48 protein-coding genes (1 of these 48 running past the window's edge) are annotated in these 56,657 nt (G+C 65.1%); 25 read left to right on the top strand and 23 right to left on the bottom strand.

Features of this window, described 5'->3' with window-relative positions; translation table 11 throughout:
• Together N878_RS12355 and N878_RS12350 are read right to left on the bottom strand one after the other, a co-directional pair.
• Positions 1–734: the 5' portion of a phage major capsid protein, P2 family gene (locus N878_RS12355; RefSeq protein WP_021443963.1), read on the bottom strand. The gene continues 283 nt to the left of window position 1, outside the view; the window shows 734 of its 1,017 coding nt (coding positions 1–734); the start codon lies at positions 732–734; its stop codon lies off the left edge, out of view.
• A 42-nt stretch (positions 735–776) separates the two neighbouring features.
• On the bottom strand, positions 777–1,637 hold the full coding sequence (locus tag N878_RS12350) for a GPO family capsid scaffolding protein (protein WP_021443962.1): 861 nt from the start codon (positions 1,635–1,637) through the stop codon (positions 777–779).
• Between the two features lie 143 nt (positions 1,638–1,780).
• Here N878_RS12350 and N878_RS12345 point away from each other — a divergent pair, with 143 nt between their 5' ends.
• The 8 genes from N878_RS12345 to N878_RS12315 all read left to right on the top strand — a co-directional run bounded on the left by N878_RS12345 (position 1,781) and on the right by N878_RS12315 (position 14,089).
• The gene (locus N878_RS12345) at positions 1,781–3,532 is read left to right on the top strand and encodes a terminase ATPase subunit family protein (protein WP_021443961.1); all 1,752 of its coding nucleotides are present in this window, start codon (positions 1,781–1,783) and stop codon (positions 3,530–3,532) included.
• Positions 3,533–4,597: a phage portal protein gene (locus tag N878_RS12340; RefSeq protein ID WP_021443960.1), complete on the top strand. Its 1,065-nt coding sequence runs from the start codon at positions 3,533–3,535 to the stop codon at positions 4,595–4,597.
• Between the two features lie 1,062 nt (positions 4,598–5,659).
• On the top strand, positions 5,660–6,970 hold the full coding sequence (gene tig, locus N878_RS12335) for a trigger factor (RefSeq protein ID WP_031303099.1): 1,311 nt from the start codon (positions 5,660–5,662) through the stop codon (positions 6,968–6,970).
• A gap of 92 nt (positions 6,971–7,062) precedes the next feature.
• On the top strand, positions 7,063–7,704 hold the full coding sequence (gene clpP / locus N878_RS12330) for an ATP-dependent Clp endopeptidase proteolytic subunit ClpP (protein WP_031303098.1): 642 nt from the start codon (positions 7,063–7,065) through the stop codon (positions 7,702–7,704).
• A gap of 109 nt (positions 7,705–7,813) precedes the next feature.
• Positions 7,814–9,094, top strand: coding sequence for an ATP-dependent Clp protease ATP-binding subunit ClpX (gene clpX / locus N878_RS12325; RefSeq protein ID WP_021443957.1), 1,281 nt, complete (start codon positions 7,814–7,816; stop codon positions 9,092–9,094).
• Positions 9,095–9,245: 151 nt separating this feature from the next.
• Positions 9,246–11,642 carry an endopeptidase La gene (gene lon / locus N878_RS12320; protein WP_031303097.1) on the top strand — a complete coding sequence of 799 codons (2,397 nt, stop codon included), beginning with the start codon at positions 9,246–9,248 and terminating at the stop codon, positions 11,640–11,642.
• A gap of 135 nt (positions 11,643–11,777) precedes the next feature.
• Entirely contained in the window at positions 11,778–12,050 is a 273-nt protein-coding gene (gene hupB, locus N878_RS26830) for a nucleoid-associated protein HU-beta (RefSeq protein WP_003239952.1), read from the top strand.
• Between the two features lie 191 nt (positions 12,051–12,241).
• Complete coding sequence (locus tag N878_RS12315; RefSeq protein WP_021443955.1) at positions 12,242–14,089, top strand: SurA N-terminal domain-containing protein; 1,848 nt, start codon at positions 12,242–12,244, stop codon at positions 14,087–14,089.
• A gap of 130 nt (positions 14,090–14,219) precedes the next feature.
• Here the strand turns inward: N878_RS12315 and fabI are convergent, their stop codons facing one another.
• The 6 genes from fabI to N878_RS12285 are packed head-to-tail and all read right to left on the bottom strand — an operon-like array spanning position 14,220 to position 22,438.
• A complete protein-coding gene (gene fabI / locus N878_RS12310) occupies positions 14,220–15,014 on the bottom strand; it encodes an enoyl-ACP reductase FabI (protein WP_021443954.1) in 795 nt (264 codons plus the stop codon).
• Positions 15,015–15,042: 28 nt separating this feature from the next.
• Positions 15,043–16,656 carry an ABC transporter ATP-binding protein gene (locus N878_RS12305; protein WP_021443953.1) on the bottom strand — a complete coding sequence of 538 codons (1,614 nt, stop codon included), beginning with the start codon at positions 16,654–16,656 and terminating at the stop codon, positions 15,043–15,045.
• Position 16,657: 1 nt separating this feature from the next.
• Entirely contained in the window at positions 16,658–17,677 is a 1,020-nt protein-coding gene (locus N878_RS12300; protein WP_021443952.1) for an ABC transporter permease, read from the bottom strand.
• 2 nt (positions 17,678–17,679) lie between these two features.
• A complete protein-coding gene (locus N878_RS12295; RefSeq protein WP_021443951.1) occupies positions 17,680–18,765 on the bottom strand; it encodes a microcin C ABC transporter permease YejB in 1,086 nt (361 codons plus the stop codon).
• Positions 18,765–20,612 carry an extracellular solute-binding protein gene (locus N878_RS12290; RefSeq protein ID WP_021443950.1) on the bottom strand — a complete coding sequence of 616 codons (1,848 nt, stop codon included), beginning with the start codon at positions 20,610–20,612 and terminating at the stop codon, positions 18,765–18,767. Before N878_RS12290 ends, N878_RS12295 begins: the two co-directional genes overlap by 1 nt.
• The gene (locus N878_RS12285) at positions 20,609–22,438 is read right to left on the bottom strand and encodes an extracellular solute-binding protein (RefSeq protein ID WP_021443949.1); all 1,830 of its coding nucleotides are present in this window, start codon (positions 22,436–22,438) and stop codon (positions 20,609–20,611) included. Before N878_RS12285 ends, N878_RS12290 begins: the two co-directional genes overlap by 4 nt.
• A gap of 147 nt (positions 22,439–22,585) precedes the next feature.
• Between N878_RS12285 and N878_RS12280 the strand changes: the two genes are divergently transcribed.
• Positions 22,586–24,028, top strand: a complete 1,443-nt coding sequence (locus N878_RS12280; RefSeq protein WP_156350878.1) for an HDOD domain-containing protein — start codon at positions 22,586–22,588, stop codon at positions 24,026–24,028.
• Here the strand turns inward: N878_RS12280 and N878_RS12275 are convergent, their stop codons facing one another.
• Both N878_RS12275 and gloB read right to left on the bottom strand, forming a co-directional pair.
• Positions 24,029–25,594 carry a lytic transglycosylase domain-containing protein gene (locus tag N878_RS12275; protein WP_031303095.1) on the bottom strand — a complete coding sequence of 522 codons (1,566 nt, stop codon included), beginning with the start codon at positions 25,592–25,594 and terminating at the stop codon, positions 24,029–24,031.
• A gap of 174 nt (positions 25,595–25,768) precedes the next feature.
• Positions 25,769–26,542: a hydroxyacylglutathione hydrolase gene (gene gloB, locus N878_RS12270; protein WP_021443946.1), complete on the bottom strand. Its 774-nt coding sequence runs from the start codon at positions 26,540–26,542 to the stop codon at positions 25,769–25,771.
• A 72-nt stretch (positions 26,543–26,614) separates the two neighbouring features.
• Between gloB and N878_RS12265 the strand changes: the two genes are divergently transcribed.
• The 7 genes from N878_RS12265 to nudC all read left to right on the top strand — a co-directional run bounded on the left by N878_RS12265 (position 26,615) and on the right by nudC (position 34,626).
• Positions 26,615–27,373: a methyltransferase domain-containing protein gene (locus N878_RS12265; RefSeq protein ID WP_021443945.1), complete on the top strand. Its 759-nt coding sequence runs from the start codon at positions 26,615–26,617 to the stop codon at positions 27,371–27,373.
• A 51-nt stretch (positions 27,374–27,424) separates the two neighbouring features.
• Positions 27,425–27,877, top strand: a complete 453-nt coding sequence (rnhA, locus tag N878_RS12260) for a ribonuclease HI (RefSeq protein WP_021443944.1) — start codon at positions 27,425–27,427, stop codon at positions 27,875–27,877.
• A gap of 83 nt (positions 27,878–27,960) precedes the next feature.
• Positions 27,961–28,698 carry a DNA polymerase III subunit epsilon gene (gene dnaQ, locus N878_RS12255; RefSeq protein WP_031303094.1) on the top strand — a complete coding sequence of 246 codons (738 nt, stop codon included), beginning with the start codon at positions 27,961–27,963 and terminating at the stop codon, positions 28,696–28,698.
• A 121-nt stretch (positions 28,699–28,819) separates the two neighbouring features.
• The gene (locus N878_RS12250) at positions 28,820–31,063 is read left to right on the top strand and encodes an Orn/Lys/Arg decarboxylase N-terminal domain-containing protein (protein WP_021443942.1); all 2,244 of its coding nucleotides are present in this window, start codon (positions 28,820–28,822) and stop codon (positions 31,061–31,063) included.
• A gap of 200 nt (positions 31,064–31,263) precedes the next feature.
• Complete coding sequence (locus N878_RS12245; protein ID WP_031303093.1) at positions 31,264–32,076, top strand: crotonase/enoyl-CoA hydratase family protein; 813 nt, start codon at positions 31,264–31,266, stop codon at positions 32,074–32,076.
• A 46-nt stretch (positions 32,077–32,122) separates the two neighbouring features.
• Positions 32,123–33,802 carry a hypothetical protein gene (locus N878_RS12240; RefSeq protein ID WP_031303091.1) on the top strand — a complete coding sequence of 560 codons (1,680 nt, stop codon included), beginning with the start codon at positions 32,123–32,125 and terminating at the stop codon, positions 33,800–33,802.
• Positions 33,802–34,626 carry an NAD(+) diphosphatase gene (gene nudC / locus N878_RS12235; RefSeq protein ID WP_021443939.1) on the top strand — a complete coding sequence of 275 codons (825 nt, stop codon included), beginning with the start codon at positions 33,802–33,804 and terminating at the stop codon, positions 34,624–34,626. Before N878_RS12240 ends, nudC begins: the two co-directional genes overlap by 1 nt.
• A 91-nt stretch (positions 34,627–34,717) precedes the next feature.
• Here the strand turns inward: nudC and N878_RS12230 are convergent, their stop codons facing one another.
• Complete coding sequence (locus N878_RS12230; RefSeq protein ID WP_021443938.1) at positions 34,718–35,497, bottom strand: TSUP family transporter; 780 nt, start codon at positions 35,495–35,497, stop codon at positions 34,718–34,720.
• A 101-nt stretch (positions 35,498–35,598) separates the two neighbouring features.
• Between N878_RS12230 and N878_RS12225 the strand changes: the two genes are divergently transcribed.
• Positions 35,599–36,246 carry a hypothetical protein gene (locus N878_RS12225; protein ID WP_021443937.1) on the top strand — a complete coding sequence of 216 codons (648 nt, stop codon included), beginning with the start codon at positions 35,599–35,601 and terminating at the stop codon, positions 36,244–36,246.
• A 120-nt stretch (positions 36,247–36,366) separates the two neighbouring features.
• On the opposite strand, the gene N878_RS12220 is transcribed toward N878_RS12225, so the two are convergent.
• The 4 genes from N878_RS12220 to N878_RS12205 all read right to left on the bottom strand — a co-directional run bounded on the left by N878_RS12220 (position 36,367) and on the right by N878_RS12205 (position 39,493).
• Positions 36,367–37,134, bottom strand: a complete 768-nt coding sequence (locus tag N878_RS12220) for an SDR family oxidoreductase (protein WP_021443936.1) — start codon at positions 37,132–37,134, stop codon at positions 36,367–36,369.
• Positions 37,135–37,150: 16 nt separating this feature from the next.
• On the bottom strand, positions 37,151–38,218 hold the full coding sequence (locus N878_RS12215; protein ID WP_021443935.1) for a phosphotransferase family protein: 1,068 nt from the start codon (positions 38,216–38,218) through the stop codon (positions 37,151–37,153).
• A 207-nt stretch (positions 38,219–38,425) separates the two neighbouring features.
• Positions 38,426–38,737 (bottom strand): SCP2 sterol-binding domain-containing protein, encoded by a 312-nt coding sequence (locus tag N878_RS12210; RefSeq protein ID WP_003239871.1) that lies wholly within the window; start codon positions 38,735–38,737, stop codon positions 38,426–38,428.
• 57 nt (positions 38,738–38,794) lie between these two features.
• Positions 38,795–39,493: a histidine phosphatase family protein gene (locus tag N878_RS12205; RefSeq protein ID WP_021443934.1), complete on the bottom strand. Its 699-nt coding sequence runs from the start codon at positions 39,491–39,493 to the stop codon at positions 38,795–38,797.
• Positions 39,494–39,692: 199 nt separating this feature from the next.
• On the opposite strand from N878_RS12205, the gene sohB reads away from it, so the two are divergent.
• Both sohB and N878_RS12195 read left to right on the top strand, forming a co-directional pair.
• Complete coding sequence (gene sohB / locus N878_RS12200; RefSeq protein WP_021443933.1) at positions 39,693–40,712, top strand: protease SohB; 1,020 nt, start codon at positions 39,693–39,695, stop codon at positions 40,710–40,712.
• 36 nt (positions 40,713–40,748) lie between these two features.
• A complete protein-coding gene (locus N878_RS12195; RefSeq protein ID WP_021443932.1) occupies positions 40,749–41,738 on the top strand; it encodes a YhdH/YhfP family quinone oxidoreductase in 990 nt (329 codons plus the stop codon).
• Between the two features lie 33 nt (positions 41,739–41,771).
• Here the strand turns inward: N878_RS12195 and N878_RS12190 are convergent, their stop codons facing one another.
• Positions 41,772–42,209, bottom strand: a complete 438-nt coding sequence (locus N878_RS12190; protein WP_021443931.1) for a hotdog fold domain-containing protein — start codon at positions 42,207–42,209, stop codon at positions 41,772–41,774.
• Positions 42,210–42,313: 104 nt separating this feature from the next.
• Here N878_RS12190 and N878_RS12185 point away from each other — a divergent pair, with 104 nt between their 5' ends.
• Positions 42,314–42,898 carry a TetR/AcrR family transcriptional regulator gene (locus N878_RS12185; RefSeq protein WP_021443930.1) on the top strand — a complete coding sequence of 195 codons (585 nt, stop codon included), beginning with the start codon at positions 42,314–42,316 and terminating at the stop codon, positions 42,896–42,898.
• Positions 42,899–43,036: 138 nt separating this feature from the next.
• Here the strand turns inward: N878_RS12185 and N878_RS12180 are convergent, their stop codons facing one another.
• Together N878_RS12180 and N878_RS12175 are read right to left on the bottom strand one after the other, a co-directional pair.
• Positions 43,037–43,534 carry a DUF934 domain-containing protein gene (locus tag N878_RS12180; protein WP_021443929.1) on the bottom strand — a complete coding sequence of 166 codons (498 nt, stop codon included), beginning with the start codon at positions 43,532–43,534 and terminating at the stop codon, positions 43,037–43,039.
• Positions 43,518–45,176, bottom strand: coding sequence for a nitrite/sulfite reductase (locus N878_RS12175; RefSeq protein ID WP_021443928.1), 1,659 nt, complete (start codon positions 45,174–45,176; stop codon positions 43,518–43,520). Before N878_RS12175 ends, N878_RS12180 begins: the two co-directional genes overlap by 17 nt.
• A 441-nt stretch (positions 45,177–45,617) precedes the next feature.
• On the opposite strand from N878_RS12175, the gene N878_RS12170 reads away from it, so the two are divergent.
• On the top strand, positions 45,618–46,682 hold the full coding sequence (locus tag N878_RS12170) for an ABC transporter substrate-binding protein (protein WP_021443926.1): 1,065 nt from the start codon (positions 45,618–45,620) through the stop codon (positions 46,680–46,682).
• On the opposite strand, the gene N878_RS12165 is transcribed toward N878_RS12170, so the two are convergent.
• The gene (locus N878_RS12165) at positions 46,683–46,910 is read right to left on the bottom strand and encodes a DUF2970 domain-containing protein (protein WP_021443925.1); all 228 of its coding nucleotides are present in this window, start codon (positions 46,908–46,910) and stop codon (positions 46,683–46,685) included.
• A 266-nt stretch (positions 46,911–47,176) separates the two neighbouring features.
• On the opposite strand from N878_RS12165, the gene N878_RS12160 reads away from it, so the two are divergent.
• The 3 genes from N878_RS12160 (at position 47,177) to N878_RS12150 (ending at position 52,778) form a co-directional block, all read left to right on the top strand.
• A complete protein-coding gene (locus N878_RS12160; RefSeq protein WP_021443924.1) occupies positions 47,177–50,335 on the top strand; it encodes a DUF1631 family protein in 3,159 nt (1,052 codons plus the stop codon).
• Between the two features lie 87 nt (positions 50,336–50,422).
• A complete protein-coding gene (locus tag N878_RS12155; RefSeq protein ID WP_021443923.1) occupies positions 50,423–51,232 on the top strand; it encodes a nuclear transport factor 2 family protein in 810 nt (269 codons plus the stop codon).
• 139 nt (positions 51,233–51,371) lie between these two features.
• Positions 51,372–52,778, top strand: coding sequence for an FAD-binding oxidoreductase (locus tag N878_RS12150; RefSeq protein ID WP_021443922.1), 1,407 nt, complete (start codon positions 51,372–51,374; stop codon positions 52,776–52,778).
• Positions 52,779–52,839: 61 nt separating this feature from the next.
• Here N878_RS12150 and N878_RS12145 read toward each other — a convergent pair whose 3' ends face one another.
• The 3 genes from N878_RS12145 to N878_RS12135 form a co-directional block, all read right to left on the bottom strand.
• Entirely contained in the window at positions 52,840–53,868 is a 1,029-nt protein-coding gene (locus tag N878_RS12145; RefSeq protein WP_021443921.1) for an RNA methyltransferase, read from the bottom strand.
• A 15-nt stretch (positions 53,869–53,883) separates the two neighbouring features.
• Entirely contained in the window at positions 53,884–54,909 is a 1,026-nt protein-coding gene (locus N878_RS12140; protein ID WP_021443920.1) for a DUF5924 family protein, read from the bottom strand.
• Positions 54,910–55,053: 144 nt separating this feature from the next.
• Positions 55,054–55,656: a hypothetical protein gene (locus tag N878_RS12135; protein WP_021443919.1), complete on the bottom strand. Its 603-nt coding sequence runs from the start codon at positions 55,654–55,656 to the stop codon at positions 55,054–55,056.
• A 158-nt stretch (positions 55,657–55,814) separates the two neighbouring features.
• Here N878_RS12135 and N878_RS12130 point away from each other — a divergent pair, with 158 nt between their 5' ends.
• Positions 55,815–56,105 (top strand): hypothetical protein, encoded by a 291-nt coding sequence (locus N878_RS12130; RefSeq protein ID WP_021443918.1) that lies wholly within the window; start codon positions 55,815–55,817, stop codon positions 56,103–56,105.
• A gap of 281 nt (positions 56,106–56,386) precedes the next feature.
• Here N878_RS12130 and N878_RS12125 read toward each other — a convergent pair.
• A partial coding sequence (locus tag N878_RS12125; RefSeq protein WP_036987778.1) for an OB-fold nucleic acid binding domain-containing protein occupies positions 56,387–56,657 on the bottom strand: 271 nt, incomplete at its 5' end.

Raw genomic sequence — 56,657 nt, 5'->3', positions numbered from 1 at the left:
TTGTTGATCAGCGGGAAGTATTTGTCGTGCACCAGGTTGCTGCCGAGGATGACGACGATGCCGGGGTCTTTGCGGTGCCAGGGGTCGATCAGGTTGGCGATGGCGTCGAAGACCAGAGCGTCGAGGTTGTTGTAGTCGGCGGCAATGCTGGTGCCGATGACGATCTTGCCGGCGGTCTTGCCGTCCTTGAGCACGCGGGCGGCGGCATTGGTGCGGTACTTCTGCAGCCAGCCGATGTTGACGTCTTGCAGCAGCGGGTTGGCGACGCGGTCGGTGGTGGCCGCGGCGCTGGTGCCGTTGAAGCCGATCATGATGCGGTCGAGCGCCTGGCGCTTGAGGATGGCGTCGCGCAGGCGGGCCTGGAAGTCGGGGAACTTGGCCCAGGCGTCCAGCTGCGAGTAACGCACGGCGGTGTCGAAGTCGGTCTGGCGGCATTCGTAACCGTCCTTGCTCAGGTCGGAGACGTCGCGCGGGGTGCGCACGCCGGCGCCGCTGGTGTCGGTGCGGCCGGCGATGGTGCTGCTGACGCCAAGGCCGACTTTTTCGCCCTTGAGCTCGTCGACACCGATCATGCCGATGCGGCCGAGGAACTCGCTGGATTCCTGCATGCGGGTTTCCAGGCGCTGTTGCACGGTGGGGTCCACCGCGAAGGTCTTGGTGGCGTCAGACACGCCGCTGAGCTTGGCGAGCTGGCTGAGGTAGGCGTCGAAGTGGTGGCGGGTATCGTTGCGCATTGGGTTCTCCGGTGTTCCTTGGCTGGGGCGTGTCCGTGTGGATCAGCAGTCGGTGAGGGCGGCGCCGTCACCACCGGTTACCGCAGGGCGTTGGCTGTGCTGTTGACTCGGGGTGTTTTCCAGGCGCTTGAGCAGGTCGGCGAAGTCGCCGGCCAGCTTGGTGTGGTCGGCCTGGAGTTTTTCGTGGGCGGTCTTCACGGTGGCGAAGGCTTCGGCCTGCTTGGCGCCGTGCTCGGCCAGGTCGCCGATCATTTCGCCCAGTTCGGCGAAGTGGGCGGCGTCCTTGCCTTCCTTGTCCTTGCTCAGTTTCAGCAGTTCGCCCATGCGGCCCTTGAGGGCGGCGAACATGCTGGGGGTGTCGTCGATTTCTTCGAACGCGAGCTCGGTCTCGATGGCCTCGGTGAACATCGAGGTATCGGAGTAGTGGCGATCCTTGAACGGGCTGGCGTCCGGCTTCTGTGCGGAGAATGCGAGCACGTCGGTTCCCAGGCTGGCGGGCGAGTCGGTAACGGCCAGGCCGACGATGTAGGCCTCGCCGGAGTCGGCGAAGCTGTCGTCGATCTCGATCGAGGTGTAGATCTTCTGCTTGGCCTTGTTCATGGCGACCAGCTCGGGCGTCGGCTCGATTTGGGCGAACAGTGCCAGCTTCTTCTGGCCGGCGATTTCGACTTCTTCGGTCTTCACGGCGGTGATATCGCCGTAGGCCTTGAACGGGCTGTCCGGCAGCAGGCTGCGGTAGTGCTCCAGCCAGACGCGAGCGCCATAGGTGTTCTGGTTGAAGTTCTTGGCGGCTTGCTCCAGCCAGGAGCGCTCGATCTTGCGTTTGTCGGTGGTGGCGCCTTCTACGGCGACACGGAACCACTTGGAGCGGAATTTCTTGGCGGGGGCGTTGGTGGCGGCCATGCGGGGCAATCCTCGGTGCGGGTTTCGCGTTGAGGGCATGGTCGGCAGCCGGGCAGGGCGCGGCAACGAGGCGAGGTTGTAGCGGGGGGCGGTACAGCGTGCGGCGGTAGGGGCTCACGCGCGCGGGCGGCAGCATCGGCGCCATGAATGCTATCGCCCCGATTCCTCAAGATTCCCGCCGGCACGCCAAGTTCCTGTACTGGACGGGGTGGCGCGTCACCGATATCGCCGATTACCTGGGCGAGAAGGAGAAGACCGTCCACAGCTGGAAGGCCCGCGACGAGTGGGACCGGGCGGACAATGTAGAGCGGATCGGCGGGGCGTTGGAAGCCCGGCTGGTGCAACTGATCCTCAAGGACGGCAAGACAAGCGGCGATTTCAAGGAGATCGACCTGCTGCACCGGCAGCTGGAGCGGCAGGCGCGGATTCAGCGCTTCCAGGGCGGCGGCAGCGAGGCGGAGCTTAACCCGAATATCGAGCGGCGCAACGACGGGCCGAAGAAAGCGCCGGTGCGCAACGAGCTGAGCGAGGAGCAGATCGAGCAGCTGGTGGAGGCCTTCCGCGACAGCTGTTTCGACTACCAGATGGACTGGTACCGGGCGGGCAACCAGCGCACCCGGATGATCCTGAAAAGCCGCCAGATCGGCGCGACATTCTACTTCGCCCGCGAGGCGTTGATCGACGCGATCACTACCGGGCGCAACCAGATTTTCCTGTCCGCCAGCAAGGCGCAGGCGCACCAGTTCAAGACCTACATGCAGGCGTTCCTCAACGAGGTGCTGGGGGTGAAGCTCACCGGCGACCCCATCGTGCTGTGGAACAACGCGGAACTGCACTTCCTGGGGACGAACTTCCGCACCGCGCAGGGGCGCTCGGGCAACTTCTACTTCGACGAATTCTTCTGGGTGCACGGCTTCGCCGAGATCAACAAGGTGGCGTCGGGAATGGCGTCGCAGAAACGGTGGCGGAAAACGTACTTTTCGACGCCGAGCTCGATGGCACACCCGGCCTATGTGTATTGGACGGGCGAGCGCTTCAACAAGGGGCGCCCGACTGCCCAGCAAATAAAGCTGGATGTGAGCCACGACGCCCTGCAGATGGGGCGGCGCTGTGAGGATAACGTCTGGCGGCAGATCGTCACGATTCTGGATGCTGAGGCGCGCGGGTGCGATCTGTTCGACCTGGACGAGCTGCGCATGGAGTACGACGCACCATCGTTCGAGAACCTGATGATGTGCCAGTTCGTCGACGACGGCGACAGCATCTTCCCGCTGACGATGCTGCAGCCGTGCATGGTGGAGTCCTGGGACTGGCCGGACTACAAACCCTTCGCGGCGCGGCCGTTCGGTGATCGCCAGGTGTGGCTGGGCTATGACCCGGCCGAGAACGGCGACAGCGCCGGCCTGGTAGTGCTGGCGCCGCCTGCGGTGCCGGGCGGGAAATTCCGGGTGCTCGATCGCTTCCAGTTCCGCGGCATGGATTTCGAGGCGCAGGCCGAGAAGATCCGCCAGCTGACGCAAATCTACTGGGTCACCTACATCGGTATCGATACGACGGGCATGGGCACCGGGGTGGCGCAGCTGGTGAAACAGTTCTTCCCCGGCCTGCGCACGTTCAGCTACAGCCCCGAGGTGAAAACCCAACTGGTGATGAAGGCCTGGGACGTTATCCGTAAGAGCCGCCTGGAATTCGACGCCGGCGCCACGGATATCGCCCAGGCGCTGATGGCAATCCGCAAGACGATGACGCCGAGCGGGAAAAGCTTCACCTATACGGCAGGGCGCAGCGAGGCGACGGGTCACGCTGACCTGGCCTGGGCGCTGTTCCATGCCCTGTTCAACGAGCCGTTGGAAGGCAGGACCTCATCCAACACGGCCATCATGGAGATTTGCTAGATGAGCAGAAAGCGCAAGGGCGGCCAGCAGGTGGCCATTGTAGAACCGCCGCGTGAGGGCGAGCTGCTGACCAGCCAGGGAGCGGGCAGGGCGGAGGCGTTCACCTTCGGCGACCCAGTGCCGGTGCTGGATGGGCGCGAGATCCTCGATTATCTGGAGTGCTGGGCCAATGGCCGCTGGTACGAGCCGCCGGTTTCGTTGGATGGGCTGGCGAGGGCGACCAAGGCGAGCGTCTATCTGCAATCGGGCCTGAACTTCCGCCGCAACATGCTGGTGCGCACGTTCATCCCGCACCGCCTGCTGAGCCGGCAGGCCTTCGAGCAGTTCGCCACGGACTGGGGCTGGTGTGGCAATACCTACCTGGAGAAGCGCGACAACATGCTGCGCCAGGCGATGGGCCTGCAGCCGGTGCTGGCGAAGTACGTGCGCCGCGGCGTGGATCTCGACACCTACTACCAGGTGCGCGGCTGGAAGGACGAGCACGAATTCCCGCGCGGCTCGATCTGCCATGTGCGCGAGGCGGATATCAACCAGGAAATCTACGGGCTGCCCGAGTGGATGGCGGCCCTGCAGAGCGCGCTGCTCAACGAGAGCGCCACACTGTTCCGGCGCAAGTATTACCAGAACGGCAGCCACGCGGGGTTCATCTTGTACATGCACGACGCTGTGCAGGACGAGAGCTTCGTCACGGACCTGCGCGAGGCGATGAAGAGCAGCAAAGGGCCGGGCAACTTCCGCAACCTGTTCATGTACGCGCCAGGCGGCAAGAAGGACGGCCTGCAGCTGATCCCGATTAGCGAGGTGGCGGCCAAGGATGACTTCGCCGCCATCAAGAACATCAGCCGCGACGACCTGCTGGCGGCGGTGCGCATTCCGCCGCAGCTGATGGGCATCGTGCCGCAGAACGCCGGCGGCTTCGGTTCGATCCGCGACGCCGCCGCCATCTGGGCCATGAACGAACTGGAACCTATCCAGGCCAGGCTGCTGCAGGTGAATGACTGGCTGGGCGAGGAGGTGATCCGCTTCCGCGAGTTCGAACTGCCAGCGACAGCCGCTACCAGCTGACCCGCCACCAGCACCACACCAGCCGCCTACGGGCGGCTTTTTTGTGCCTGTGGCGCCCTAGAAAAAGGTGTCTGGATGAATGAAGTACCCCATCACAGCATGCCATAGCGGGTGGTTTTCGTCCATCTGAAACAGGCTGAAGCCCAGTAAATACGGGGCTTTCAGCCCAGCAGCAGACCAACGGCAGCAGCTGGGCGCAGTCGGACCAGGCCAGGGGCGGCCAGGGGCGAGGCGCCACCCCGGGCACCCCCAGCAGCACCCGGCGCGCGCAGTCTTCCCCCCTCCACGCCTGCCCGCTAAACGTGTCGCTTTTTCTGCACCCCCGCGAGGGTCTCTATACGGCCCTGGCTGGCGGCCTCCTGCGACGTTTGGCACTTGCCAGAACCCTGCGAATCCCTGCAGGCAGCCCCCTGTTTAGGGCCCGTCTGGAGCTCTATGCCGGTCTCCATAATCCGGGGAGGTTTCGGGAAAGGGTAATTTTGGTAATGAGCCCAGAAAAACGCCCTGGAGCCAGCGGTTTCACTGGGCTGCGCGGCTTACCTTGCGGGGTAATTTTGGGTAATGGGTAAGGTAATTTTTTTGTAATGCGCTGATTTATAAGGGTTTTCTTTGCATGCCAAACCACCAGAGAGAAAGGTAATTTCATAACCAGTTATTACCAGAAAATTACCTTTAACAGCTTTTCTCAACCCATTGAATCTAAAGGCTTTCCAGGCGGCCCATAAGAAAAATTACCAAAATTACCTTTTTCCTTTGCCTCAACATAAAAACGTGTAGAATCCCGCGCCCTGCGGCGCTGTGCAGCCTTGCGCGTTCTCACTGGGAACACGCTGGGAACAGATTCACGCTCATGCGCACGCAACCATTCACGAGAATCAAGGGCTCCAGGGCCGGCGATGGGCTGGTGATGAGTTCGAGTCTCTCCGTCCGCACCATCTTTATATAGCCCTCCCGACTGCCGCCTGCTTCTAGGGTGACTTCTGCACATCGACCCTCTAGAATGCATGCCCTTGATTCGGGGCCGGTTCGAGCCGGCTTATGTCTGTGCAACGAGGAATATCCATGCAAGTTTCTGTTGAAAGCACTTCTGCTCTTGAGCGCCGCATGACCGTCGGCGTCCCCGTCGAGCGCATCGAGACCGAAGTCAACAAGCGTCTGCAGCAGACTGCCCGTCGCGCCAAGGTTCCTGGCTTCCGTCCTGGCAAGGTGCCGATGAGCGTCATCCGTCAGCGTTACGAAGACGCCGCTCGTCAGGAAGCCCTGGGCGACCTGATCCAGGCCACCTTCTACGAAGCCGTGGTCGAGCAGAAGCTGAACCCGGCTGGTGCGCCGTCCGTCGAGCCGAAGTCCTTCGAGAAGGGCAAGGATCTGGAATACGTCGCCACCTTTGAAGTGTTTCCCGAGTTCCAGGTTGCCGGTTTCGACTCCATCGCCATCGAGCGCCTGCAAGCCGACGTGGTCGATGGCGACGTCGACAACATGCTGGACATCCTGCGCAAGCAGAACACCCGTTTCGAAGCCGTCGAGCGTGCCGCCGAGAATGGCGACCAGCTGAACATCGACTTCGTCGGCAAGATCGACGGCGAAGCCTTCGCCGGCGGCAGCGCCAAAGGCACCCAGTTGGTGCTGGGCTCCGGTCGCATGATCCCGGGCTTCGAAGATGCCCTGGTCGGCGTCAAGGCTGGTGAAGAGCGCGTGATCAACCCGACCTTCCCCGAGGATTACCAGAACCTCGACCTGGCCGGCAAAACCGCCGAGTTCACCGTCACCGTGAACAGCGTTTCCGCCCCGCAACTGCCTGAGCTGAACGACGAGTTCTTCGCCCTGTTCGGCATCAAGGAAGGCGGTCTGGAAGGCTTCCGCGCCGAAGTACGCAAGAACATGGAGCGCGAACTGCGCCAGGCCATCAAGTCCAAGGTGAAGAGCCAGGTGATGGATGGCCTGCTGGCCGCCAACCCGGTCGAAGTACCGAAGGCGCTGATCAGCAACGAAGTGAACCGTCTGCGCGTGCAGGCCGTTCAGCAGTTCGGCGGCAATATCAAGCCGGATCAGTTGCCGGCCGAGCTGTTCGAAGAGCAGGCCAAGCGCCGCGTCGTGCTGGGTCTGATCGTCGCCGAAGTGGTCAAGCAGTTCGAGCTGAAGCCCGATGACGCCCGCGTGCGCGAGCTGATCCAGGAAATGGCGTCGGCCTACCAGGAGCCGGAGCAGGTCGTGGCCTGGTACTACAAGAACGACCAGCAGATGAACGAAGTTCGCTCGGTTGTACTGGAAGAACAAGTTGTAGATACTGTTCTGCAGAAGGCCAACGTGACCGACAAAACGGTCTCCTACGAAGACGCAGTCAAGCCGGCAGAAGCCCCGAAAGCCGACTGATCTCGCAACCTCGTTCGAGCACACCATAAGCCAGCCTTAGTGCTGGCTTATGCGTATTTGAGACATGACTATTTAGGGAGTGAGCGCAAGACATGTCCCGCAATCCTTTTATGCAACACATGCCCGACATCCAGGCCGCCGGCGGCCTGGTGCCCATGGTCGTCGAACAGTCGGCCCGCGGTGAGCGTGCCTACGACATCTATTCGCGCCTGCTCAAAGAGCGGGTGATCTTCCTGGTCGGCCCGGTCGAAGACTACATGGCCAACCTGGTGGTGGCGCAGCTGCTGTTCCTCGAAGCGGAGAACCCGGACAAGGACATCCACCTGTACATCAACTCGCCGGGCGGTGCGGTGACTGCCGGCATGTCGATCTACGACACCATGCAGTTCATCAAGCCGGACGTCTCCACCATCTGCATCGGCCAGGCCTGCAGCATGGGGGCGTTGCTGCTGGCTGGCGGCGCCGCCGGCAAGCGTTACTGCCTGCCGCATTCGCGCATGATGATCCACCAGCCGCTGGGCGGCTTCCAGGGCCAGGCCTCGGATATCGAGATCCATGCCCGCGAGATCCTCACCATTCGCGAGCGCCTGAACAAGATCCTCGCCGACCACTGCAACCAGCCGATCGAGGTCATCGCCAAGGATACCGACCGCGACAACTTCATGAGCGGCGAGGCGGCGGTGGAGTACGGTCTGATCGACAAGGTTCTGGACAAGCGTCAACTGGCGGTCTGAAGCACCGCGCCATAGAGCGGTCGGCGACGAGTCGGCCGCGTCGCGGGCTTGAAAATGCCCGCATTTGCCTTCATCTTGTGTTTCAAGCCTACCGTATTGGATTGATCGAATGACTGATACCCGCAACGGCGAGGACAACGGCAAGCTGCTCTATTGCTCTTTCTGCGGCAAAAGCCAGCATGAAGTACGCAAATTGATTGCCGGTCCCTCCGTATTCATCTGCGACGAGTGCGTCGACCTGTGCAACGACATCATCCGCGAGGAGGTGCAGGAAGCCCAGGCCGAGAGCAGTGCGCACAAATTGCCGGCTCCCAAGGAAATCAGCAGCATCCTCGATCAGTATGTGATCGGTCAGGAGCGGGCCAAGAAGGTGCTTTCGGTAGCGGTGTACAACCACTACAAGCGCCTCAACCAGCGCGACAAGAAAGACGATGTCGAGCTGGGCAAGAGCAATATTCTGCTGATCGGTCCGACCGGCTCGGGCAAGACCCTGCTGGCGGAAACCCTGGCGCGTCTGCTCAACGTGCCGTTCACCATCGCCGACGCCACCACCCTGACCGAAGCCGGTTACGTGGGCGAGGACGTCGAGAACATCATCCAGAAGCTGTTGCAGAAGTGCGACTACGACGTCGAGAAGGCCCAGATGGGCATCGTCTATATCGATGAAATCGATAAGATCTCGCGCAAGTCGGACAATCCCTCGATCACCCGCGATGTGTCGGGCGAGGGCGTGCAGCAGGCGCTGCTCAAGCTGATCGAAGGCACCGTGGCCTCGGTTCCGCCGCAGGGCGGGCGCAAGCATCCGCAGCAGGAGTTCCTGCAGGTCGATACGCGCAACATCCTGTTCATCTGCGGCGGCGCCTTCTCCGGCCTGGAGAAGGTCATCCAGGGGCGCTCGACCAAGGGTGGCATCGGTTTCAACGCCGAGGTGCGCAGCAAGGACACCGGTAAGAAACTCGGCGAGTCCCTGCGTGAAGTGGAGCCGGACGATCTGGTCAAGTTCGGTCTGATCCCCGAGTTCGTCGGTCGCCTGCCGGTGATCGCCACCCTCGAGGAGCTGGACGAAGCGGCGCTGGTGCAGATTCTCACCGAGCCGAAGAACGCGCTGACCAAGCAGTATGCCAAGCTGTTCGAGATGGAAGGGGTGGATCTGGAGTTCCGTCCGGATGCCCTGAAATCCGTCGCGCACAAGGCCCTGGAGCGCAAGACCGGCGCCCGCGGCCTGCGTTCGATCCTCGAGGGCATCCTGCTCGACACCATGTACGAGATCCCCTCCCAGCAGGAAGTGAGCAAGGTGGTGATCGACGAGAGCGTGATCGAAGGCAGCTCCAAGCCGCTACTGATCTACGAGAACAGCGAGCCGCAAGCCAAAGCCGCGCCAGACGTGTAACGCTCGAGTTACATGGTGCAATGAAGGGGCCCGCTGGGCCCCTTCGCTTTTCTGGCCGCAGTGCTTGTTTTTTGCCGGGCCTACCCCCATCTTAAAAGCCAAGGGTAATCCCATCTGTTTACGGCCTTATGGCCGCCGCTGAGCCGAAATCATGAAGACAACCATCGAATTGCCTCTCCTGCCATTGCGCGATGTTGTGGTCTATCCGCACATGGTGATCCCGCTTTTTGTCGGGCGCGAGAAATCTATCGAAGCCCTGGAGGCAGCGATGACGGGCGACAAGCAGATTCTTCTGGTCGCCCAGAAGAATCCTGCGGTCGATGATCCGGATGATCAGGATCTGTATCGGGTCGGTACCGTCGCCACCGTACTGCAGCTGCTCAAGCTGCCCGACGGAACCGTCAAGGTGCTGGTCGAGGGCGAGCAGCGCGGTGCCATCGAGCGCTTCATAGAGGTCGACGGCCACTGCCGTGCTGAGGTGCAACTGATCGAGGAGGGTGACACCGCCGAGCGCGAGTCCGAGGTGTTCACCCGCAGCCTGCTGAGCCAGTTCGAGCAGTACGTGCAGTTGGGCAAGAAGGTGCCGGCCGAGGTGCTGTCCTCGCTCAACGGCATCGACGAGCCGAGCCGGCTGGTCGACACCATGGCGGCGCATATGGCACTGAAGATCGAGCAGAAGCAGGAGATCCTCGAAATCACCTCGCTGTCCGCTCGTGTCGAGCATGTGCTGGCGCTGCTGGATGCCGAGATCGACCTGCTGCAGGTGGAAAAGCGCATTCGCGGCCGGGTCAAGAAGCAGATGGAGCGCAGCCAGCGCGAGTACTACCTGAATGAGCAGATGAAGGCCATTCAGAAGGAGCTGGGCGACATCGACGAAGGGCATAGCGAGCTCGACGAGCTGCGCAAGCGCATCGACAACGCCGGTCTGTCCAAGGAGGCGCTGACCAAGGCCAATGCCGAGCTGAACAAGCTCAAGCAGATGTCGCCGATGTCTGCCGAAGCCACCGTGGTGCGTACCTACATCGATTGGCTGGTCAACGTGCCGTGGAAGGCCGAGAGCAAGGTGCGCCTCGATCTGGCGCGCGCCGAGAGCATTCTCGATGCCGACCACTACGGCCTGGAGGAGGTCAAGGAGCGCATCCTCGAGTACCTCGCCGTGCAGAAGCGGGTGAAGAAGCTCAAGGGGCCGGTGCTCTGCCTGGTCGGCCCGCCCGGCGTGGGCAAGACCTCGTTGGCCGAGTCCATCGCCACCGCGACCAACCGCAAGTTCGTGCGCATGGCCCTGGGCGGTGTACGCGACGAAGCCGAAATTCGCGGCCACCGCCGCACCTACATCGGCTCGATGCCCGGCCGCCTGATCCAGAAGATGACCAAGGTCGGCGTGCGCAACCCGCTGTTCTTGCTCGACGAGATCGACAAGATGGGCCAGGACATGCGTGGCGACCCCGCCTCGGCGTTGCTCGAGGTGCTCGATCCGGAGCAGAACCACAACTTCAACGATCACTATCTGGAAGTCGATTACGACCTGTCCGACGTGATGTTCCTCTGCACCGCCAACTCGATGAACATTCCCGGGCCGCTGCTGGACCGCATGGAAGTCATCCGCCTGCCGGGCTATACCGAGGACGAGAAGGTCAATATCGCCATCAAGTACCTGGCGCCGAAGCAGACCCAGGCCAACGGCCTGAAGAAGGGCGAGCTGGTGTTCGACGAAGGCGCCATTCGCGACATCATCCGCTACTACACCCGCGAGGCCGGGGTGCGCGGCCTGGAGCGGCAGATCGCCAAGGTCTGCCGCAAGGCGGTGAAGGAGCATCTGCGCGAGAAGCGCTTCCAGGTACAGGTCACGGCCGAGTCGCTGGAGCATTTTCTCGGCGTGCGCAAGTACCGTTACGGCCTGGCCGAGCAGCAGGATCAGATCGGCCAGGTCACCGGTCTGGCCTGGACCCAGGTGGGCGGCGAGTTGCTGACCATCGAAACCGCCGTGGTACCGGGTAAGGGCGTGCTGATCAAGACCGGCTCGCTCGGCGATGTCATGGCCGAGTCCATGACCGCTGCCATGACCGTGGTCCGCAGTCGCGCCAAGAGCCTGGGGATCGCCGCCGATTTCAACGAGAAGCGCGACGTTCACATCCACATGCCGGAAGGCGCCACGCCCAAGGACGGCCCCAGCGCGGGTATCGGCCTGTGCACCGCGCTGGTGTCGGCACTGACCCAGATTCCGGTGCGCGCCGATGTGGCCATGACCGGCGAGATCACCCTGCGTGGTCAGGTGTTGGCCATTGGCGGGCTCAAGGAAAAACTTCTGGCGGCTCACCGGGGCGGTATCAAGACGGTGATCATTCCGGAAGAAAACGTGCGCGACCTGCGGGAAATTCCGGAAAATATTAAGCAAGACCTGCAGATTAAACCGGTTAAATGGATTGACGAGGTCCTGCAAATTGCGCTGCAATACGCCCCGGAGCCCTTGCCCGATGCGGCTCCGGAGATGGTTGCAACGGATGACAAACGCGAGTCTGATTCCAAGGAGCGAATCAGCACGCATTAGCCGGGGGGCTTCCTTGACACATTTTTTGAGCCCTTGTTATAAAGCGGCTCTTATTGTGTCGGCAGGCCATCCAGCACCCGCTTTGCTTACACTAAAAATCAAGAAACAAACTCAACAGAAATAAGGGGACTTAGAGTGAACAAGTCGGAACTGATCGATGCCATCGCTGCATCTGCTGATATCCCGAAAGCTGTTGCTGGCCGCGCGCTGGATGCAGTGATTGAATCCGTCACTGGCGCTCTGAAGGCTGGCGATTCAGTTGTACTGGTTGGTTTCGGTACCTTCGCTGTCAAAGAGCGCGCTGCTCGCACTGGTCGCAACCCGCAGACCGGCAAGCCGATCAGCATCGCTGCTGCCAAGATCCCGGGCTTCAAAGCCGGTAAAGCTCTGAAAGACGCCGTCAACTAAGCGTCTTCCGGGTCTTTGCCCCGCCGCTGTGCACAGGTTGCGCAGCGGTCGCGAAGCGCCAAGGTCGGCTCAGCCCGCATCAGCCGCTTCGCACGTTACGAGAAGGCGCATCCTCGGATGCGCCTTTCTTCTATCCGGACATTACCCACGCTGCGCGGCCGGTCATTCTTTACGGACGTTCTGGGGGAAGCATGCTGCAAAATATCAGGGACAATTCAAAGGGTTGGATTGCCAAAACCATCATCGGCCTCATCGTCCTGCTGATGGCCTTTACCGGCTTCGAGGCGATTCTCACCGGCACCAGCAACAGCCAGAATGCTGCCGCGGTCAACGGTGACGAGGTCACGCTCAACGAGCTGGGCCAGGCCGTGGAAATGCAGCGTCGTCAGCTGCTGCAACAGCTGGGGCGTGATTTCGATGCCTCGCTGCTCGACGAGCGCCTGCTGCGCGAGTCCGCACTCAAGGGCTTGATCGACCGCAAGCTGCTGCTGCAGGGCGCCGGCGATGCCGATTTCGCCTTCTCCCAGGCGGCGCTGGACCAGGTCATTCTGCAAACCCCCGAATTTCAGGTCGATGGCCGATTCGATGCCGCGCGCTTCGATCAGGTGATCCGCCAGATGGGCTACGGCCGCCTGCAGTTCCGCCAGATGCTGGAAGAGGAAATGCTCATCGGTCAGCTGCGCGCCGGCCTCGGTGCCAGTAGCTTCGTCACCGAGCAGGAAGCCCGTGCGTTCGCCAGCCTGGAGCGGCAGACCCGCGACTTCGCCAGCCTGGCGATCAAGGCCGACCCGACGACGGTCGAGCTGGCCGATGGCGACATGCAGGCCTATTACGACGAACACGCCAGCGAGTTCATGAGCCCCGAGCAGGTGGTGTTGGAATACGTCGAGCTGCACAAGGACAGCTTCTTCGATCAGGTCGAGGTCAGCGACGAAGAGCTGCAGCCTCTGTATCAGAGCGAAATCGCCAACCTGGCCGAGCAACGCCAGGCTGCGCATATCCTGATCGAGGGTGACGACGAGGCGGCGCGTACCCAGCTCGAGGAGCTCAAGGCGCGTATCGACGCCGGCGAGGATTTCGCCGCGCTGGCCAAGGAGTTCTCCCAGGATCCGGGTTCCGCTGCCGACGGCGGCGATTTGGGTTACGCCGGCCCCGGCGTCTACGACCCGTCTTTCGAAGAGGCGCTCTACGCCCTGCAGCAGGGCCAGGTGTCCGCACCGGTGAAGAGCGAATTCGGCTGGCACCTGATCAAACTACTCGGCGTGCAGGCGCCCGAGGTGCCGAGTTTCGACAGCCTGAAGGACAAGCTGGCGCGCGACTACAAGGCGCAGCAGGTCGAGCAGCGCTTCGTCGAGGCCACCAAGCAGCTGGAAGACGCGGCGTTCGAGGCGTCCGATCTGGCGCAGCCGGCGCAGGAGCTCGGTCTGGAGGTCAAGGTCAGCGAGGCGGTCGGTCGCGAAGGCGGCGCCACTGGCGTCACCGCCAACCGCCAGGTGCTGCAGGCGGCGTTCAGCCCGGAAGTGCTGGAAGACGGCAACAACAGCTCCACCATCGAACTGGATCCGAGCACTGTCGTGGTGGTCCGGGTGAAGGAGCACAAGAAGCCCGAACAGCTGCCGCTGGAGCAGGTCGCCGAGAGCATTCGCAGCCACCTGTTGCAGGAGCGCGCCGCGGCCGCGGCCAAGGCCGAAGGCGAGAAGCTGCTGGCGGCGGTGCAGGCCGGCGAGGGCAGCAGCGAGAGCTGGCAGGTGCAGGAAGCGGCGACGCGCAGCCAGGAGGGTGTCGAACCCAAGGTGCTGCAGGCGCTGTTCCGCATGCCCAAGCCGGCTGCCGCCGGCACGCCGACCTATGCCGGGGTGACGTTGAACAACGGCGACTACGTGCTGCTGCGTCTGGACGGGTTGAATGTGCCGGAGCAGGCGCTGAGCGCGGAGGAGCTGGGCATGTATCGCAACTTCCTGGCCTCGCGCGCCGGTCAGCAGGACTTCGCCGCCTACCGCAAGCAGCTCGAAGCCAAGGCCGATATCGAGCGTTTCTAAGCCTTTCCGGGCGCCTCGTTCGAGGCGCTCTTCAGGCAATAAAAAACCCGCACGCCGTGCGGGTTTTTTATTGCCTGATGGGGCGTCTCAAGTCGTTCCCGGCAATCTGCTATTGCCGGGAACGAGCCCCTCAGTCTTCCATCGCGCCCATGGCGGTGGTGTTGAAGCCGCCGTCGACGTACATGATCTCGCCGCTGATGCCCGAGGCCAGGTCGGAGCAGAGGAAGGCGCCGGCATTGCCGACTTCCTCGATGGTGACGTTGCGGCGCAGCGGGGTCTGCTTCTCGTTGGCAGCCAGCATCTTGCGGAAGCTGGCGATACCGCTGGCGGCCAGGGTGCGGATCGGGCCGGCAGAGATGGCGTTGACGCGGGTGCCTTCCGGGCCGAGGCTGCCGGCCAGGTAGCGGACGCCGGCTTCCAGGCTGGCCTTGGCCATGCCCATGACGTTGTAGTTGGGCATGGTGCGCTCGGCGCCCAGGTAGGAGAGGGTCAGCAGGCTGCCGTTGCGGCCCTTCATCATCTCGCGGCCGGCCTTGGCCAGGGCAACGAAGCTGTAGGCGCTGATGTCGTGGGCGATCTTGAAGCCTTCGCGGGTGGTCACCGCGGTGAAGTCGCCGTTGAGCTGGTCGCCCGGGGCGAAACCGACGGAGTGGACGATGCAGTCCAGGCCGTCCCACTTCTTGCTCAGCGCTTCGAATACCGCGTCGATCTCCTCATCGCTGGCCACGTCGCAGGGGAAGCACAGGTCGGCGCTGGAGCCCCAGCCGGCGGCGAACTCCTCGACGCGGCCCTTGAGCTTTTCGTTCTGGTAGGTGAAAGCCAGCTCGGCACCTTCGCGGTGCATGGCGGCGGCGATACCCGAGGCGATGGACAGTTTGCTGGCAACGCCAACGATGAGTACGCGCTTACCGGTTAGAAAACCCATTGTGCTATTCCTCTTCCTGTTTCAAGGATCAGTGAGCGGTTGCCGGGGCCATGAAAGCGGCTTCCAGCAACTGCTGTGTATAAGGGTGTTGCGGTGCGCCGAAGATCGACTCGGCAGACCCCTGTTCGACCACCTGGCCCTGCTTGACCACCATCAGTTGGTGGCTCAGCGCTCTGACTACCGCCAGGTCATGGCTGATAAACAGATAGGTCAGGTTGTACTTGGCCTGCAAGCCGCGCAACAACTCCACCACCTGACGCTGTACCGTGCGGTCGAGCGCCGAGGTGGGCTCGTCCAGCAGGATCAGCGCCGGTTTCAACACCAGTGCCCGAGCAATGGCAATCCGCTGCCGTTGCCCGCCGGAAAACTCGTGGGGGTAGCGGTGCCGCGTCTGCGGGTCCAGCCCTACCTCCAAAAGCGCGTCGATGATCGCCTGTTCCTGCTCCGCCTCGTTGCCCATGCCATGAATGCGCAGGCCCTCGCCAACGATCTGGCCCACCGACATGCGCGGGCTCAGGCTGCCGAAGGGGTCCTGGAACACCACCTGCATCTGCCGCCGCAGCGGCCGTACCTCATGCTGGCTCAGACCCTGCAACTGCTGGCCCTGGAAGCGGATGTCGCCGCGACTGGCGAGCAGCCGCAGGATGGCCATGCCCAGGGTGGATTTGCCGGAACCGCTTTCGCCGACTATGCCCAGGGTCTGACCCTGGGGCAGGCTGAAGTTGATGCCGTCCACCGCCTTGACATGATCTACCGTCCGGCGCAGCAGGCCCTTCTTGATCGGGAACCATACGCGCAGGTCGTCCACTTCCAGCAGCGGCTGGCCCACGGGGTTGGCCGCGGGCTCGCCGCTGGGTTCGGCGCCGAGCAGTTCCTTGGTATAGGGATGCTGTGGCGCCTGGAACAAGTTTTCACACGACGCCTGTTCGACGATGCGACCTTGCTGCATGACACATACGCGATGGGCAATTCTGCGCACCAGATTGAGATCGTGGCTGATCAGCAGCAGCGACATGCCCAGGCGCGCCTGCAGATCCTTGAGCAGTTCGAGGATTTTCAGCTGCACGGTGACGTCCAGTGCGGTGGTCGGTTCGTCGGCGATCAGCAGCTCGGGCTCGTTGGCCAGGGCCATGGCGATCATCACCCGCTGGCGCTGGCCGCCGGACAGCTCGTGCGGGTAGGCCTTGAGGCGCTTGGCTGGCTCGGGGATGCCGACCAGCTCCAGCAGTTCCAGGGTGCGGGCGCTGGCGGCCTTGCCGCGCAGGCCCTTGTGCAGGGCGAGCACCTCGTTGATCTGCTTTTCGATGCTGTGCAGCGGGTTGAGCGAGGTCATCGGCTCCTGGAACACCATGGCGATGCGGTTGCCGCGGATGCCGCGCAGACGGCCCTCGCCGAGCTTGAGCAGGTCCTCGCCGGCATACTCGATGCTGCCGGCCGGATGGCGCGCCAGCGGGTAGGGCAGCAGGCGCAGGATGGAGTGGGCGGTGACCGACTTGCCCGAGCCGCTTTCGCCGACCAGGGCCAGGGTCTCGCCCTTGCGGATGTCGAAGCTGACGCCTTCGACCACGCGCTGGCATTGCTCGCCCATGACGAACTCGACGGCCAGGTCGCGTACTTGCAGCAGGGTTTCGTGCTGGCTCATGTCATTTCCTCGGGTCGAAGGCATCGCGGGCGGCTTCGCCGATGAACACCAGCAGGCTCAGCATGATCGCCAGCACGGCGAAGGCGCTGATGCCCAGCCAGGGCGCCTGCAGGTTGCTCTTGCCCTGGGCGACCAGTTCACCGAGCGAGGGGGCGCCGGGTGGCAGGCCGAAGCCGAGGAAGTCCAAGGCGGTGAGGGTGCCGATGGCGCCGGTGAGGATGAAGGGCATGAAGGTCATGGTCGAAACCATGGCGTTGGGCAGGATATGGCGGAACATGATGGCGCCGTTCTCCATGCCCAGCGCCCGCGCGGCACGCACGTATTCCAGGTTACGCCCGCGCAGAAATTCGGCGCGCACCACGTCGACCAGGCTCATCCAGGAGAACAGCAGCATGATGCCCAGCAGCCACCAGAAGTTCGGCTGGACGAAGCTGGCGAGGATGATCAGCAGGTAGAGCACCGGCAGGCCCGACCAGATTTCCAGGAAGCGCTGGCCGAGCAGATCGACCCAGCCGCCGTAGAAGCCCTGCAGGGCGCCGGCGATCACGCCGATCACCGAGCTGGCCAGGGTCAGGATCAGGGCGAACAGCACCGAGATGCGAAAGCCGTAGATCACCCGTGCCAGCACGTCACGGCCCTGATCGTCGGTGCCCAGCCAGTTCTGCGCCGAGGGCGGGGCGGGGGCGGGCACTTCCAGGTCGTAGTTGATGCTCGAGTAGCTGAAGGGAATCGGCGGCCAGAGCATCCAGCCGTCCTTTGCCGCGATCAGCTCCTGGATATAGGGGCTCTTGTAGTTGGCCTGCAGCGGGAACTCGCCGCCGAACACCGTCTCCGGGTAGCGCTTGAGTACCGGGAAGTACCACTGGCCGTCGTAGCGCACCGCCAGCGGCTTGTCGTTGGCGATCAGCTCGGCGCCCAGGCTCAGGCCGAACAGCACGAGGAACAGCCACAGCGACCACCAGCCGCGCTTGTGCGCCTTGAAACGCTCGAAACGCCGTTGATTGAGCGGGGAAAGCTTCATATTCAGCCCTCCCGGCTTTCGAAGTCGATACGTGGATCGACCAGGGTGTAGGTGATGTCACCGATCAATTTCACGATCAGCCCCAGCAAGGTGAAGATGAACAGGGTGCCGAACACCACCGGGTAGTCGCGGTTGATCGCCGCCTCGAAGCTCATCAGGCCGAGGCCGTCGAGGGAGAAGATCACTTCGATCAGCAAGGAGCCGGTGAAGAAGATGCCGATGAAGGCGGCGGGGAAGCCGGCGATGATCAGCAGCATGGCGTTGCGGAACACGTGACCGTAGAGCACGCGGTGGTTGGTCAGGCCCTTGGCGCGGGCGGTGACCACGTACTGCTTGTTGATCTCGTCGAGGAAGCTGTTCTTGGTCAGCAGGGTCAGGGTGGCGAAGTTGCCGATCACCAGCGCGGTAACCGGCAGCACCAGGTGCCAGAGATAGTCGAGAATCTTGCCGCCGAGGCTTAGCTCGTCGAAGTTGTTCGAGGTCAGGCCGCGCAGCGGGAACCAGTCGAAGTAGCTGCCGCCGGCGAACAGCACGATCAGCAGGATGGCGAAGAGGAAGGCCGGGATGGCATAACCGACGATGATCGCCGAGCTGGTCCAGACGTCGAAGGCGCTGCCGTGGCGGGTGGCCTTGGCGATCCCCAGGGGGATGGAGACCAGGTACATGATCAAGGTGCTCCACAGCCCCAGGGAGATCGACACCGGCATTTTCTCGACGATCAGGTCGATGACCTTGGCGTCGCGGAAGAAGCTCTCGCCGAAGTCCAGCCGCGCGTAGTTTTTCAGCATGATCCAGAAACGCTCCGGCGCCGACTTGTCGAAGCCGTACATCTTCTCGATCTCAGCGATCAGCTGCGGGTCGAGGCCCTGGGCGCCGCGGTAATTGGAGCCGGCCACCGAGACTTCGGCGCCACCGCCGCCGATGCGCCCGGTGGCGCCGCCGGCGGCCGCATCGAACCCCTCCAGCTTGGCGATCATCTGCTCGACCGGGCCGCCGGGCGCGGCCTGGATGATGACGAAGTTGATCACCAGAATGCCGAACAGGGTCGGGATGATCAGCAGCAGGCGGCGAAGGATATAGGCCAGCATTATTGCTTCGCCTCTTCGGTCGCCTGTTGCTGGGCCTCGCTTGGCTCTTCGAGGCCAGGGCGTACCCACCAGGTGTGCAGGCCGATGTCATAGAGCGGCGTCACCTTGGGGTGTTCGAAGCGGTTCCAGTAGGCCACGCGCCAGGTCTTGATGTGCCAGTTGGGGATCACGTAGTGGCCCCACAGCAGCACGCGGTCGAGGGCGCGGGTATGGGCGATCAGGCTCTGGCGCGAGTCGGCGTTGATCAGTCCCTCGACGATCTGGTCGATGGCCGGATCCTTGAGGCCGATGAAATTGCGGCTGCCGGAATTGTCGGCGCTGGAGGAGTGCCAGTACTCGCGCTGCTCGTTGCCCGGCGAGTTGGACTGACCGAAGCCGCCGACGATCATGTCGAAGTCGCGCGAGCGCAGGCGATTGATGTACTGCGAGACGTCGACCCGGCGGATCACCAGCTCCATGCCGAGATCAGCCAGGTTGCGCTTGAACGGCAGCAGGATGCGCTCGAATTCGGTCTGCGCCAGGAGGAACTCGAAGCTCACCGGCTGGCCGCTGGCATCCAGCATGCGGTCGCCGTCGATGCGCCAGCCGGCCTGTTGCAGCAACTGGTAGGCGCGGCGCTGCTGCTCGCGGATGATGCCGCTGCCGTCGGTGGTCGGCACGCGGTACTCCTCGCTGAATACCTCGGCCGGGATCTGGCCGCGCAGCGGTTCGAGAATGGCCAGCTCGTCCTCGCCCGGCAGGCCGCTGGAGCCCAGCTCGGAGTTGTCGAAGTAGCTGCGGGTGCGGGTGTAGGCGCCGTTGAACAGGCGCTTGTTGGCCCACTCGAAGTCGAACAGCAGGCCGAGGGCCTCGCGCACGCGACGATCCTGGAACTGCGCGCGGCGGGTGTTGAAGACGAAGCCCTGCATGCCGGTAGGGTTGCGGTTCTGGATCTCTTCCTTGACCAACTGGCCGTTGGCCACGGCCGGCACGCTGTAGGCGGTGGCCCAGTTCTTCGCGCTGGTCTCCAGCCAGTAGTCGAACTGGCCGGCCTTGAGCGCCTCCAGGGCCACGGTGTTGTCGCGGTAGTAGTCGATCTGGATGGCGTCGAAGTTGTAGAAACCGCGGCTCACCGGCAGGTCCTTGGCCCACCAGTCCGTCACCCGCTCGTAGCGGATGCTGCGCCCGGCCTGTACCCGGGCGACCTGGTACGGGCCGCTGCCGAGCGGCACCTCCAGGTTGCTCTTGCTGAAGTCGCGCTCGGTCCACCAGTGCTTGGGCAGCACCGGCAACTGGCCGACGATCAGCGGCAGCTCGCGATTGCCGGCGTGCTTGAAGACGAAGCGCACGCGTTGCGGCGATTCCACCTCGACCCGCTCGACGTCGGCGTAGTAGCCGCGGTACATGGGCGCGCCTTTCTCCATCAGGGTATCGAAGGTGAACTTGACGTCCTCGGCGGTGATCGGCGTGCCGTCGTGAAAGCGTGCCTCCTGGCGCAGGTGGAAGCGTACCCAGGCATTGTCGGGGGCCTTCTCGATCTTCTCCGCCACCAGGCCGTAGGCGCTGAACGGCTCGTCCTGGCTCTGCACGGTGAGGGTGTCGTAGATCAGGCCGATATCGTCGGCGGCGACGCCCTTGTTGATGAAGGGGTTGAGGCTGTCGAAGCCGCCGAAGCCGGCCTGGCGGAAGGTGCCGCCTTTCGGTGCATCGGGGTTGGCGTATTCGAAGTGCTGGAAGCCGGCCGGATACTTGGGCGCCTCGTCGTAGAGGGTGACCGCGTGTTTGGGGGCGGCGAGGGCGAGGCCGGCCAGGCCGAGCAGGATGAGGCTGCTACCGTGAAGCAGGAAACTGCGCAGCGGGTGGGTCATCGAGCGTTCTCCGTGGGCTTCAGCCACCAGGTGCGCAGGCCCAGGGTGTAGGGCGGCGTGGTGACGAAGGCGAACCGGTTGCGGTACGCCAGGCGGTGATAGTTGATGTACCAGTTGGGGATGCTGTAGTGCTGCCAAAGCAAGACCCGGTCCAGGGCGCGGGTGGCGGCGATCTGTTCGTCGCGGGTCTGCGCCGAGAGCAGCTTGTCGATCATCGCGTCGACCACCGGGTGGGCGACGCCAGCGTAGTTCTTGCTGCCCTTGACGTTCACCTGGCTGGAGTGGAAATACAGCGACTGCTCCAGGCCAGGGCTCAAGGTTTGTGGCAGGGTCAGCAGGATCATGTCGTAGTCGAACTGGTCGAGGCGCTGTTTGTACTGGGCGCGGTCGACGGTGCGCAGGTTGGCGCGGATGCCGATGCTGGCCAGGTTGGCGACGTAGGGCTGGAGGATACGCTCGAGGCTGGGGTTGACCAGCATGATCTCGAATTCGAAACGCTCGCCGCGGGCGTTGCGCAGGTCCTGGCCGGCAGGCTTCCAGCCGGCGTCGGCCAATAGACCCAGGGCGCGGCGCAAGGTTTCCCGCGGGATGCCGCGGCCGTCGGTCACCGGTTGCACTATGGGCTGGCTGAACAGCCGCGCCGGCAGCTTGTCGCGGTGCGGCGACAGCAGCAGCCACTCGGCGCCTTCCGGCTTGCCGGTGGCGGAGAACTCGCTGTTGGGGTAGTAGCTGCTGGCGCGCACGTAGGAGTTGTTGAACAGGGTGCGGTTGGTCCACTCGAAGTCGAACATCAGTCCCAGCGCCTCGCGCACCTTGCGCTGGCCGAACAGGCCGCGGCGGGTGTTCATGAACAGTGCCTGGGTCTGGGTAGGGATCTGGTGGGCGATCTCGGCGCGGATCACCTCGCCGCGGGTGACGGCGGGAAAGCGGTAGCCGTTGGCCCAGTTCTTCGCCTGGTTCTCGATGTAGAAGTCGAATTCGCCGGCCTTGAAGGCCTCGAAGGCCACGTGGTTGTCGCGGTAGAACTCCACCTCGACGCGGTCGAAGTTGTACTTGCCGCGATTGACCGGCAGATCCTTGCCCCACCAGTCCTTGACCCGTTGGAACACCAGGCTTCGCCCCGGCACCACCTGAGCGATGCGGTAGGGGCCGCTGCCCAACGGCGGCTCGAAGGTAGTGGCCTTGAAGTCGCGGTCCTTCCAGTAGTGCTGCGGCAGCACCGGCAGCTCGCCCAGGCGCAGGATCAGCAGCGGGTTGCCGGCGCGCTTGAAGACGAAACGGATGCGCTGGCGATTGAGGATGTCGACCCGCTTCACCTCCTGCAGGTGGGTGCGGTACTGCGGATGGCCGTCGCTGCGCAGCAGGCGGTAGGAGAAGGCCACGTCGTAGGCGGTGATCGGCTTGCCGTCGTGAAAGCGCGCCTCGGGACGCAGGTTGAACACCACCCAGCTGCGGTCCTCGCTGTACTCCACGCTGGCGGCGATCAGCCCGTAGCTGGAGGCCGGCTCGTCGCCGGAGGGGTCGTAGGCGCCGGTGCCGACCATCAGCGGCTCGTTGAGCTCGTTGACCCCGTACTGCAGGAAATGCGCAGTGGAGATCGGGCTGCTGCCCTTGAAAGTGTAGGGATTGAGCGTGTCGAAGGTGCCCGAGGCCATGATCCGCAGGGTGCCGCCCTTGGGCGCCTCGGGGTTGACCCAGTCGAAATGGCTGAAGCTGGCGGGGTATTTGAGCGTCCCGAACTGGGCGTAGCCGTGGCTCTCGCTGATGGTCGCAGAGACGGGAAAGCTCAAGGCCAGGCTGAGGAACAGCGGGAGGGGGGAACGCATCGGGGGTGAGATCCGATCCATGGCGGCTTTTGGGCTTCTGGGTCGGTACAGTAACAGCTTGTATCGGCAGGAAAAAGACCGCCGTGCCAGGCAAGCAATGACGGCACTTTGGCATACACTTGGGGAAAGCTCAGCGAGGGTACCGATTTGCCAGAACGTAGCCATGGTTTGCAGTCATGGATCGATCGCTTGAACCAAGCCGAACTGCCCGCGCTGGCCGCCGTGGTGCAGGATTTGCAGCGCCTGGCGCAGCAGGATTCGGCCTCGGTGCAGCAATTGGCCGACGTGCTGCTGCGCGACGCGGCGCTGACCTCCAAGGTGCTGCGGGTCGGCAACAGCGTCTATTACAACCCCTCGCAGGAGGCCATCAAGACCATCTCGCGGGCCATCGTGCTGATCGGTTTCGACAACGTGCGGCTGATCGGCCTGTCGGTCAGCCTGATCGACGGTCTGCTCACCCGCGCTCCGCGCGAGCAGCTGCAGGAGCTGCTCGCGCGCTCCTTCCACGCCGCGGTGCAGGCGCGCAACATCGCCGGGTACGTGCTCTCCAAGCATGCCGAGGAAGTGTTCATCGCCGCCTTGCTCCATCACCTGGGCGAACTGGCGTTCTGGGGCTGCGGCGGCGAACAGGCCGACGAGCTGGCCGCCGCCCTGGCCCAGCCCGGGGTGGAGGTGGACGAGGCGGTGCGCGAGGTGCTCGGCACCAGTTTCCGCCAGTTGACCCAGGGCCTGGTGAAAAGCTGGAACCTGGGCGAAACCGTCAGCCTGGCGCATGCCGGCGCGAACCAGCACGACCCGGCGGCCTACGCGGTGCAGCTGGGCGTGCGCATCAGCGAGGCTGCGCTGCACGGCTGGGATTCGCCGGAAATGGAGGCGGTGCTGGCGAAGATGGCCGCCTTCGTCGACCTCAGCCCGGAGGATGCCCTGCAGCAGGTGCTGGCCAGCGCCGAGGAGGCGGTCAAGGTGGCCTCCACCTTCGGCGCCAGCAAGCTGTGCCGGCTGATTCCCAACACCGACCCCGAACAGATCCGCCTGCAGCAGGAGGAGCGCAAGGCGCGCCTGTTGCAGCCGGATCTGCTGGTGCTGCAGCAGGCCTTGCAGGATCTCGGCCTGATGGTGAGCAAGCGCGGCGACGTCGGCCTGATCCTCGACACCCTGCTCAAGGGCCTGCATCGCGGCGCCGGCTTGGAGCGGGTGATGCTGGCGGTGCTGGCCGACGAGCAGAGCTGTTTCCGCGCCAAGCGGGTGATCGGCGACAAGACCGAGCAGTGGTTGAAGGATTTCGTCCTGCCGGCCGAGCAGGTGGAACAGCCGCATGTCTTCAGCTATGCCCTGCGCCATCGCGAGGCGATCTGGATGGGCGTGCCGGCCAGCTACAACCTGGCCGAGCTGGTCACCCAGCCGATCCGCCGCAGTCTGGGAGCGGGGATGTTCTTTATCGCGCCGATCATTGCGGGGACGCGGGAGATCGGCGTGCTCTACGCCGACAGCCGGTTGTCCGGGCGCGCGCTGCGCCACGAGCAGTTCGTCGCCTTCCAGCGTTTCACCCAGCTGACCGGGCGTTGTCTGGAGGCCTTGAGCCGGCGCTGATCAGGGCAGATAGAGGGTCAGCATCTGTCCCGGGCGCAGGCTGCTGCTGCGCGGGTTCCAGGCCTGCAGGCGCTTGAGGTCGATCTTGAAACGCTTGGCGATGACGTACAGCGAGTCGCCTTTCTGCACCCGGTAGTAGGTGGCCTTGTCGCGCGAGGTGCTGCTGCGCGTGTTGCTGGCGACCTGGCTGCCCGTGTCGGCAGGCGCCAGGCTGAGGCGCTGGCCGACCTTCAACTGGTTGCCCCGCAACTTGTTCCAGCGCTGCAGGTCGTGCACCGAGACCTGGTGGGCGCGGGCGATCTGCCACAGGTTGTCGCCGTCTTTCACCTGATAGCTGCGCGCTGCCGGCACCTGTGCCGTGCTGCGCTGGTACAGCGGTTCGCTCGGCTGCGCGCCGGGCTTGCCGGGAATGGTCAGCACCTGACCGATACGCAGGTTGTTGCCACTGAGGCGGTTGACGTCCTTGAGCGTGTTCACCGTCAGGTGATGGCGGTTGGCAATGCCATGCAGGCTGTCGCCGGCGCGCACGGTGTAGCTCTGCCAGGCGACCAGCTCCTGCGGTTTCATCAGTGCCAGGTTGGCGCTGAGCATCTCCGCCTTGTCCGTCGGCACCAGCAGGTGCTGCGGGCCGTCGAGGGTGATGCCGCGCTTGTAGGCGGGGTTGAGCTGCAGCAGCTCCTCCTCGTCGAGGTCGGCCAGGCGGGCGACACGCGACAGGTCCATGTGCTGCTTGATCGCCACCTGTTCGAAATAGGGCTCGTTGGCCACCGGCGACAGGCTCACGCCGTAGGCCTCCGGGGTGAGGATCACCTGCGACAGGGCCAGCAGCTTGGGCACGTAGTCTTCGGTTTCCTTGGGTAGCGCCAGGTTCCAGTAGTCGCTGGGCAGGCCGAGTTTCTCGTTGCGCTCGATGGCCCGGCTGATGCGGCCTTCGCCGGCGTTGTAGGCGGCCAGGGCGAGCAGCCAGTCGCCGTTGAACATCTCGTGCAGGCGGCTCAGGTAGTTGAGCGCGGCCTGGGTCGAGGCGGTGACGTCGCGACGGCCGTCGTACCAACTGGTCTGGCGCAGGTTGTAGTGACGGCCGGTGGAAGGGATGAACTGCCACAGGCCGACGGCGTGGGCGGAGGAGTAGGCCTGCGGGTCGTAGGCGCTCTCGATCACCGGCAGCAGCGCCAGCTCCATGGGCATGTCGCGCTCGGCCAGGCGTTCGACGATGTAGTGGATATAGGGGGCGCTGCGTTCGCTGACGGTATCGACGTGCTTGGGGTTGCTGGCGTACCACAGGCGCAGGCGTTCGATGCGCGGGTTGATGCCGATCTCGTCCTGCAGCTTGAAGCCGTCGCGCATGCGCTCCCAGATATCGGCGTATTCGCGAGGCTTGACCTGGCTGCTGAGCCACTCCGGCTCCCGCTCCAGGCCGACGGCGCGCGAGGTGTCGGCGTCGGCCGGAGCGGACGGAGCCAGGCTCTGACAGCCGGCCAGGGTCATGCAGCACATCACCACGAGCACCTGAGTGCTTTGTGCCAATGCCTTTAAATTCAAGGGCTTGCGTGGTGATAAAGGCATTGGTCGAGGTGGTATTCCCGGCGAAAAGGTCGGGCGATTCTAGGAATCGAGCCTGGACTGGTCAAGTTTTCACCAGTCTTTTGTGACCGGCATCCCTGTCGGTCAGCCTGCCGGGCCGTCGCAGAGCGACGTCAATAAACGCTCCAGGCGTTTTTTTGCGCGCCCGTCGTGCTTTTAGAACTGGTCTTTCCAGGCGCGCAGGCTGGCGAACACAGCGCTTGGTTCGGCATGGGGCCGGCCGTCGCGCCGTTCGGCGGCGCCGATCACTGCAGCCTCGGCAGTGCGCAGGAAGGGATTGCTGGCCAGCTCCAGGGCGATGTTCGAGGGCAGGCTGATGCGCCCGGCCTCGCGCCAGCGGCTGACCTCGGCCAGACGGGCGGCGATCTGCGGATTGTCCGGCTCCACCGCCTGGGCGAAGCGCAGGTTGCTCAGGGTGTACTCATGGGTGCAATACACCTGGGTGGCGCCGGGCAGCGCCGCCAGGCGCCCGAGCGATTCGTGCATCTGCTGCGGCGTACCCTCGAACAGGCGCCCGCAGCCGCCGGCGAACAGGGTGTCGCCGCAGAACAGCAGGTGCTGCTCGGCCTGGTAATAGGCGATATGACCGAGGGTATGACCGGGCACGGCGATGACCCGAAACTTCAGGCCGAGCACCTCGATGCTGTCGTTGTCGCTCAGGCCCAGGTCCCGTCCCGGGATGTTTTCGTCTGCCGGACCGAGCACGCGGGCGCCGGTGGCGGCCTTGAGCCCTTCGATGCCGCCGACATGGTCGAAATGATGATGGGTGACCAGGATGTCGCTGAGTTGCCAGCCCGGATGGGCCTGAAGCCAGGCCAGCACCGGCGCCGCATCGCCCGGGTCGACCACGGCGCAGCGCTGGCTGGCGGCATCCTGCAGCAACCAGAGGTAGTTGTCGGTGAAGGCGGGCAGGGCATCGATGCGGATCATTGCGGGTCGCTAAGCTGCTAATAAAGGTGCATCTTAGTCCCCATGCACGACGACTGTCATGAGAGGAATCCGATGAGCGATCAGGCATTCGCCCAGGCCGACCCCGACTGGCTCAAGCTGATCGGCGAGGCCCGTGACTGGCTGGCCGGGCCGCTCGGCCAGTTGCTGCTGGGCGAGGAGCGGCGCCTGCTGGAGGAGGAGCTGGCGAAATTCTTTGGCGGTTACCTGGTCAGCTATGGCCCGGGGGCCGAGCCGCCGCCGGATGCCGGGCAGATCCAGTGCAACGTGCGCCTCGGGGCGCCGCTGCCGGGGGTGCAGATCGTCTGCGAGGAGCAGGCCTGGCCGCTCAGCGAGCACGCCGCCGACGTGGTGGTGCTGCAGCACGGCCTGGATTTCAGCCTGTCGCCGCACGGCCTGCTGCGCGAGGCGGCGCGCAGCGTGCGGCCGGGCGGCCATCTGCTGATTCTCGGCATCAACCCCTGGAGCAGCTGGGGCGCCTGCAGCCTGTTCGCCGGCGACGGACTCAAGCGCGCACGCTGCATCTCGCCCAATCGGGTCGGCGACTGGTTGACCCTGCTCGGCTTCGCGCTGGAGAAACGCCGCTTCGGGTGCTATCGTCCGCCGCTCGCTGCAGCGGCCTGGCAAGCGCGCCTGAGCCGACTGGAGCAATGGGGCGAGGCCTGGCAGTTGCCGGGCGCCGGCTTCTATCTATTGGTGGCGCGCAAGCTGGTGGTCGGCTTGCGCCCGCTGCGTCCGGCACGCCGCGAGCCCATGGGCAAGCTGCTGCCGATGCCGGTGGCCAAGGTCAGCCGGCGCAATGCCGAACGTTAGGCGCTCTACGAGAAGCGCCTGCGCGCGGCGATTTTCGTAGGCCTGGAAACAATGTCTGAAACCGATCAAGTCGTGATCTATACCGATGGTGCCTGCAAGGGCAATCCTGGCCCCGGCGGCTGGGGCGCTCTACTGGTCTACCGGGGGGCGGAAAAGGAACTCTGGGGCGGCGATCCCAGTACCACCAACAATCGCATGGAGCTGATGGCGGCGATTGCCGGGCTGGTCGCCCTGACCCGGCCCTGCTCGGTCAAGCTGGTGACCGACTCGCAGTACGTGATGAAGGGCATCCAGGAATGGTTGCCGAACTGGAAGAAGCGCGGCTGGAAAACCGCTGCCAAGGAGCCGGTGAAGAATGCCGACCTCTGGCAGAAGCTGGACGAGGAGGTCAACCGTCACCAGGTCAGCTGGCAATGGGTGCGCGGCCACACCGGCCATCCTGGCAACGAGCGTGCCGACCAGCTGGCCAACCGCGGCGTCGACGAGGTGCGCGCGGCGCGCTGAGCCGCTGGGTTAAGATGCCGCGTTGGCCGCGTGCGGCAAGCGATTGATGAGAGAGACGAGACGTGACAAGCGATAACAGTGTCATCCGCTACGTGGTGCTGGACACCGAAACCACGGGTATGCCGGTCGCCGAGGGGCACCGCATCATCGAGATCGGCTGCGTCGAGCTGATGGGCCGGCGCCTGACCGGGCGGCATTTTCACGTCTACCTCAACCCGGATCGCGAGATCGACGAAGGCGCCATCGCGGTTCACGGCATCACCAACGAATACGTCGCCGACAAACCGCGGTTCAAGGACGTGGCCGATGAGTTCTACGAATTCATCAAGGGCGCCCAGCTGATCATCCACAACGCGGCGTTCGACGTCGGCTTCATCAACAACGAGTTCGCCCTGCTGGGGCAGAGCGAACGCGCCGACGTCAGCGACTACTGCACCGTGCTCGACACCCTGATGATGGCGCGCGAGCGGCATCCGGGGCAGCGCAACAGCCTGGATGCGCTGTGCAAGCGCTACGGCGTGGACAATTCCAACCGCGAACTGCACGGCGCCTTGCTCGACTCGGAGATCCTTGCCGACGTCTACTTGGCGATGACCGGCGGGCAGACCAACCTGTCGCTGGCCGGCGAAGGCGGCGACGGCGATGGCAGCGGTCGTCAGCAGGCCACTCCGATCCGCCGTCTGGACGCCGCGCGGCCGCGCACCCGGGTGATTCGCGCCAGCCAGGACGAGCTGGCCGCGCACCTGACGCGGCTGGCGGCCATCGAGAAATCCGCCGGTGGGCCGGCCTTGTGGGCGCAGTTGGAACAGGCGCCGGAATAAGCCAACAGCGCAATTGCGACCTTTTCGTATAGCGTGACGCATGGGGGGTTCCGCCCGTTCGGGCGAATCTCTACCCTGAGACGATGGGCAGGTCGGACCTGCCAGCCTTCAGGACGTCACAATGTACAAAGACCTCAAATTCCCCGTCCTCATCGTCCACCGCGATATCAAGGCCGATACCGTCGCCGGTGATCGCGTGCGTGCTATCGCCCAGGAGCTGACGCAGGACGGTTTCAGCATCCTGCCCACCGCCAGCGCCGCCGAGGGGCGCATCGTCGCCTCCACCCACCACGGCCTGGCCTGCATCCTGGTGGCCGCCGAGGGCGCGGGGGAGAACCAGCGCCTGCTGCAGGACATGGTCGAGCTGATCCGCATCGCCCGGGTGCGCGCGCCGCAGCTGCCGATCTTCGCCCTGGGCGAGCAGGTCACCATCGAGAACGCGCCGGCCGAGGCCATGGCCGATCTCAACCACCTGCGCGGCATCCTCTATCTATACGAGGACACCGTGTCCTTCCTCGCCCGCCAGGTGGCGCGCGCCGCACACAATTACCTCGACGGCCTGCTACCGCCGTTCTTCAAGGCGCTGGTGCAGCACACCGCGCAATCGAACTATTCCTGGCACACGCCCGGCCACGGCGGCGGTGTGGCCTACCGCAAGAGCCCGGTGGGGCAGGCCTTCCACCAGTTCTTCGGCGAGAACACGCTGCGCTCGGACTTGTCCGTGTCGGTGCCGGAGCTGGGCTCGCTGCTCGATCACACGGGCCCCTTGGCCGAGGCCGAGGCCCGCGCCGCGCGCAACTTCGGCGCCGACCACACCTTCTTCGTGATCAACGGCACCTCGACGGCGAACAAGATCGTCTGGCACTCGATGGTCGGCCGCGACGACCTGGTACTGGTGGATCGCAACTGCCACAAGTCGATCCTGCATTCGATCATCATGACCGGCGCCATTCCGCTGTACCTGTGCCCGGAGCGTAACGAGCTGGGCATCATCGGGCCGATTCCCCTGAGTGAGTTCAGCAGGGAGTCGATCCAGGCCAAGATCGACGCCAGCCCGCTGGCCAAGGGGCGCGCGCCCAAGGTCAAGCTGGCGGTGGTGACCAACTCCACCTACGACGGTCTGTGCTACAACGCCGAGATGGTCAAGCAGGCCCTGGGCGATTCGGTCGAGGTGCTGCACTTCGACGAGGCCTGGTACGCCTACGCCGCCTTCCACGAGTTCTACGCCGGGCGCTACGGCATGGGCACCCGGTGCGACGAACATTCGCCACTGGTGTTCAGCACCCATTCCACGCACAAGCTGCTGGCGGCCTTCAGCCAGGCCTCGATGATTCACGTGCAGGACGGCGGGCAGCGCCAGCTGGATCGCGACCGCTTCAACGAAGCCTTCATGATGCACATCTCCACCTCGCCGCAGTACGGCATCATCGCCTCGCTGGACGTGGCCTCGGCGATGATGGAGGGCCCGGCTGGCCGCTCGCTGATTCAGGAAACCTTCGACGAGGCGCTGAGCTTCCGCCGCGCCCTGGCCAACGTGCGGCGCAATCTCGACGCCGATGACTGGTGGTTCAGCATCTGGCAGCCGGCGGCGGCCGACGGTGCCGATAGCCTGGCCACCGCCGACTGGGTGTTGCAGCCGGATGCCGACTGGCATGGCTTCGGTGAAGTGGCCGAGGACTACGTGCTGCTCGATCCGATCAAGGTGACCCTGGTGATGCCCGGACTCAATGCCGCCGGCAAGCTGGAGGAGCAGGGCATCCCCGCGGCGGTGGTCAGCAAGTTCCTCTGGGAGCGTGGCCTGGTGGTGGAGAAGACCGGTCTGTATTCCTTCCTGGTGCTGTTCTCCATGGGCATCACCAAGGGCAAGTGGAGCACCCTGCTGACCGAACTGCTGGAGTTCAAGCGCAGCTACGACGCCAACCTGCCGCTGACCCAGGTGCTGCCGTCCATCGCCCAGGCCGGCGCGGGGCGCTACCAGGGCATGGGCCTGCGCGACCTGTGCGACGCGTTGCACGGCTGCTACCGCGACAACGCCACGGCCAAGGCGCTGAAAAGCATGTACACGGCGCTGCCGGAAGTGGCGATCAAACCGGCCGACGCCTACGATCGCCTGGTGCGCGGCGCGGTGGAGGCAGTGCCGATCGAGCGGCTGGAGGGGCGCATCGCCGCAGTGATGCTGGTGCCCTATCCGCCGGGCATCCCGCTGATCATGCCGGGCGAACGCTTCACCGCGGCGAGCCGTTCGATCCTCGACTACCTGGCCTTCGCCCGCACCTTCGACCAGGCCTTCCCGGGCTTCGATATCGACGTGCACGGCCTGCAGACCGAGGCCGGCCAGTACTGCGTCGACTGCCTGGTGGAGTGAGCTTGGTGCTCTGCCGAGGGGGCGAGACCCTCGGCAGATCAATCCCTTATTCACGATAGTCAAAGCAGTTCTTAACCTCCGGGGCGTGCCCTGCGTCACAGCGGCAAGCATCGACTTTTATGTCGTGCTTGTTATAGTTGCTCGGTTTTAATCACAAAATAATTGCGTGCGCTGCCGAGCAGCGGCTGAGGATGACTGCCGTGTCCGACTACCAAGCCTTTCGCGTCGAACTGGCGGACAAGATCGCCCATGTGCAGATCAACCGTCCGGACAAGGTCAATGCCATGAACGCCGACTTCTGGCGCGAGATCGTCGAGATCTTCCGCTGGGTCGACGCCACCGATGCGGTGCGGGTGGTGGTGCTGTCCGGCGCCGGCAAGCATTTCTCCTCCGGCATCGACCTGATGCTGCTGGCCTCGGTCGGCGCCCAGCTGGGCAAGGACGTCGGCCGCAATGCCGATGCCCTGCGGCGCAAGATCCTCGAGCTGCAGGCGTCCTTCAACGCCGTCGACCAGTGCCGCAAGCCGGTGCTGGCAGCCATCCAGGGCTACTGCCTGGGCGGCGCCATCGACCTGATCAGTGCTTGCGACATGCGTTATTCCACGCTGGACGCGCAGTTCTCGATCAAGGAAATCGACATGGGCATGGCCGCCGACGTCGGCACCCTGCAGCGCCTGCCGCGGATCATCGGCGATGGCATGATGCGCGAGCTGGCGTTCACCGGGCGCAGCATCGACGGCGCCGAGGCCCAGCGCATCGGTCTGGTCAACCGCACCTACGAGAGCCAGGAGGCGCTGCTCGCCGGGGTGCTGCAGATCGCCGGCGAGATCGCGGCTAAGTCGCCGGTGGCGGTGCGCGGCACCAAGGAAATGATTCGCTACATGCGCGACCACCGGGTCGACGATGGCCTCGAGTACATCGCCACCTGGAACGCGGCCATGCTGCAGTCCGAAGACCTGCGCCTGGCCATGACAGCGCACATGAGCAAGCAGAAACCGGAGTTCGCCGACTGATGCCGTATCCACTGTTGTCCGCAGCGAGCCGCGAGGTGCCTAGAGCATGGTGAGTGGAGCCACATCCCTGAGCCTGGTGCGCGACGAACTGTTCGTCACCATGGAAGAGGCCGAGCAGAGCCTCGAGCACTTCATCGCCGAACGGCACAACGGCAGCCTGTTGCAGCAGGCGGTGGAGAGCCTGCAGCAGGTGCGCGGCACGCTCAATTTGATCGAGCTGGCCGGCGCCGAGCTGCTGGCCCAGGAAGTGCTGGACCAGGCCACCGACATCCCCGCCGGCGCCGGCGAGGAGCGCGACGTGCAGCTGGCGGCGCTGAGCAACGCGCTGCACGTGCTGCGCCGCTACCTGGAAAACGTCGACGCCCATCGCCAGGAAATGCCCGAGCTGCTGCTGCCGGCGATCAACGACCTGCGCCAGGCCGGCGCCCAGCAGCCGCTGCCGGAAAGCTTCTTCTTCAGCGTGCGCCTCGACCAGGCCCGACCGCACAGCGCCAGCTTGGCACTCGACGGCGCGGCCAAGCTGGCCGAAGGCAAGCGCCTGCGCCATATGTACCAGGTGGGCTTGCTCGGCTTTATCCGCGAGCAGAACCCACAGGCCAGCCTCAAGCTGATGGTGCGCGCCATGGGCCGCCTGGACAGCCTGTTCGCCAACGAGCCGCGCGGGCGCATGTGCTGGATCGGCGCCGCCGCCATTGAGGCGCAGAGCGACGGCCAGTTGCTGCCGCGCAAGTCGCGCAAGCAGCTGTTCTCGCGCCTGGATCGCGAACTCAAGCTGATGCTGGGCAACCCGCAGTACGAGGCGCCGCGCAGCCTGCTCAAGGAATTGCTGTACCTGGTGGCCCTGGCCGACAGTCACGGCCCGCATGCCAGCGCCATGCGCCAGGTGTTCGGCCTGACCCCGCTGCCGTTCACTGACCACCTGCTGGAAGCCGAGTACCAGCGCCTGGCCGGCCCCGGCAAGGCGGTGATGCGTTCGCTGTCCACCGCCATTCGCGAGGAGCTGGCCAGCGTCAAGGACATGCTCGACCTGATGGAGCGCGGCACCCTGCAGAGCGAGACCCTGGGCACGCTGCACGCCCTGCTCGGCAAGCTGGCCAAGACCCTGGGCATGGTCGGCCTGACCTCCGCCGGCAACGCCCTCGGCGCCCAGTTGCCACTGGTCGCCGCCTGGAGCGACGCCACGCCGCCGGCGCCTGCGCAGTTGCACAAGCTGGCCGATGCGGTGCTCTACGTCGAAGGCATGGTCGCCAGTCTGGAACGCGGCGAAAGCCGCGACACGCGGCCGACCCCGGCCGAGCCGGGCAGCGAGGCCGATTCCTTCGCCAGCCACCAGCTCAACGAGGCGCGCATCGTCGTGGTCGATGAGGCTCAGGCCGGCCTGGCCCTGGCCAAGCGTGCGATCACCGCCTACCTGGAAGCCGGCGGCGACAGGATGCACCTGGCCAACGTGCCGTTCAGCCTGCAGGCGGTGCGTGGCGGCCTGTGGTTCCTCGAGCAGCGCCGTGCGGCGACCCTGGTCGGCGCCTGCGCCGACTATATCCAGACGCGCATGCTCGAGTCCGGGCAGATGCCCTCCGAGCAGATGCTGGAAACCCTGGCCGACGCCCTGAGCAGCCTGGAGTACTACCTGGAAGCCGGCGCCGTGCTGCGTCCGGAAACCCAGCCCAGTGTACTCGACCTGGCCGAGGAGAGCGTCAAGGCCCTGGGAATGCCGGTGGCGGCCTGATGGTCTGGCGCAACGCCTTTCTCGACCCCGCCCGGCCCGGCGGTTGGGCGCTGCTGTACTGCCAGCAGCAGTTTCTCGCCGACGCCAACGGCGTGCTGTTTCCCCGCGACTGGATCAAGCGCCAGGAGCTGGACATTCTCGCCGAGCAGGGCATCGGTCATTTCGGCGAGGATGCCGTCTACCTGCTGCAGGTTACGCCCTCCACCCAGCTGGACGGCGCCAGCTGGCAGAGCCTGCGCCAGTTCATGCTGCAGGGCGAGGCCGAGACCTTCCGCATGCTCGCCTACGCCGCGCAGATCGGCACCTGGTATGCCGAGCATCGTTTCTGCGGCAGTTGCGGCGCGCCGACCCGCCAGCTACCCGGCGAGCGGGCGATGCGCTGCGACGCCTGCGAGTCGCAACACTATCCGCGCATCTCGCCGAGCATGATCGTGCTGGTCAGCCGCGGCGACGAAATCCTTCTGGCCCGTTCGCCGCGTTTCGTTGCCGGGGTCTACAGCACCCTGGCCGGCTTCGTCGAGCCGGGCGAGTCGGTGGAACATTGCGTGGCGCGCGAGGTGCGCGAGGAAGTCGGCGTCGAGGTGCGCAACCTGCAGTACATCGGCAGTCAGGGTTGGCCCTTCCCGCATTCGCTGATGCTCGGCTTTCACGCCGAGTACGCCGGCGGCGAGATCGTCATGCAGGCGGACGAGATCGAGGATGCCCGCTGGTTCCGCGTCGACGACTTGCCGCCGCTGCCGGCGTCGCGCTCCATCGCCCGCCACCTGATCGATCTCTACGTGGCACGCCGATTGGGTTTGCCCGAGCCTGTGCTGCCAGCGTAAGACCCCTTGTAGGAGCGGCTTCGGCCGCGAACCTCGGTTACCTTTTCGCGGCTCAAGCCGCTCCTACAAGATCCCGGATGGCCCGTCGGAGCTAGCCAAACCAGTGCTGCCAGGCCAGGCGCGCGGTCAGCGCCAGCACCACCAGGATGAACACCGGGCGGATGAACTTCGAGCCGCCCTTGATCGCCGTGCGTGCGCCGAGGAAGGCGCCGACCATCAACGCCGCGCCCATGCTCAGTCCCAGCACCCAGGCCACCTGCCCGAAGGCGATGAACACCGCCAGCGCCGCGGCGTTGCTGACGAAGTTCATGGTACGTGCCACGCCGCTGGCGCGAACCAGGTCGAGCGGGTAGAGCAGCAGGCTGCTGACGGTCCAGAAGGCGCCAGTGCCGGGGCCGGCGACGCCGTCGTAGAAGCCCAGGCCAAGGCCTTGCGGCCACTGGCGGCCGCGGGCGATGGGCAGGTTCTGCTCGCTCGGCGCTTCGGGCGTGCGACCGAACAGCAGGTACAGACCGCAGGCGAACACCACCGCCGGCAGCATCTGGTTGAGCCATTCGGCCGGCAGCCAGTGGGCGATCAGCGCGCCGAGCAGGGCGCCGATCAGCGTGGCCAGCAGCGCCCCGCGCCATTGTCCGGGATCGAACAGCTTGCGCCGGTAGAAGGTCAGCGCCGCGGTGCCCGAGCCGAAGGTGGCGCACAGCTTGTTGGTGCCCAGCACCAGGTGCGGCGGCAGCCCGGCGGTGAGCAGCGCGGGAATGGTCAGCAGGCCGCCGCCGCCGGCGATGGCGTCGATGAATCCGGCGATGAAGGCGACCAGCGCCAGGATGGCCAGGGTGCTGGGATCGATGGCGAGTTCGAGAGCGAAGGGCATATAAAGTGTCGACTTGTGGGCGAGTGCGCAGCCTGCCGACTGTTCGGCGTCCGGCGAGCTGCGCATAATGCCGGGATTTTCCGGCGGAAGGAACGCAATAGATGCAATACGACGGGTTGGCCTGGGCGGTGGCGCTGCTGGCGGTGCTGGCACTGCTGGTGGCGCTGCGCATTCTGCTCAATAGCGGCTGGTTTCTCGGCTGGCTGCGCGGCACCTGCGGCCTGGCGTTCCTTGCCCTGGCCGGCCTGGTCGGCCTGGTCGCCTACGACCTCTACAGCTACGCGCCGTTGCCGCAGGGTAAGCCGCTGGCGACGCTCAGTTTCAAGGCCGACGGCCCGCAGCGTTACCGCGTCAGCCTGCTGGAAGGTGGCCGCGAGCGCACGCTGATCCTGGAGGGTGATCTGTGGCAGCTCGATGGTCGGCTGATCCGCTGGAAGGGCCTGGCCGAGCTGATCGGCCTGGAGCCCGGCTACCGTTTCGAGCGCTTGTCCGGGCGCTTTCTCGCCATCGAACAGCAGGCCCTGGCCCAGCACGGTCGCGTGCAGCTGGCCGAGAGTCCCTACGGCGTCGACCTGTGGCGCTGGCTGCGCCTGAGCCAGCGCGACCTGCTGCTGTTCGACCCGCAGGCATTGCGCGTGACCTACCTGCCGATCGCCGCCGATGCGGTGTACAGCGTCAGCCTGACGCCGACCGGGCTGCTGGCCGAGCCGATGAATCCGGCAGCCGAAGCGGCATTGAAGGATTGGTAGCGGCCGCTTTGCGGCCATTTGGCGACCCGGAGGGTGTCCGAAGGGCGGGAGAGGAGAGCGAAATATCCTACAAAGCAAAAAGGCACCCTAGGGTGCCTTCGTCGTTTATGCCGCTTGACCTCAGGAGAGGAAGCCGCCGTCGACGTTGAGCGCCACGCCGGTGGTGTAGCTGGACGCTGCGCTGGCCAGGTACAGCACCGCGCCGGCCATCTCGCTGGGGTCGGCCACGCGCTTGAGCGGAATACGCTGCAGCGCCATGTTGAGAATGGCGTCGTTCTTGGTCAGTGCCGAGGCGAACTTGGTGTCGGTCAGGCCAGGCAGCAGGGCGTTGCAGCGGATGCCGAACTGCGCGCACTCCTTGGCGAACACCTTGGTCATGCTGATCACCGCGGCCTTGGTCACCGAGTAGATGCCCTGGAACTCGCCGGGCGAGACGCCGTTGATCGAGGCGACGTTGATGATCGAGCCGCCGCCACCCGCCTTCATCAGCTTGCCGCCTTCGATGGACATGAAGTAGTAGCCGCGGATATTCACGTCCACGGTCTTCTGGAAGGCGCCGAGGTCGGTATCCAGCACGTTGCAGAACTGCGGGTTGGTGGCGGCGTTGTTGACCAGGATGTCGAGGCGGCCGAACTGCTCCTTGATCTGCGCGAAGACGCTGGCGATCTGCTCCATCTCGCCGATGTGGCAGGCGATGGCAGTGGCCTTGCCGCCCTCGGCGATGATGGCGTCGGCCACGGCCTGGCAGCCCTCGAGCTTGCGGCTGGAGACGATCACGTGCGCGCCTTGCTGGGCCAGCAGCTTGGCGATGGCCTCGCCGATGCCGCGGCTGGCGCCGGAAACGAAGGCGATCTTGCCGTCGAGGTCGAACAGTTGGGTCTTGGACATTGTGATTACCCCGGGGTTAGAGAGTGGATTTGCCGATGACCTGCAGGCTCATCTGCTCCAGCAGCTTGTTCATCTGAATGAACTGGGCGAAACGCTTGTCCTGGGTCTGGCCATGGTAGAAGCGGTAGTAGATCTGCTGGACGATGCCGGCCAGGCGGAACAGGCCGTAGGTGTAATAGAAGTCGAAGCTCTTGATCTCGATGCCGGCCTGCTTGGCGTAATAGTCGACGAACTGCTGGCGGGTGAGCATGCCGGGGGCGTTGCTCGGCTGGCGGCGCATCAGTTGCACCGGCGCCGGGTCGCCGGCCTCGATCCAGTAGGCCAGGGTGTTGCCCAGGTCCATCAGCGGGTCGCCGATGGTGGTCATTTCCCAGTCGAGCACGCCGATGATCTGCATCGGGTTGTTCGGGTCGAGGATGACGTTGTCGAAGCGGTAGTCGTTGTGCACGATGCCCGGCTTGTGGTGGTCGGCCGGCATCTTGTCGCGCAGCCAGGCCTTGACCGGCTCCCAGGTGGGCGCATCGGGGGTCAGGGCCTTCTCGTAACGGCTGATCCAGCCGCCGATCTGGCGCTCCACATAGCCTTCCGGCTTGCCCAGGTCGCCGAGGCCGCAGGCGTTGTAGTCGACGTTGTGCAGCTCCACCAGCTTGTCGATAAAGCTCTTGCACAGCGCGCGGGTCTGCTCGGGGCTGAAGTTCAGCTCGGCCGGCATCTCCGAGCGCAGGATGATGCCCTTGACCCGCTCCATCACGTAGAACTCGGCGCCGATCACCGACTCGTCGGTGCAGTGCACGTAGGCCTTGGGGCAGTAGGGGAAACCGGCATTGAGCTGGTTGAGGATGCGGTACTCGCGGCCCATGTCGTGCGCCGACTTGGCCTTGTGGCCGAATGGCGGGCGGCGCAGGACGAACTCCTGCTGCGGGTACTCGATCAGGTAGGTCAGGTTCGAGGCGCCGCCGGGGAACTGGCTGATCTTCGCTGCGCCGCTCAGGCCGGGAATATGGGCCTTGAGATAGGCGTCGATGACGGCGGCGTCGAGCTCTTCGCCTGCGCGGATGCGGGTGGATTGGTCGGTGAGCGCCATGCTTATCCCTTCTACTTATGATGGGTGCCCTAGATAATTGGCTAATCTAATGCTGCACCCGAACCGTCACAAGCAATACGCGCCGTTATAGGCGGGCGTGTTGCACCACAATCAAGCTGCCTGATTCGCCCGCAGGCGGCGGCTGCGCATAAAAAAACCGGAGCCCAAGGACTCCGGTTTCGTCTGTGTCACGGTCAGCCTAGGCGCTTAGACCGGGAACAGTTCGCCCAGCTTCATCGCCAGCATCATGTCGCCTTCGGCGCGCAGCTTGCCGGCCATGAAGGCCTGCATGCCGTCGGTTTCGCCGCTGGTGATGCCCTTGAGGGTTTCGCTGTCCATGATCAGGGTCACGTTGGCGTTCGGGTTGTCGCCTTGCTCGACGGCGCAGGTGCCGTCCTTGACGATCAGCGCGTAGTTCTCGCCGTCTTCGATATTGAACTGGAACACCAGATCCAGGCCGGCAGCGGCGCTGGCGTTGAACTTGGATTGCATGGTTTGGACGATGTCAGCAACGCTCATGGTCTTATCCTTTTTTCAGGTTTTTCGCGCAGCCTCGCGGCCGCAGTGGGCCAAAACTCATCGGTAGGTGATGAGCTCCGGCGCCTTCAGCAGCTGCAGATGCACATGGCTGTTGAAGGAAGCCAGACTCACCTCGCGGCCGCGGAACTTCAGCTGGCTGAGCGAGGTGTTGACGATTTGCCAATTCAGTTCGAAGGCCTTGTCCGCCGGTACGCCGGTGATCAGCCGGAGCAGGGCGGTGATGGTGCCGCCGGAGGTGAACACGGCGATGTTCTGTTTGCTCCGGGCCTGCTCGAGGATGCGGGTCAGGCCGCCTTCGACCTGCTCGACGTAGGCCTGCCAGCTCTGCAGGCCGGGCTGCTCGTACTCGCCGCAAACCCAGCGGGCAATCAACTTGGAGAACAGGCGCTGGAACTCGGCACGGTTCTGCGCGCCGTTACGCAGGATATGCAGGGCCTCGGGTTCTTCGGGCAGGATGCCGGGGAGCAGGGCGCGGATCACCGCATCGGCGTCGAACTCGTTGAAGGCCGCGTCGATGTCCAGCGGCGGGGCGTCGCTCATGCGCTGCAACGCGGCATTGGCGGTATGCTGCTGGCGGCGCAGGCTGCCGCTGACGCAACGATCGAAGACGATGCCGAGCTGATTCAGGTGCTCGCCCAATACTTCGGCCTGGCGCACGCCGGTGGCAGACAGGACATCGTAGTCGTCCGCGCCGAATGAGGCCTGGCCATGTCGAATCAGGTAAATGCTGCCCACGTCCGTTTCGGTCCCGGCGCGTTGAAAGTTCCGCGAGGGTATGAGGAAGCTCGGGGGCTGTCAACGAAAAAACATACGCTTGTTTGAATCCGCTGTGCGGTGCCCGTCGACCTTCGTCGCGCTTGGCCGCCGGCCGATGGCGCCGGTATGCTTGAGCCTTTGCGCGCCTCGGCGCCGCCGCATTGTCCAAGGGGGATCTGTGGAGTTTCTTAGCGAGTACGTCGGCTTTCTGGCGAAAACCCTGACCCTGGTGGTCGCCATCGTCCTGGTGCTGGCGGCGGTCGCCGCTACGCGCGGCAAGGGCCGGCGCAGCAGCGGCCAGTTGCAGGTGCACAAGCTCAACGACTTCTACAAGGATCTGCGCGAGCGCCTGGAGCACAGCGTGCTGCACAAGGACCAGCTCAAGGCCGCGCGCAAGGCCGAGGCCAAGGCGGCCAAACGGGAGAAGAAGCACCCGCCAAGCAAGCCGCGGGTGTTCGTGCTGGACTTCGACGGCGATATCAAGGCCTCGGCCACCGATCACCTGCGCCATGAGGTGACCGCGCTGCTGTCGCTGGCCAAGGCCTCGGACGAGGTGGTGCTGCGCCTGGAAAGCGGCGGCGGCATGGTGCACAGCTATGGCCTGGCTTCCTCGCAGCTGGTGCGCATTCGCGAGGCCGGCATCCCGCTCACCGTCTGCGTCGACAAGGTGGCGGCCAGCGGCGGCTATATGATGGCCTGCATCGGCCAGAAGATTCTCGCCGCGCCGTTCGCCATCCTCGGTTCCATCGGCGTGGTGGCGCAGCTGCCCAATGTGCATCGCCTGCTGAAGAAGCACGACATCGATTTCGAGGTGCTCACCGCCGGCGAGTACAAGCGCACCCTGACCGTATTCGGCGAGAACACCGAAAAAGGCCGGGAGAAGTTCCAGGAAGACCTGGAAACCACCCACGAGCTGTTCAAGGGCTTCGTCGCCCGTTACCGCCCGCAACTGGATATCGACGCCATCGCCACCGGCGAGGTCTGGCTGGGCCTGTCCGCCCAGGAGCGCCTGCTGGTGGACGAACTGAAGACCAGCGACCAATACCTGGCCGAGCGCGCTGCCGAGGCCGAGCTGTTCCACCTGCATTTCGCCCACAAGAAGAGCCTGCAGGAGCGCGTGGGGCTGGCTGCCAGCATGGCCCTGGACCGCTTCGTGCTGACCTGGCTGAGCAGACTCAATCAGCAGCGCTTCTGGTAAGAGCGCGCCACCGAACAACGACAAGAGGAGAAGGTGATGACTGAATTCAAGGCCTTGCTGGTCAGCGAAGGCGCCGATGGCGGTTTTCAACGCCAGGTGGTGGCGCGGCGGATCGAGGAGCTGCCCGCTGGCGAGCTGCTGATCCGCGTGCGCTATTCCTCGCTCAATTACAAGGACGCGCTGTCGGCCAGCGGCAACCGTGGCGTCACCAAAGCCTATCCGCACACGCCGGGCATCGACGCTGCCGGCGTGGTGGAGGCGTCCGCCGTCGCCGAGTTCGCCCCCGGCGACGAGGTGATAGTCACCGGTTACGACCTGGGCATGAACACCGCCGGCGGTTTCGGCCAGTACATTCGCGTACCGGCGGCCTGGGCGATCAAGCGTCCGCAGGGCCTGTCCCTGCGCGAGGCGATGATCCTCGGCACCGCCGGCCTCACCGCCGCGCTGTGCGTGGACAAGCTGGAGCAGGCCGGCGTCACCCCCGAGGCCGGCACCGCGCTGGTTACCGGCGCCACCGGCGGCGTCGGCAGTATCGCCGTGGTGCTGTTGAAGGCGCTGGGCTACCGGGTCGCGGCCGCCACCGGCAAGGCCGAGCAGGGCGAATTCCTGCGTGGTCTCGGCGCCGACGAGATCGTCAGCCGCGAAGAGCTGCTGCAGGGGGTTGAGCGGCCGTTGCTCAAGGAGCGCTGGGCGGCGGCGGTGGACACCGTGGGCGGCGACATCCTGTTCAATGTGGTCAAGTCCCTGCGTCATAGCGGTAGCGTGGCGTGCTGCGGGCTGACCGCCGGCGTCGGCTTCCAGGCCAGCGTGCTGCCGTTCATCCTGCGCGGGGTGAACCTGCTTGGCGTGGATTCGGTGGAGCTGCCGCTGGTGGTCAAGGCGTCGATGTGGGACAAGCTGTCGCTGCAGTGGAAGCTCGATCTCTCGGCGTTGTGTCAGGAAGTCGCCCTGCAAGAGTTGCCGGCGGCCATCGAGCGGATACTCGCCGGCGGCATGGTCGGCCGCGTGCTGGTGCGGCTGGATTGAGCGAGAGGCCCGCCTTCGACGGACCTCTGCGTTTCACGCCCGGCTGACGTACATGGTGATTTCCGCGCGAAACACCGGCTTGTCGCCGACATAGGCCAGCACCGGCACCTTGATGTCGCCGAGCTGGCTCCAGTCCAGCGCACTGCCGTCGGCCACGGCGCGGATATCGCCGTCGGCCTTGGCCAGGTACTCCACCGTCATGCCCTTGGGAATCCAGCGACAGCCGGCCGGGATCGAGGCGTCGGTCATGCTGCCGGCGGCCAGCTCGGCGGCGTTGCACAGGGCGATGGCGTGCACCGTGCCGATATGGTTGAGCACCTCGCGACGCTTGGGGAAGGTCAGCTCGGCATAGCCGGGGCGCAGCTCGACCATCTGCGGGGCGATGCTGGCGAAGTAGGGGGCGACCTGGCCGATCAGTGCGCTGAACTGCGCCGGGCCGGCTTGCTGGAACATCTGCAACATCTGACTCATGACTGTCTCCTGCGGGTTTGCGATTGAAGATGAGCGCGCGCCAGGGCAGTATACGAACGTTAGAAAATAATTCTAGAAAAATATTCTAGTCATCAGGGAGTGGCATGGCCCGTCCATCGCGTAAAGACGAGATTCTCCAGGCCGCGCTGGCCTGTTTCACCGAGCAGGGCGTCGATGCCACCACCATCGAGATGATCCGCGACCGTTCCGGCGCCAGCATCGGCAGCCTGTATCACCACTTCGGCAACAAGGAGCGCATCATCGGTGCCTTGTACCTGGCCGGCACCGCGCAGTACGCCGAACGGCTCGAGCACGGCTTCGCCAAGGCAGGCAGCGCCGAGGCCTGCGTGAAGCTGCTGGTGACCAGCTATATCGATTGGGTGGTGGCCAATCCGGACTGGGCGCGCTTCATCCTGCACAGTCGCGGTCGGGTCGAGGCAGGGGAAATGGGCGAGGCGCTGCGCGAGGCCAATCGCCTGCATTTCGCGCGGATTCTCGCGGCACTGGCCGAGTACCGCCAGCAGGGGCTGTTCAGGGCCATGGCCGACGACTGCTTCGCCGCGGTGGTGATCGGCCCGAGCCAGGATCTGGCCCGCAACTGGTTGGCCGGCCGTAGCCAGAGCGAGCTGGGGGCCTGTCGCGAACTCCTGGCGCAGATCGCCTGGGAGTCCGTGCGGGCGAGCTCCTAGGCGCAGGGAAGCAGGATCTTGCTGGTAGCCCGGCCGTAATTCGGGGGGGCGCCGTCGCGCATTCGCGGAGCGCAGCTGCGCCACATCAAACGCAAAAGCCCCGCCAATAGCGGGGCTTTTGCGTACAAGCGGCGGCGATCAGGCGCGGCGGCGGAACAGCGGTTGTGGCTGGTCGGCCGAGGCCTGGTAGACCTCGCTGTAGTCCTCGAAGGCCTTGAGCGCGTCGTACGGGTCCTTGTCCGCGCGCAGGGCGAAGGCATCGAAGCCGACGCGGCGCAGGGCGAACAGCTGGTCGCGCAGCACGTCGCCGATCGCGCGCACTTCGCCTGTGTAGCCGTAGCGAGTGCGCAGCAGGTAGGCGCTGGAGGAATGGCGACCGTCGGTGAAGGCCGGGAAATCCAGGGCGATCACCTGGAAATGCGCGAGATCGTCGGCGATTTCCTCGACTTCGTCGCCGGCTTCCAGCCACACGCCCAGGCCGCCATCGCGGGCCTTCAGCGCATGGGCGTGCTCGCGCCACAGCGCCAGCGGAACGATGATGTCGTCGCAGTTGGGGATGGCGTCGAGCGTCACGTCCTTGGCCAGCAGGTGCCAGGTTTCGTCGATCACCTGGCCGTTCTTAATGATTCGCTGCATAGACGCGCTCCTTGAACGGGTCGATACCGATGCGGCGGTAGGTATCGAGGAAGCTTTCTTCTTCGGTGCGTTGCTCGACGTAGACCTTGATGATCTTGTCGATCACGTCCGGCATGTCGTCCTGAGCGAAGGATGGGCCGAGAATCTGCGCCAGACTGGCTTCGCGGCCGGCGCTGCCACCCAGCGAGACCTGGTAGAACTCCTGGCCTTTCTTGTCCACGCCAAGGATGCCGATATGGCCGACATGGTGGTGACCGCAGGCGTTCATGCAGCCGGAGATGTTCAGGTCGATGTCGCCGATGTCGAACAGGTAGTCCAGATCGTCGAAGCGACGCTGAATGGCTTCGGCCACCGGGATCGACTTGGCGTTGGCCAGCGAGCAGAAATCGCCACCCGGGCAGCAGATGATGTCGGTCAGCAGGCCCACGTTCGGCGTGGCGAAGCCTTGCTCGCGCAGCTCGCCCCACAGGGTCAGCAGCTGACGCTGTTCGACGTCGGCGAGGATGATGTTCTGGTTGTGGCTGTTGCGCACTTCACCGAAGGCGTAGCGATCGGCGAGGTCGGCGATGGCATCGAGCTGCTTGTCGGTGACGTCACCCGGCGCGGTGCCGGTGGGCTTGAGCGACAGGGTCACGGCGACGTAGCCGGGCTTCTTGTGGGCGAAGGTGTTGCGCTGGCGCCAGCGGGCGAAGCCCGGGTGCTCGGCGTCCTGCTGGGCGAGCAGGGCGTCTTCGTCGTTCAGGGCCTGATAGGCCGGGTCGACGAAGTGGCCGGCAACGCGCGCCACTTCGGCGTCGGTCAGGGTGCTCGGGCCATCCTTGAGGTGCGCCCATTCGGCGTTCACCCGCTCGGCGAATACCTCGGGGGTCAGCGCCTTGACCAGGATCTTGATGCGCGCCTTGTACTTGTTGTCGCGACGGCCGTAGCGGTTGTACACGCGCAGGATGGCGTCGAGATAGCTGATCAGGTGCTGCCAGGGCAGGAATTCGTTGATGAAGCTGCCGACGATCGGGGTACGGCCCAGGCCGCCGCCGACGGAAACGCGGAAGCCCAGCTCGCCGGCTGCGTTCTTCACCGCTTCCAGGCCGATGTCATGCACCTCGATGGCGGCGCGGTCGCTGACGGCGCCGTTGACGGCGATCTTGAACTTGCGCGGCAGGTGGCTGAACTCGGGGTGGAAGGTCGACCACTGTCGGATGATCTCGCACCAGGGCCGCGGATCGACGATCTCGTCCTTGGCCACGCCGGCGAACTGATCGGTGGTGGTGTTGCGGATGCAGTTGCCGCTGGTCTGGATCGCGTGCATCTGCACGGTGGCCAGCTCGGCGAGAATCTCCGGCACGTCTTCCAGGTCCGGCCAGTTGAACTGCACGTTCTGCCGGGTGCTGATGTGCGCGTAACCCTTGTCGTAGTCGCGAGCGATCTTGGCCATCATGCGCACCTGTGCCGAGGACATCAGGCCGTAGGGCACGGCGATGCGCAGCATGGGCGCGAAACGCTGGATATACAGACCGTTCTGCAGGCGCAGCGGGCGGAATTCCTCGCCGCTCAGCTCTCCGGAGAGGTAGCGGCGGGTTTGATCGCGGAACTGCTTGACGCGATCCTCGACGATCTTCTGATCGTACTGGTCATATACGTACATGAAGGGTCCTGTTGTCAGGCTACTACTGCCAATCAGCGCGCACGGCCGCGCACTCCCCACGGAGCCGGGGCACGATACCAGCTCAGCTTTATGCGTAAAAGTGATGTTTGAGTATATAAACAGAACTTTGAGCAATAAGAGCGCGACGGAACATAACCTGAGGGCTTGAGCCCTGGCTCGGGCTGGTCTTAACTGCAGGGCGTGTCACCCATAAGCACAAGAACAAGGGGGAGTCATGCACGACCATAGCGAAATGGAAAAAACCGACAGCCGCGTCGACGCCTGGGCCATCTTCAGCCTGATCCTGATTGCCGTGGCCACGGCGGTGTTCTGGGTCAGCGGTCAGTAGCACCCGCGCCGGCATACAGGCCGACCCGCCACCGCGGTCGGCCTTTTTGCGCTTATGCCCTTATACTGCGCCCGGTTATTGGGAGGGGCGTCGTGATCAGGTGGGTGCTGGGGCTGTTGGCCATGTTGGGCTGGTGCGTTGCCGAGGCGCAGGGGCGACCGCTTTCCGTGGTGTTTCTCAACCCCGGCCATGCCGCCGAGCCGTTCTGGGCCGATTATTCGCACTATATGCAGGACGCCGCTGGCGATCTGGGCATCGACCTGCGGGTGATCTACGGCGAGCGCGATACCGCACGCATTCTGCGCAACGCTCATGAGGTCCTGGAGCGGGGCGAGTTGCCCGACTACCTGATCTTCGTCAACGAGCAGTTCACCGGCCCGGAGATCCTGCGCCTGTTCGACGGCACCCAGGTGCGTCTGTTCGCCCTGCACAGCACCCTGACGCCAGAGCAGCAGGCGCTGGTCGGCGGCAGCCGCGAGCGCTATCGCCACTGGCTGGGCAGTCTGGTGCCCAACGACGAGGAAGCCGGTTATCTGATGGGGCGGGCGCTGATCGCCCTGGCCGGCGGTGAGCCGGCGCAGATGCTGGCGTTCACCGGCATCAAGCAGACGCCCTCGGCGACCCTGCGCATCGTCGGCCTGCAGCGAGCCCTGGCCGAGGCGCCGCATGTCCGCCTGCAGCAGGTGCTGTACGGCGAGTGGCGCCAGCAGCGCGCCTACGAGCAGTCGCTGGCCCTGTTGCCGCGCTACCCGCAGCTGAGCCTGGTGTGGTCGGCCAACGACGAGATGGCCTTCGGCGTGATGCAGGCGGCCGCCGAGCAGGGGAGGCAGCTGCGCTACGCGGCGTTGAACAATTCCGCGCGGGTGCTGCAGGCGCGCGTCGACGGGCGCATCGAGGTGTTGGCCAGCGGACATTTCCTGCTCGGCGCCTGTGCCCTGGTGATGCTCCACGACCACGCCAAGGGGCTGGATTTCGCCGCGCGCGGCGGCAAGGATCAGGTGGCCAGCCTGCTGCGCCTGGTCGATGACGAAGCTGCCGGGCGCCTGATGCGGCGCCTCGAACAGGGCGACCTCGACCTGGACTTCCGCCAGTTCAGTGCCACTCACCAGCCGCAGATGAGCCGTTACGCCTGCTCCATCGACAGCCTGCTGCGCTGATCAGCCGACCGCCAGGTGCAGCACCAGTTTCACCAGGGCCAGCAGCACCAGCACGAACAGCCCGGTGAACAGCAGCCCGAGGAGGATGAAGTGGCTGGGTTTACCGCGGCTGAAGTCGCGGCTGCGATTCTTCCCGCTCTGCACCCCGAAGGCGGCGGCCAGCACGCTCTGCAGCATTTCCCAGAACGTCAGTGGCGGTGGCGGCGGTGGTTTGTCCGGTTCGTTCATGTTCAATCCCCTCTTATATCAATTAGCCTAGTCGAGCTGCAGACCGAGGTCCTGGTCAGGACGTGCGTTTCTGCTCATTGCCGGCGGCGTGCACCCTATGCATAAGGATGGCTATTTGGTGGCATGATTCTGATGGCGGGAGTTCTCGCGGCGGCAAGACCGGCTATAGTCATGCTAGAATGCTGTTTGGTAGGAGCGCAACACGGATGTCCAGTTTGCTACCCGTACCACTTCGCGATGCACTTATCGCCCAGGTGCGGGGCCGTTTGCCGGTTATCCTGCGTGAATTGCTCAAGGGCCTGGAGCATGCCCTGATCGAGCAGCGTATGCGCGCCTTCTCCAATCGCGAGGCGCAGGCCTGCGACGAATTCCTGCGCTTCTGCCACGGCCAGGGCGAGCGCGTGCTGCGTTCCACCTGCCAGACCATCGGTCAAGGCATCCAGCGGATGGCCGGCGCCCAACCGGCGGTGTTCGACGATCGTGGCGAATGGCGTCTGGTCGACGATGCCGAGGTCGAGGACATGCTCCTGGCCCGGCGTTTGGTGCGGGTACTACGCGACACCCTGGGTGCGCTGGAGTGGCGCGCCTGCGGTTGCTACAACCGCCTGCTCGGCCACCACGTGGCCGATGCCGATCATCCGCTGGCCTTCGAATTTCTGCTGCGCGAGTTGCAGACCAACCTGCAGTTGCGTCATCAGCCGGCGGCAGTACGGGCGCTGTATCTCGGCGAGGCCGGGCGAGTCCTGCCCGTGCTGCTCAAACCCTATCTGCAGGCCTTGCTTGACGCCTTCCAGAGCCATCAGGTCGAGCCTCTGCCGGAGCCCGAGGTGCTGGTGCGTGGGCGCCAGGGGCCGGCACCCGCCCCCTCGGATAGCGCAACCTATCAGGCCATAGGCCAACTGCGCCAGTGCGCGCCGGAGTCGCCGGGCGAGCCCCAGGCCCGGGAACAGGGCAGTTCACTGGTGCCCGAGGAAGTGCTGGGCTACCTGCGTCGGCTCGAGGCGCCGCCCGGTGGCTGGAGTGCCCAGGTCCTGCTCGAGCAGTTCGAACAGCAGGCTTGCCACTTGAGTGCGCGACAGCGCGAAGACACCCATCTGGTCAGCGAACTGTTTCAGTACATAGTCCAGGGCGAACAGCTGGTTCCGACCATCCGGCCTGCGGTGGAGCAGTTGCTGCTGCCGGTGTTGCAGGCCACCCTCAGGGAGCCGGCAGCCATCTCCGACAGCGCCCATCCGGTACGCGCGACCCTGGATCGCCTGCTGCACCTGGCCCATAACAGCGAGCTGCCGAACAAGGCACTGGAACAGCGCCTGCAGGAGCTGATCGACCGCATCCTCAACGACTACCAGGGCGACAACGACGCCTTCGCCGCCTGCGATAGTGAACTGGACGAGCTGCTCAAACTGCAGCAGCGCGCCTGTCGGCAAAACGTCGAGCGACTCAAACAGCTGCACAAGGGGCGCGACACCCTGGAGCTGGCCCAGCGCGAGGTGGCTGCCGCGTTGGCACGGATGAGCGGTGAGCGGGTGGCGCAGTCCTTTCTCGACTGGCTCGCGGTTGGCTGGCGCGAGTTGCTGGTCCACGGCCTGATCCGCCTGGGTAGGGACAACTACCACTGGCGGCTGGACCTGTCGCTGACCAGCATGCTTTGCAGGCAGTTGCAGCTGCAGGGGCAGAGCGGCAGCCACGGTGACCAGGTGGCGCGGGTCTATGACGTGGACCATCAGCTACAGATACTGCGCCGGCGCATGGAGGAGTTCAGTCCCGGCTTCTACCAGCAGGGAGCGGTGCTCGCGCGCTTGCGCGCCGAATTGCTCGGCGAGGAGCCGGTGCACTTCGTCGCAACGCCGCCGCTGCCGTTGCCGCCGCCGATTCCCGAGGCGCTGCAGCGATGGTACGAGCGGCTCGAAGCCTTGCAAGAGGGCGACTGGTTGCACGACCGCGACGGCCAGCCGCTGCAACTGGTTTGGGACAACCGTGACCTGGATCACTATGTGCTGGCCAATGCCCAGGGGCGCGAGATCGGCAGTTTTCACGCCGCCGAACTGGCGGGCCGGCTGGCCGAGGGTTCGCTACTGATCGGCGACGTTGCCGGCGAACCGCAGAGCCTGGTCCAGCAGAGCATGCAGGACATGGTCGGGCGGCTGTATCGCGAGGTGGCCCATGCGCGCAGCCACGACGAGCTGACCGGATTGTACAATCGAAGGATTTTCGAGGGCCTGGTGGCGCAGAGTCTGGCCGAAGGGGCGCGGCCTTCCTTCATCATGGTGCATATCGACCAGTTCAGCCTGCTCAACAACCTCGCCGGGCCGGTGGCCGGCGATGCCTGCTTGCGCCAGGTGGCCGGTCAGCTGCGCCATCGGCTCGCCGCTGCCAGTTGCGTGGCGCGTATCGGTGGGGTGGATTTCGCCGCGGTGCTGCCCGGTTGCGGCGAGGCCGAGGCCATGGCGCTGGCCGAACAGGTTCGCTTGGAGGCGGAGAGCAGCGGATTCGTCTGGGCCGATCACCGTCACGGTATCACCCTCAGCATCGGCGTGGTCGAGGCAGCCGAGCGCCATGATGTGGCCAACCTGTTCTGCGACCTGCAGACCGCCTGCAACAGCGCCAAGGAGGCCGGACGCAACCGCGTGCACCGCTTCAGCGTGGCTCACGACGAGGTGCGCACCGGGCTGCAGGCCATTGCCGCGCGGGTCGACGACATAGTCGAGCGCGAGGAGCTGGCGCTGCGCGTCCAGCAGATCGCACCGACCGCCGAAGACGCCAACGAGTTGCCGCATTTCGAGTTGCTGTTGGTGATGCAGAACGAATTGCTGCTGCAAGATTTCATCGCCGCCGCCGAACGCTACCACCGCATGAGCAAGGTGGATCGCTGGGTGCTGCGGCGCATCTTCAGCGAACTGGAACGTCATCCGCAGTTGTGGGAGCGCTGCAGCGGCATGTCCATCAACCTGTCCGGCAGCAGTCTGAGCGACGACAAGCTGCTGGGGTTCATCGAGAGCCTGTTCGAACGCTATGCAGTGGATCCGCGGCGCATCTGTTTCGAGTTAACGGAGACCACGGCGGTGGCCAATCTGGCCAAGACCGCCGATCTGGTGCGCCATTTGCAGAGCGCAGGTTGCAGCTTCTCCATCGACGATTTCGGCGTTGGTTTCTCCTCCTACGAGTACCTCAAGCGCCTGCCGGTGGACTACGTAAAGATCGACGGCAGCTTCGTCAAGGAGATCGAGCGCTCGCCCAGCGACTTGGCCATGGTTCGCTCGATCAACGAAATCGCTCATGCCCTGGGGCGTCAGACCATCGCCGAGTATGTCGAAACCCCCACCATTCGCGCACGCCTGTTGGAAATGGGCGTGGATTACGTGCAGGGCTTCGCCGTGCACAAGCCGGTGCGCCTGGAGGACTGGCTCGAGATGAAGGCGCCGTGACCCGCGCGAGGGGCCCCTGGAATCGCTCTCTAGGCTGGCAGGGGCGAATCGGGCAAGCTGCACGGCGCCCCTGAAACGATGCCCGCCATGTTCGACGACAATTTCCCTGACGACGCCGCGCAGACCGCGCGCACCCGCGAGACTGTCCTGCGCTATCACCTGAGCTGGAAGCAGCGCGACCTGGAGGCGGTGCTGGCGCTGTACCACCCGGACGTGGAGTACAACGACTTCTACCAGCAGCGCTGCATGCGCCTAGCCGAGCTGCGCGGCTATGTTGAAAGCAACCTGCCGCGCCACCCCGGCGAGGTGCTGGAGCATCTCGACCGCATCCGCATCGATGGCCACACCGCCTTCATCCAGTACCGCACCAGCCTGCAGGGCGGTGCGGGATTGGTGTCGTTCCGCACCGGCGAGGCGATCACCGTGCGCGACGGGCTGATCTGGCGCATCAACGAGTACGCCACCCTGGTGCGCGAGGCGAACCCTGCCGACCAGCCGGTCGGTGCGCGCCCAGCGATCAGCCGGCTGGGTCTGTCGCCCCGTCAGCTCGGCCAGCTGGCGCAGGATCTGCAGGACTATTTCCAGCGCAGCAAAGCCTTTCTCGATCCCGAGCTGAACCTGCAGCAGGTGGCGGCGGCCACCGGCTACAGCCGCAACCAGATCTCCCATCTGCTCAACCAGGTACTCGGCGAGAGCTTCTACCGCTACGTCAGTCGCGCCCGCCTGCAGCACATGCTCGCCGGTCTGGAGGCGGGCAGCGACCTCAAGCGCATCGACGAGCTGGCCTTCGCCGCCGTTTTCAACTCGCTGTCGGCCTTCTACAGCTGCTTCAAGCGGCATACCGGGCTGTCGCCGAAGGCCTATCTTAGAGCCCGTCCAGGATCTGGCGATCTATAGCCCGTTTTTAACGCAGCATGGCCGACGCGCAGCAGATTCTAGGCGGGTTCTTTAGCAGATTTCCGCGCGGGTCCGCACGCAAGACAGCTACTGAGCCGTGCCGCTAGCCTTGGGGCATCGATCGATGACGGAGGCGTGGATGAATCCCTGGCGCAACATCAGTCTGTGGATGGATCGAATCGACGATCCGCTGCAGGCGCGACCCCGCCTGCAGGCCGATCTGCAGGCGGACGTGGCGATCATCGGCGCCGGCTATACCGGGCTGTGGACCGCCTATTACCTCAAGCGCCAGGCGCCGCAGCTGCGCGTGGCGATAGTGGAGGCCGAGACCGCCGGCTTCGGCGCCTCCGGGCGCAACGGCGGCTGGTTGATGGGTAACCTGCTCGGCGAGGATCGCCTGCTGGCGGGCCTGCCTGCCGCCGAACGCAAAGCTTCCTTCGATCTGTTGCATGGCATTCCCGACGAGGTGGCGCAGGTGGTGGCCCGCGAGGGCATCGACTGCGACCTGCGCCAGGGCGGGGTGCTCTACTGCGCGGCGCGCTATCCCGAGCAGGAAGTACGCCTGCGCGAGTACCTCGACGGCCTGCGCGCGCTCGGCCTGGGCGAGGACGACTACCGCTGGCTGGTGCCGAGCGAGCTGGCCGAGCAACTGCGCCTGGCCAACGCCTACGGCGCGCTGTACAGCCCGCACTGCGCCACCATCGATCCGGCCAAGCTGGTGCGCGGCCTGGCACGCTGCGTCGAGGCGCTCGGCGTCCAGCTCTACGAACGCAGTGCGGTGATCGACTGGCAGCCCGGTCTGGTGCGCACCGCGCAAGGCAGCGTGCGTGCCGACTGGGTGGTGCCGGCCATCGAGGGATACGCCGCCGGCTTGCCGCCGCTGGGCCGGCATCAGTTGCCGGTGCAGAGCCTGATCATTGCCACCGAGCCGCTACCGGCGGAGGTCTGGGCCGACATCGGCTTGCAGCGCGGCCAGGCCTTCAGCGAGTTCAGTCGCCAGGTCACTTACGGCCAGCGCAGTCGCGACGACCGCCTGGTGTTCGGCGCGCGCGGTGGCTATCGCTTCGGTGGCCGCCTGCGCCGCGACTTCAACCTGACCGAGGACGAACGCAATCTGCGTCGCTACCTGCTGGGCGAGCTGTTCCCGCAGCTGCGCACGGTGCGTTTCAGCCACGCCTGGGGCGGCAATCTGGGCATGGCGCGGCGCTTCCAGCCGCATATGCTGCGCGACCTGAAGCAGCGCATCGCCCTGGCCGGCGGCTACGGCGGCGAGGGCGTCGGCGCCAGCAACCTGGGCGGGCGCACCCTGGCCGACCTCATCCTCGGTCGCGACAGCGAACTGCTGCGCCAGCCCTGGGTGCTACCCGACAGCCAGATTTCCCGCTTGCGCCGTTGGGAGCCCGAGCCGTGCCGCTGGCTCGGCTATAACGCCATCATCCGCAGCTTCGTCCACGAGGATCGGGTGCTGGCCAATCCGCACAGCCCGGCCTGGCACCGGCGTCTGGCGCAGGCCGTGGCCGAGCGCATGGAACGTCTGATGAGTTAAGGAGGGCTTCGATTGCTGGTGCGCACGGCCTAGGCGGCCCGGCGACACCCTGCGGGCGGGGTCAGCGAACCCGGCGCAGCGGGATCAGCTCGCTGGCGCGGGCGCGCAGCTGGCCGCAGCCGCCGTCGATATCCTGGCCGGCCGAGTTGCGCACCTTGGTCAGCACGCCGCGGCTGTGCAAGTAGCGCACCATCTGCACGATGCGCTCGCCGTCCGGGCGCTGGTAGTCGTCGGCTTCCAGGCTGTTGTAGGGAATCAGGTTGAGCACGGCGAACTTGCCCTTGAACAGGCGCAGGATGTTGTCCATTTCCTCCTGGCTGTCGTTGATGCCCTTGAGCAGGGTCCACTGGTACTGGATCGGGTAGTCGATGCAGCGGGCGTAGGCCTCGCCCAATTCCATCAACTGCTCGGGATCGATGCGCGGCGCCTTGGGCAGCAGGCGCTGGCGCAGCTCGGCGTCGGTGGTGTGCAGCGACAGCGCCAGGGCAGGGCGCACGCGTTGCTGCGGCAGACGCTCGAACACCCGCGGGTCGCCCACCGTGGAGAACACCAGGTTCTTGTGGCCGATGCCGCCCTCGGTGCCGAGCAGGTCGATGGCCTCGAGCACGTTGTCGAGGTTGTGCGCCGGCTCGCCCATGCCCATGAACACCACCTTCTTCACCGGGCGAAAGCGCCGGCCGAGGGCAACCTGGGCGACCATCTCGGCGCTGCTGAGCTGGCGCAGCAGGCCACTCTTGCCGGTCATGCAGAACACGCAGCCGACCGCGCAGCCGACCTGGCTGGAGATGCACAGGCCATCGCGCGGCAGCAGCACGCTTTCCACCATCTGCTGGTCGGCCAGCTCCACCAGCAGGCGCACCGAGCCGTCGGCGCCGGGATGCTCGGAGCGCAGTCGGGCCAGCTTATCGAGGTCGGCGGCAAGCGCCGGCAGGCCCTGGCGTACGGACAGCGGCAGGAAATTCTCGGTCTTCTGGTGCTTGGTGCCGGTGTCCAGCGTCTTGCCCTGCAGCCAGGCACGGGTGATCCGCCCGATGTGCTGGGGTTTGGCGCCAAGGGCGGCGAGGCGTTGAGTGAGATCGGCGAGCTGCATGGGGCGCGGATGCTATCAGGTGCCGGGGGCGTCGGCCACGTCGAAGCGCAGCACGCCGATCAGCTGCCCGGCCTCGGTAAGCACCTGCACCTGCCAGCGGCCCTGGGCCTCGGCGGGGAAGTTCTGCTTGTGGCTCCAGGCGCGGTAGCCCTCCTTGCGCCCGCCCTGGATATCCAGGGCGATGCGGTCGACCTCGCGGCCGTCGTGGCGCCAGACATGGTAGATGCGTTCGTTCAGCCCGCGCGGCGCGTTGATCGCGGTGTAGGCGTAGAGCCCGCCGGCGCTCAGCTGGGCCGGGCTGATGCGTTCGATCGAGCGCCCCGGCGAGCGCTGCGCGCCGTCGAACTCGGTGGTCACCGCCACGTCGTTCAGCCAGAGCGTGGCCGGCGGCACCCAGGTGCGTGCCAGCCAGCCGCCTGCGCCGAGGATCAGCGGCAGTGCGGCCAGGGCCACGACGCGGCGCCAGCCGACGAAGCCGATCAGCCCGGGCAGGCTCGGCAGCGTCAGTAGCGTGGTCAGGACCAGGGCGACGCGGTAGCTCTGCGGGGTGCTGAGGTGGAAGATGATCGGCAGCGCGGTCAGCATCACCGCGAACAGGGCCAGGCTGTGGAACATCAGCAACAGCCAGCGCCGGCCCGCCAGCCAGCGGTAGTAGAGCGGGTCGGTAATGGATATCAGCGCGGCGACGGCGAGCAGGCCGCTGAACAGCAACTGGCCGCTGTTCCAGGTGGTGGTGATGAAGAAGAACGGCAGGACGAAGAACAGGCTTTCCTGGTGGATCATCTGCGTCGCATAGCGCAGCAGCGGGATCGGCAGCTCGAAGCCGAAACGCCGGGCGATGTGCTCGCGCAGCAGGTTTTCCAGCATCAGCCACAACCAGCTGGCCAGCAGCACCACGCCGAGCACCTTGGCCAGATTGGCCTGGCGCTCGACCAGCAGGAAGCTGGCCAACCCCGAGCAGAAGCCGAAGGCGGCAACCAGGCCGGGGTAGCGGCGGACCCAGGCGAGCAGGGTGGGAATGCGGTCTAGCAGGATTTTCATGGCGGCGCTGTACGACGGCGTGGCCGCGCATGCTAGGGCCCGCTCCCCAGGGTGTCCAGCCCGGGCCGTGACTGCGCCGCGCTAACGGCCGTTGCCGCGGGGCGCCAGCGCTACGGCCTTGCCTGCCGATTCAGCCGTCAGCTATCACTGCGCCTCGACGCTGACGGCCACCGCCGAGGTCATGCGCAGCACCAGTTCGCGGCCCAGGTACTCGGGTTTCATCTCGACGTCGGGGCGCACCTTGACGGTACGCTGGCTGCCGTCGGCGAACTGCAACGTGGCGGTACGCTGGGTGCTGTCCATGGCCTTGATCACCGCGGTGAGTTCCAGCGTCTCGGCCATCAGCAGGCCCGGCTTGCTGCCTTCCGGTGTGGTGGCCAGGATGCCGGCGGCGCCGTCTTCGCTGGTATCGCCCGGCTCGCGCAGCTGGACGATGCGTTCCAGGCCGATCATCGCGCGCACCTGGTCGCCGACCCTGAGCTGCTCGAAGTTGCGCATCTCCGGCGGTGCCTGCAGGGTGCGGCTATGCCCCTGCTCGTCGGTGAGGGTAAAGCTGCGCGTGGCGGTATCGATGGCGCTGACCTTGGCGTGTACCTCCTCGGTTTCGAGCACCGCGCCGCCGGGCTTGCCCGGTTCGAAGGATTCGCTGCGGTCATGCTCGCCGCCGAGCTGCTCCTCGGCCTGGCTATAACCGCCGTGTAGCAGGCCGGCGACGAGAACGGGGGCAAGGAAGCTGGATATCTTCATGGGCGGGCTCCTGCGAGAGGCGACGTGCTGCGTTTGCCGAAGGTGCTTGCCGCGCGCTCCGGCGCGGTGGCTGAAATCAGCCTAGCAGCGCTTGGGCAGGCGCGCCCCGTCGTCTCGGCGCTGCCCGCGGCGCGCGCTCGATTCAACTGGAAGCACGCATGAAATTCATCCATCAACGCGAACAACTGAACGAGGGCGACCTGGTCGTCATCGTCGGCTGGCTCTCGGACCGAACCGGGTTACGTGCGGCAATGTTTCTGGTGTATGGCTGCGTGGTGATGGCTGCGCTGATATTCGTGATACAGCCCTCAGGCTATTGGCCCCTGGTCGCCGCAGTGCTGTTCTCCACTGCCTTCTACCCTATTTTTGGCCTTATTCCCGCTTACGTTTCCAAGGTGGCATCGTCCAGCGCCATCGCCGTCTCCATCTTTTTGGTATCGCTAATGTGATGCAAGGTTCTGGCGGCATGCTCGGCAACTATGGTGCGGGGCTATTGGCCAATCACAGCGGCAGCTTTGCCGGGGTATATGCCGTCATAAGCGGAGTGGGTGCTGATAGTGCTGACGCTAAAACTGCCCAGAGAAGCCCCAGCAGCTGCTTCTGCGGGGTTAGCCGTTAGCTAATAAGCCACGGGATTGGCTACTGTGGATGTGGGGGCTTTGGGGGGGTGAAGCTCAAGTCGCTCTGGAGCTGTCGTTTCTCCGATCCGTTACGCCCGACTCTCGACACCCTAGTGGAAATCCCGGCTCTTCACGTCGAGCCCGGTCAGCAGCGGGCTCAGGTCGACCAGGCGCCCGGCGATGACGTGGCGCACGCCGTCGGCGCTTTCCAGGTGGCCGTCGATGCGCAGCAGCCGCGCCTGCAGCAGCACCCGGCGCTGGCGCTCGGCCAGGTCATGCCAGACCACCACGTTGATCATGCCGAACTCGTCTTCCAGGGTGACGAAGATCACTCCGCTGGCGGTCTGCGGGCGCTGGCGGCCGATTACCAGGCCGGCGACG

Source organism: Pseudomonas sp. EGD-AK9 (assembly GCF_000465935.2).
Taxonomy (GTDB): domain Bacteria; phylum Pseudomonadota; class Gammaproteobacteria; order Pseudomonadales; family Pseudomonadaceae; genus Aquipseudomonas.
This window is presented reverse-complemented; position numbering and strand designations above follow the sequence as displayed.

What these genes read in the sequence shown, in the direction of transcription:
- N878_RS12305 (WP_021443953.1), bottom strand. Translation starts at nt 16,656, where the DNA reads ATGAGCCAGCACGAAACCCTGCTGCAAGTACGCGACCTGGCCGTCGAG.
- clpP (WP_031303098.1), top strand. Translation starts at nt 7,063, where the DNA reads ATGTCCCGCAATCCTTTTATGCAACACATGCCCGACATCCAGGCCGCC.
- nudC (WP_021443939.1), top strand. Translation starts at nt 33,802, where the DNA reads ATGGTCTGGCGCAACGCCTTTCTCGACCCCGCCCGGCCCGGCGGTTGG.
- gloB (WP_021443946.1), bottom strand. Translation starts at nt 26,542, where the DNA reads ATGATCCGCATCGATGCCCTGCCCGCCTTCACCGACAACTACCTCTGG.
- N878_RS12250 (WP_021443942.1), top strand. Translation starts at nt 28,820, where the DNA reads ATGTACAAAGACCTCAAATTCCCCGTCCTCATCGTCCACCGCGATATC.
- N878_RS12140 (WP_021443920.1), bottom strand. Translation starts at nt 54,909, where the DNA reads ATGAAAATCCTGCTAGACCGCATTCCCACCCTGCTCGCCTGGGTCCGC.
- N878_RS12185 (WP_021443930.1), top strand. Translation starts at nt 42,314, where the DNA reads ATGGCCCGTCCATCGCGTAAAGACGAGATTCTCCAGGCCGCGCTGGCC.
- rnhA (WP_021443944.1), top strand. Translation starts at nt 27,425, where the DNA reads ATGTCTGAAACCGATCAAGTCGTGATCTATACCGATGGTGCCTGCAAG.
- fabI (WP_021443954.1), bottom strand. Translation starts at nt 15,014, where the DNA reads ATGGGTTTTCTAACCGGTAAGCGCGTACTCATCGTTGGCGTTGCCAGC.
- N878_RS12210 (WP_003239871.1), bottom strand. Translation starts at nt 38,737, where the DNA reads ATGAGCGTTGCTGACATCGTCCAAACCATGCAATCCAAGTTCAACGCC.
- clpX (WP_021443957.1), top strand. Translation starts at nt 7,814, where the DNA reads ATGACTGATACCCGCAACGGCGAGGACAACGGCAAGCTGCTCTATTGC.
- N878_RS12265 (WP_021443945.1), top strand. Translation starts at nt 26,615, where the DNA reads ATGAGCGATCAGGCATTCGCCCAGGCCGACCCCGACTGGCTCAAGCTG.
- N878_RS12225 (WP_021443937.1), top strand. Translation starts at nt 35,599, where the DNA reads ATGCAATACGACGGGTTGGCCTGGGCGGTGGCGCTGCTGGCGGTGCTG.
- N878_RS12150 (WP_021443922.1), top strand. Translation starts at nt 51,372, where the DNA reads ATGAATCCCTGGCGCAACATCAGTCTGTGGATGGATCGAATCGACGAT.
- lon (WP_031303097.1), top strand. Translation starts at nt 9,246, where the DNA reads ATGAAGACAACCATCGAATTGCCTCTCCTGCCATTGCGCGATGTTGTG.
- N878_RS12240 (WP_031303091.1), top strand. Translation starts at nt 32,123, where the DNA reads ATGGTGAGTGGAGCCACATCCCTGAGCCTGGTGCGCGACGAACTGTTC.
- N878_RS12300 (WP_021443952.1), bottom strand. Translation starts at nt 17,677, where the DNA reads ATGAAGCTTTCCCCGCTCAATCAACGGCGTTTCGAGCGTTTCAAGGCG.
- N878_RS12340 (WP_021443960.1), top strand. Translation starts at nt 3,533, where the DNA reads ATGAGCAGAAAGCGCAAGGGCGGCCAGCAGGTGGCCATTGTAGAACCG.
- N878_RS12315 (WP_021443955.1), top strand. Translation starts at nt 12,242, where the DNA reads ATGCTGCAAAATATCAGGGACAATTCAAAGGGTTGGATTGCCAAAACC.
- N878_RS12130 (WP_021443918.1), top strand. Translation starts at nt 55,815, where the DNA reads ATGAAATTCATCCATCAACGCGAACAACTGAACGAGGGCGACCTGGTC.
- N878_RS12180 (WP_021443929.1), bottom strand. Translation starts at nt 43,534, where the DNA reads ATGCAGCGAATCATTAAGAACGGCCAGGTGATCGACGAAACCTGGCAC.
- N878_RS12155 (WP_021443923.1), top strand. Translation starts at nt 50,423, where the DNA reads ATGTTCGACGACAATTTCCCTGACGACGCCGCGCAGACCGCGCGCACC.
- N878_RS12290 (WP_021443950.1), bottom strand. Translation starts at nt 20,612, where the DNA reads ATGACCCACCCGCTGCGCAGTTTCCTGCTTCACGGTAGCAGCCTCATC.
- N878_RS12350 (WP_021443962.1), bottom strand. Translation starts at nt 1,637, where the DNA reads ATGGCCGCCACCAACGCCCCCGCCAAGAAATTCCGCTCCAAGTGGTTC.
- N878_RS12295 (WP_021443951.1), bottom strand. Translation starts at nt 18,765, where the DNA reads ATGCTGGCCTATATCCTTCGCCGCCTGCTGCTGATCATCCCGACCCTG.
- N878_RS12145 (WP_021443921.1), bottom strand. Translation starts at nt 53,868, where the DNA reads ATGCAGCTCGCCGATCTCACTCAACGCCTCGCCGCCCTTGGCGCCAAA.
- N878_RS12190 (WP_021443931.1), bottom strand. Translation starts at nt 42,209, where the DNA reads ATGAGTCAGATGTTGCAGATGTTCCAGCAAGCCGGCCCGGCGCAGTTC.
- N878_RS12135 (WP_021443919.1), bottom strand. Translation starts at nt 55,656, where the DNA reads ATGAAGATATCCAGCTTCCTTGCCCCCGTTCTCGTCGCCGGCCTGCTA.
- N878_RS12275 (WP_031303095.1), bottom strand. Translation starts at nt 25,594, where the DNA reads ATGCCTTTATCACCACGCAAGCCCTTGAATTTAAAGGCATTGGCACAA.
- N878_RS12215 (WP_021443935.1), bottom strand. Translation starts at nt 38,218, where the DNA reads ATGGCGCTCACCGACCAATCCACCCGCATCCGCGCAGGCGAAGAGCTC.
- N878_RS12345 (WP_021443961.1), top strand. Translation starts at nt 1,781, where the DNA reads ATGAATGCTATCGCCCCGATTCCTCAAGATTCCCGCCGGCACGCCAAG.
- N878_RS12220 (WP_021443936.1), bottom strand. Translation starts at nt 37,134, where the DNA reads ATGTCCAAGACCCAACTGTTCGACCTCGACGGCAAGATCGCCTTCGTT.
- N878_RS12230 (WP_021443938.1), bottom strand. Translation starts at nt 35,497, where the DNA reads ATGCCCTTCGCTCTCGAACTCGCCATCGATCCCAGCACCCTGGCCATC.
- N878_RS12285 (WP_021443949.1), bottom strand. Translation starts at nt 22,438, where the DNA reads ATGCGTTCCCCCCTCCCGCTGTTCCTCAGCCTGGCCTTGAGCTTTCCC.
- tig (WP_031303099.1), top strand. Translation starts at nt 5,660, where the DNA reads ATGCAAGTTTCTGTTGAAAGCACTTCTGCTCTTGAGCGCCGCATGACC.
- N878_RS12165 (WP_021443925.1), bottom strand. Translation starts at nt 46,910, where the DNA reads ATGAACGAACCGGACAAACCACCGCCGCCACCGCCACTGACGTTCTGG.
- N878_RS12195 (WP_021443932.1), top strand. Translation starts at nt 40,749, where the DNA reads ATGACTGAATTCAAGGCCTTGCTGGTCAGCGAAGGCGCCGATGGCGGT.
- N878_RS12175 (WP_021443928.1), bottom strand. Translation starts at nt 45,176, where the DNA reads ATGTACGTATATGACCAGTACGATCAGAAGATCGTCGAGGATCGCGTC.